The 48,379-nt window shown below is 46.1% G+C and carries 32 protein-coding genes and 3 tRNA genes; 20 read left to right on the top strand and 15 right to left on the bottom strand.

What is annotated here, in order from left to right:
* From J7K63_05110 to J7K63_05095, 4 genes are all read left to right on the top strand, one after another.
* A partial coding sequence (locus tag J7K63_05110; GenBank protein MCD6234396.1) for a T9SS type A sorting domain-containing protein occupies positions 1-205 on the top strand: 205 nt, incomplete at its 5' end.
* 558 nt (positions 206-763) lie between these two features.
* Entirely contained in the window at positions 764-2,755 is a 1,992-nt protein-coding gene (locus J7K63_05105) for a DUF4954 family protein (GenBank protein ID MCD6234395.1), read from the top strand.
* Between the two features lie 146 nt (positions 2,756-2,901).
* Positions 2,902-3,264, top strand: coding sequence for a hypothetical protein (locus J7K63_05100; GenBank protein MCD6234394.1), 363 nt, complete (start codon positions 2,902-2,904; stop codon positions 3,262-3,264).
* 137 nt (positions 3,265-3,401) lie between these two features.
* Positions 3,402-4,022: a hypothetical protein gene (locus J7K63_05095; protein ID MCD6234393.1), complete on the top strand. Its 621-nt coding sequence runs from the start codon at positions 3,402-3,404 to the stop codon at positions 4,020-4,022.
* A gap of 654 nt (positions 4,023-4,676) precedes the next feature.
* On the opposite strand, the gene J7K63_05090 is transcribed toward J7K63_05095, so the two are convergent.
* The 7 genes from J7K63_05090 to J7K63_05060 all read right to left on the bottom strand — a co-directional run bounded on the left by J7K63_05090 (position 4,677) and on the right by J7K63_05060 (position 15,478).
* Positions 4,677-6,059 (bottom strand): sodium:solute symporter family protein, encoded by a 1,383-nt coding sequence (locus tag J7K63_05090; protein ID MCD6234392.1) that lies wholly within the window; start codon positions 6,057-6,059, stop codon positions 4,677-4,679.
* Positions 6,060-6,170: 111 nt separating this feature from the next.
* Positions 6,171-8,891 carry a T9SS type A sorting domain-containing protein gene (locus J7K63_05085; GenBank protein ID MCD6234391.1) on the bottom strand — a complete coding sequence of 907 codons (2,721 nt, stop codon included), beginning with the start codon at positions 8,889-8,891 and terminating at the stop codon, positions 6,171-6,173.
* Between the two features lie 161 nt (positions 8,892-9,052).
* A complete protein-coding gene (locus J7K63_05080) occupies positions 9,053-10,417 on the bottom strand; it encodes an MATE family efflux transporter (protein MCD6234390.1) in 1,365 nt (454 codons plus the stop codon).
* A 192-nt stretch (positions 10,418-10,609) separates the two neighbouring features.
* Positions 10,610-11,467, bottom strand: coding sequence for a DUF89 family protein (locus tag J7K63_05075; protein MCD6234389.1), 858 nt, complete (start codon positions 11,465-11,467; stop codon positions 10,610-10,612).
* Positions 11,464-12,135: an MBL fold metallo-hydrolase gene (locus J7K63_05070; GenBank protein MCD6234388.1), complete on the bottom strand. Its 672-nt coding sequence runs from the start codon at positions 12,133-12,135 to the stop codon at positions 11,464-11,466. The genes J7K63_05075 and J7K63_05070 overlap by 4 nt, the downstream gene beginning before the upstream one ends.
* 89 nt (positions 12,136-12,224) lie before the next feature.
* Positions 12,225-13,175 (bottom strand): DUF4249 family protein, encoded by a 951-nt coding sequence (locus J7K63_05065; GenBank protein MCD6234387.1) that lies wholly within the window; start codon positions 13,173-13,175, stop codon positions 12,225-12,227.
* Positions 13,172-15,478 (bottom strand): TonB-dependent receptor, encoded by a 2,307-nt coding sequence (locus tag J7K63_05060; GenBank protein MCD6234386.1) that lies wholly within the window; start codon positions 15,476-15,478, stop codon positions 13,172-13,174. Before J7K63_05060 ends, J7K63_05065 begins: the two co-directional genes overlap by 4 nt.
* A 636-nt stretch (positions 15,479-16,114) precedes the next feature.
* On the opposite strand from J7K63_05060, the gene J7K63_05055 reads away from it, so the two are divergent.
* The 7 genes from J7K63_05055 (at position 16,115) to J7K63_05025 (ending at position 22,930) form a co-directional block, all read left to right on the top strand.
* Positions 16,115-16,357: a hypothetical protein gene (locus tag J7K63_05055; GenBank protein MCD6234385.1), complete on the top strand. Its 243-nt coding sequence runs from the start codon at positions 16,115-16,117 to the stop codon at positions 16,355-16,357.
* A gap of 144 nt (positions 16,358-16,501) precedes the next feature.
* A complete protein-coding gene (locus J7K63_05050) occupies positions 16,502-17,518 on the top strand; it encodes a T9SS type A sorting domain-containing protein (protein ID MCD6234384.1) in 1,017 nt (338 codons plus the stop codon).
* Between the two features lie 74 nt (positions 17,519-17,592).
* Positions 17,593-18,075 carry a hypothetical protein gene (locus J7K63_05045; GenBank protein MCD6234383.1) on the top strand — a complete coding sequence of 161 codons (483 nt, stop codon included), beginning with the start codon at positions 17,593-17,595 and terminating at the stop codon, positions 18,073-18,075.
* 165 nt (positions 18,076-18,240) lie between these two features.
* Positions 18,241-21,267, top strand: a complete 3,027-nt coding sequence (locus J7K63_05040) for a T9SS type A sorting domain-containing protein (protein ID MCD6234382.1) — start codon at positions 18,241-18,243, stop codon at positions 21,265-21,267.
* 237 nt (positions 21,268-21,504) lie between these two features.
* Entirely contained in the window at positions 21,505-21,795 is a 291-nt protein-coding gene (locus tag J7K63_05035) for a hypothetical protein (GenBank protein MCD6234381.1), read from the top strand.
* Positions 21,796-21,858: 63 nt separating this feature from the next.
* Positions 21,859-22,137 (top strand): hypothetical protein, encoded by a 279-nt coding sequence (locus J7K63_05030; GenBank protein ID MCD6234380.1) that lies wholly within the window; start codon positions 21,859-21,861, stop codon positions 22,135-22,137.
* A gap of 22 nt (positions 22,138-22,159) precedes the next feature.
* Positions 22,160-22,930: a patatin-like phospholipase family protein gene (locus tag J7K63_05025; GenBank protein MCD6234379.1), complete on the top strand. Its 771-nt coding sequence runs from the start codon at positions 22,160-22,162 to the stop codon at positions 22,928-22,930.
* Positions 22,931-23,115: 185 nt separating this feature from the next.
* Here the strand turns inward: J7K63_05025 and J7K63_05020 are convergent, their stop codons facing one another.
* The 3 genes from J7K63_05020 to der are packed head-to-tail and all read right to left on the bottom strand — an operon-like array spanning position 23,116 to position 26,545.
* A complete protein-coding gene (locus J7K63_05020) occupies positions 23,116-23,721 on the bottom strand; it encodes a YigZ family protein (protein ID MCD6234378.1) in 606 nt (201 codons plus the stop codon).
* The gene (locus J7K63_05015; protein ID MCD6234377.1) at positions 23,718-25,238 is read right to left on the bottom strand and encodes a T9SS type A sorting domain-containing protein; all 1,521 of its coding nucleotides are present in this window, start codon (positions 25,236-25,238) and stop codon (positions 23,718-23,720) included. Before J7K63_05015 ends, J7K63_05020 begins: the two co-directional genes overlap by 4 nt.
* A complete protein-coding gene (gene der, locus J7K63_05010) occupies positions 25,238-26,545 on the bottom strand; it encodes a ribosome biogenesis GTPase Der (protein MCD6234376.1) in 1,308 nt (435 codons plus the stop codon). Before der ends, J7K63_05015 begins: the two co-directional genes overlap by 1 nt.
* Before the next feature lie 156 nt (positions 26,546-26,701).
* On the opposite strand from der, the gene J7K63_05005 reads away from it, so the two are divergent.
* The 7 genes from J7K63_05005 (at position 26,702) to J7K63_04975 (ending at position 39,691) form a co-directional block, all read left to right on the top strand.
* Complete coding sequence (locus J7K63_05005) at positions 26,702-29,644, top strand: T9SS type A sorting domain-containing protein (GenBank protein MCD6234375.1); 2,943 nt, start codon at positions 26,702-26,704, stop codon at positions 29,642-29,644.
* 11 nt (positions 29,645-29,655) lie between these two features.
* Positions 29,656-30,225 (top strand): biotin transporter BioY, encoded by a 570-nt coding sequence (locus tag J7K63_05000; GenBank protein ID MCD6234374.1) that lies wholly within the window; start codon positions 29,656-29,658, stop codon positions 30,223-30,225.
* A 118-nt stretch (positions 30,226-30,343) separates the two neighbouring features.
* On the top strand, positions 30,344-31,309 hold the full coding sequence (locus tag J7K63_04995; GenBank protein MCD6234373.1) for a response regulator: 966 nt from the start codon (positions 30,344-30,346) through the stop codon (positions 31,307-31,309).
* 15 nt (positions 31,310-31,324) lie between these two features.
* Positions 31,325-37,507, top strand: a complete 6,183-nt coding sequence (locus J7K63_04990; GenBank protein MCD6234372.1) for a UvrD-helicase domain-containing protein — start codon at positions 31,325-31,327, stop codon at positions 37,505-37,507.
* A gap of 165 nt (positions 37,508-37,672) precedes the next feature.
* Entirely contained in the window at positions 37,673-37,927 is a 255-nt protein-coding gene (locus J7K63_04985; GenBank protein MCD6234371.1) for an iron-only hydrogenase system regulator, read from the top strand.
* Between the two features lie 8 nt (positions 37,928-37,935).
* On the top strand, positions 37,936-39,456 hold the full coding sequence (gene hydG / locus J7K63_04980) for a [FeFe] hydrogenase H-cluster radical SAM maturase HydG (protein MCD6234370.1): 1,521 nt from the start codon (positions 37,936-37,938) through the stop codon (positions 39,454-39,456).
* Positions 39,443-39,691 (top strand): hypothetical protein, encoded by a 249-nt coding sequence (locus J7K63_04975; protein MCD6234369.1) that lies wholly within the window; start codon positions 39,443-39,445, stop codon positions 39,689-39,691. The genes hydG and J7K63_04975 overlap by 14 nt, the downstream gene beginning before the upstream one ends.
* 165 nt (positions 39,692-39,856) lie before the next feature.
* Here the strand turns inward: J7K63_04975 and J7K63_04970 are convergent, their stop codons facing one another.
* From J7K63_04970 to J7K63_04955, 4 genes are all read right to left on the bottom strand, one after another.
* Complete coding sequence (locus tag J7K63_04970) at positions 39,857-41,740, bottom strand: metallophosphoesterase (GenBank protein MCD6234368.1); 1,884 nt, start codon at positions 41,738-41,740, stop codon at positions 39,857-39,859.
* A gap of 99 nt (positions 41,741-41,839) precedes the next feature.
* Positions 41,840-41,913, bottom strand: a tRNA-Arg gene (locus J7K63_04965).
* Between the two features lie 11 nt (positions 41,914-41,924).
* Positions 41,925-41,996, bottom strand: a tRNA-Glu gene (locus J7K63_04960).
* A gap of 9 nt (positions 41,997-42,005) precedes the next feature.
* Positions 42,006-42,076: transfer RNA gene (locus tag J7K63_04955), tRNA-Gln, on the bottom strand.
* 215 nt (positions 42,077-42,291) lie between these two features.
* Between J7K63_04955 and J7K63_04950 the strand changes: the two genes are divergently transcribed.
* Positions 42,292-42,753, top strand: coding sequence for an Lrp/AsnC family transcriptional regulator (locus J7K63_04950; GenBank protein ID MCD6234367.1), 462 nt, complete (start codon positions 42,292-42,294; stop codon positions 42,751-42,753).
* 156 nt (positions 42,754-42,909) lie between these two features.
* The gene (locus tag J7K63_04945) at positions 42,910-45,015 is read left to right on the top strand and encodes a glutamine synthetase III (GenBank protein MCD6234366.1); all 2,106 of its coding nucleotides are present in this window, start codon (positions 42,910-42,912) and stop codon (positions 45,013-45,015) included.
* 113 nt (positions 45,016-45,128) lie between these two features.
* Here the strand turns inward: J7K63_04945 and J7K63_04940 are convergent, their stop codons facing one another.
* Entirely contained in the window at positions 45,129-48,056 is a 2,928-nt protein-coding gene (locus J7K63_04940) for an insulinase family protein (protein ID MCD6234365.1), read from the bottom strand.
* Positions 48,057-48,379 lie beyond the last annotated feature (323 nt).

The following is a 48,379-nucleotide window of genomic DNA, read 5'->3' as shown; positions in this document are numbered from 1 at the left end:
ATTTTCCCTGCCGGAACCTGCACAGATCACCCTGAATATTTACGACATCACCGGCCGTTTGGTGGAACAACTCATAAATCAAAACACAGCCGCCGGATATCATACTGTCTCCTGGAATGCGTCGCGATACAGTTCGGGAATTTATTTTGCCCGGATGCAGGCGGGGGATTTTATGCAGACAAAGAAGATGGTGTTGATGAAATAGGCGGCAGTCAACAGTCAACAGTCATCAGTCAACAGTCAACAGTCGGCAGTTGTCAGTCGACAGTTCCCAAGCCCCAACGCCCGCTAATCCACGAAAACACACCAGCCGCACAGCGGCACTAACTTCCGGTCACCGAGTAGGCCGCCAACAGGCGGACGTATCGAGATGCCAGCTTCCAACTTCCAAAAAGGCACAAAGTGCCACTAACTTTCAGCTTCTGTATTCACATTAATCAGACAATATTTCCTTAAAGACAGGGACTTTGCAAGCATCATATCCCGGGAAATTATCTCAGCTATGAAAAATACTGAATAACAGATTCCGAAAATGTCTTGGATTTAAAACGCCAATCGAAGTATTTTTCAGAGAAAATCATGTTGCACTTAATACTTAAAGCCAAAGTAACAGAAAATCTTCAATTCTAAACATATCTATTACCTGGACAGTGTCTGTCTTAATACTATAAAAAAAGAAAAAAAAAGTATGCTGCATAAAGCTTATCCGGATGTCTTTTTGGGGCAGAAACTCCAAATACTGAAAGCACAGGAGGATTGAGTCATGGAAACACCATTTCGCGCAATGACTGATGCGGAAATTAAGCATCTTAAATCTAATGGATGCACGTGTGAAGAATGGGGGCAGATTCAAGTGAAAGACGGCTTCGATCCGAGTCGCGTTCGCGCGGTCAATTTTTCAGGAACCATCCGACTTGGCCGATACGATGGGGAGCGCACGTTGTTCGGCGGATTAAAGCGTCCCACCGGGATTTACTCGGCGACTCTGCACAATTGTCATGTGGGTGACAACGTGTTGATTCATCGGGTTGAAAATTATATCGCCAATTATATCATCGAAGAAAATGTCATCATCGATACCGTCGATCTGATGGCCGTGGATGGCGAGAGTACCTTCGGAAACGGCACCGAGGTAGCTGTACTGAATGAGTCCGGCGGCCGGAAAATTCCGATTTACGACCATCTGAATGCCCAAATTGCCTATTTTCTGGCGTTGTATCGTCACCGCAAGGCGGCAATCGAGCAGTTGGAGGCGATGATCGAAAAGTATGTAGCTTCAGTGCAAGCACGTTATGGCAGGGTGGGGGCCGGTGCGCGCATTTGCCATGCACATCTCATCAAGAATGTGAAAATTGGCCCCGCAGCGGTCATCGAAGGCGCAACCCGTTTGGAAAGCGGCAGTATTAACAGTTGCGTCGATGATCCGGTGTACATCGGGCCGGGGGTGATTGCCGAGAATTTCATCGTTTGCTCGGGATCGAAAATCAGCGACAACACTCTCATTGCCGAATGTTTTGTAGGCCAGGGATGTGAATTGAACAAGCACTATTCGGCCGAAAATTCGGTTTTCTTCGCTAATTGTGCCGGGGTTCATGGCGAGGCATGCTCCATTTTTGCCGGACCTTTCACCGTGACACATCATAAATCCACATTGCTCATCGCCGGACTCTTTTCTTTTCTGAATGCCGGGAGCGGATCGAATCAGAGCAACCATATGTACAAATTGGGACCATTGCACCAGGGGATCGTGGAACGGGGTTCCAAGACGACCAGCGATTCGTACATGTTATGGCCGGCGCATGTCGGGCCTTTTACCTTGGTCATGGGCCGGCACTACCGCAATTCCGATACCTCGGATTTGCCCTTTTCCTACCTGATTGAATCCAACGACGAAAGTGTACTCATCCCGGGCGTTAATTTGCGCAGCGTAGGTACCGTACGTGATGCCCGCAAATGGCCTAAACGCGATAAACGCAAGGATCCTGACCAACTCGATTTTATCAATTACTACCTGCTGAGCCCGTTCACCATTCAGAAAATGATCACTGGTCGGCGGATTCTTCAGGAATTGACACACACATCCGGAGAAACATCCGATTTTTACAGCTACAACAACGTAAAAATCAAGAATTCTTCGTTGATCAATGGAATTACATTTTATGAAATCGGGATTATCAAATTCCTGGGGAATACACTGATCAGACGATTGAAGGATCGGGAGTTCGCTTCCGTGGCGGAACTGCGACGGGTTTTAAAGGCCGAATCCGACATCGGAAAAGGCAAATGGTTGGATTTGGTGGGCTTGATCGCGCCGAATAAGGTTATCCATGCCTTATTAACCGACATCGAATCGGGGCGTATCGACAGTCTTGACGGCGTTATGAAAGCTCTGCGACACATTCATGAAAATTACCCGATCTATGAATGGAATTGGACCATCCAGCATCTGGAAAATCATCTCGGCAAAAGTGTCAACGCTTTCACGCCGGAAGATATCATCGGATTTACGGAACAATGGATCTCGGCCGTCATCAAGTTAGACCACATGCTGCGTGAGGATGCCCGTAAGGAATTCAGTCTGCGTTCACAGACAGGTTTCGGTATCGATGGGGATCGAACAACCCGGGAAGAGGATTTTCTGGCCGTACGCGGTGTCTTCGATGAGAACAGCTTTGTGAAGGATATTGATGAGCACATCCGCACCAAGAGCCAACTGGCCGATGATCTGATTGCACGCATGAAAAAATTACAATGAGCACGATGCGATCATATTCTCAATGAGTTGATCCACATCTTTGGGAAGAGTGAAAGCAGGGTTTTATAGATATTATCTTTGTTAAAAAGAGATAAATTTATTAATTATTTTGTGTGTAGAGATAATAAATACAGAGATGTCATAATATGAGAAATTCTGTATTGCTATTAATTCTTTTGTTTATCACGGAATCCTTGTCTGCCCAAAACCTTGAGAGAATTCCGACTGCAGTTTTCTGTTTAAACATACCCCAGGGCTTTGTCCTGGAATCGATCAGCAGCAAGGGCTTTCAGAGTTCAGGAATCAATCATCCGGCAAATATGAATAGTGTGAATCCGGCAGCATTATATGCGTTCGAATCATTATCCGCAGGATTATCATACCAGTGGGACGCGTACAAAACGCCAAACTGGTTTGCCGATATTGAACATGGAAGAATTCACAATGCATTAGCAATAGCAATTATGCGAATCTTAGTGCTGGAATATATAAAATCAGTTGTTCATTAGATAATCAAAATTATCCATATATAGATAGTATTTATATCTGTCTTGATTTAAGAGAATCCCGGTATCCATGGACAGGTGAATTTTATGAATATAATGATTTCTATTAGTATTATGATAATGGAATATATTATTATAAATTGCTAGGAGTGAATAATTCTTGTATTCAGATACCAAATCAAAGTACAATTACTCTTAGCGAAATCTTCAATATAACAAATGGAATTAATGATTATTCTAAATTTCAGCCAACCACACCCACTAATCTTAGTATTTATTATTATCAGGGCAATCCCAAATTAGTCTGGGACTTGTCTGAGCCGTCTGAAGCAGCAATATATGATGTTTATCGAAGAAAAGGAATCAACGGTACTTTTTCGTGTATAGCTTCAGGACTGTCAACAAATGAATATATAGATTATAATATTTCTTATCCAAGTTATTTAAATCCTTCCAGTTATTATTATTACAAGATTAGAGCACGGTCTGGGGATGGACTGTTATCTTCACCTGATTATTCAAACACAGCAAGTATAAAAGAATCCGAATCAATCATTATAGAAAAAGGTAATAATGAAATATCTGAAGATTGTATGTCAAATGCTCCGGAATCATTTGATATAAAATCAATTTATCCAAACCCCTTTAATCCCGTGACGCATATAACCTTCGGTCTCCCGGCAGAATCCGGCGTGATTCTCACCATTTACACAGTGACCGGAAATTTTGTGAAGACGCAAAAGATGGTGTTGATGAAATAGGCATCAGTCGTCAGTCGTCAGTTGTCAGTCGGCAGTTGTCAGTTGTCAATCGACAGTTCCCAAGCCCCAACGCCCGTTAATCCACGAAAACACACCAGCCGTACAGCGGCACTAACTTCCGGTCACCGAGTAGGCCCCGCCTATGGCGGGGACGTATCGAGGTGCCAGCTTCCAACTTCCAAAAAAGGCACAAAGTGCCACTAACTTTCAGCTTCTGTATTCACATTAATCAGACAATATTTCCCTAAAGACAGGGACTTTGCAAGCATCATACCCCGGGAAATTATCTCAGCTATGAAAAATACTGAATAACAGATTCCGAAAATGTCTTGGATTTAAAACGCCTGCCGAAGTATTTTTTGGAGAGAGTCATGTTGCACTTAATACTTGAAGCCAAGCTGATAAATAAAATTTCCATCTCACTATATAGAAAGATGCTTATGTTTATAAACCCCCGCGGATAAAATAATCCCACACGCGATCAAATGCAAGATTATATTATTTTTAATATATAGTGTCCTTCAAAACTGAAATTCCGGAATGGCACAGTCATACAGTGTCGCCAACTTCGGATCACCGGGTAGTACACAAAGCAGACATATCTAAGTGCTGATTTCCAACTTCAATAGAAACAAATGTCTTTAGGTGCCGGACTCAATTTTCAATTCTTAATTTTATTCGATTTAACCGGTTCGAAACCGCATATCCCAATGCGCTGCTGAACACACCCACTACAAGTCCGTCAAAGCCCCAAGGTTGATTCAGGATGTAGTTCCACAGGATCATGCCACTGATTCCGCAGGCGGCGGATACGGAGAAATCCCTTGGTATGGCCTTTTTCCCCAGAATGGCAGCGATAAGAGGAATAAGAATCACCGGAGCCCAGAAATTGTAGGTAAAGAGGAGTATATCCAGGACGCTTTCAATTTTCACGGCAAAGATCACACTGGCAATGCCCAGGAAGACGGTGAAACAGCGGGCGACTCTCAGTTCCTGGTCTTGATGCAGGTTGATGAATTTTATGGGTTTGATGATATCATTGACAAAGGAGACCGTGGCGGCATTGAGGAATGAATCGGCCGAGGACATGATGATGGCAATCACGGCGGAGATCATGACCGCCCGGATACCCACCGGCAGAACGGTCCGAACGACAAAAGGCATGGCCAGATTGGCATCCAGTCCCGGATTCAATACCAGGGCCGTAAGACCAATAAGTCCGCTTGTTATAAAGAAAGGAATGGAAATAATCCCGCTCCAGAGAGTCCCTTTGGATACGGTTTTCACATCTCTGGCCAGGAGAAGGCGTTGCACATAAGGCGGGACCAGGGTTTCACCAACGACAAAGACCATGAAGAGGGATATGAAAGTCGTCCAGGTAAAACCGGCAGCGGGAATGGAAAAGTGTTGAGCCGGGACAGATTGGATGATGCCCGGGATACCGCCTGCATGGCGGACAGCCAAAATCAATGTCAGGGGAATGCCGATGATAAGGAAAACGAACTGCACGATGTCCGTCCCCACTACGCTTTTCATTCCGCCGGCTGTCACGTAAATCAGCACGATACCGATACCGATCAGGATCCCGTGAAATTTGGGGATTCCAAGAAAAACATTGAAAATATGTCCCATGGCACCGATTTGGGCCCCCAGGATCCCGGCACAGGCAATAAGGGCAAAAAAGCCCGTAAAGACCTTTGCCTTTGTCCCGTAACTTTTCTCCATGATATCACCTACGGAGATAGCCTCTTCATATCGTCCCATCCGGGGAGCAATAAAAAGGGCGATGAGAATCTGGCTCAGACTGAATCCAAAAAGAGCTACAATGTTCATGATACCGAACCGGAAGACCTTTTCTGCATTCCCCATGGAAAATCCGCCGCCGATAAAGGAAGCACTCAGGGTGGCAAAAATAATCGGTGCCGAATAGGCTTTCCCGGCAACAGCATAATCACCCAAATCTTTAATACCCCGCCCGTACCAGAGTCCGAAAAGTAAAATTCCGACGAGATAGAGAGTAATAATAACGAGATCCATGATATCCTTTCGTTTGATTTTGCTACAGGGAAGTTCAAAGTTGACAGTCACCAGTTCCCGGTCACCGAGTAGGTCGCAAAGCGGACGTATCGGGATGCCAGCATCCAGCTTCTATTTCATGTAAATCATCTTCCGGGTATCCGTAAACCCATCCGTTTTCATCCGGAGAATGTAAACGCCCGTGGAAATGGATTGCCCCAACTGGTTTGTTCCATTCCAGAGGATTTCATGACGACCTGCTTCATGATCGATGAAATGCCATTCCTTCACAATCCGGCCGGTAATGTCGTAAACCGTCAGACGAAGCGGTGAACGGACCGGCAGATCAAAGGTAATGTGGGTTGAAGGGTTGAAGGGATTGGGATAATTCTGATACAGACTGAATTCACGGGGAATTTCAGGATCCTCCGTTCCTGAAACATATTTTTCTTCCACAAGAAGAAATTTGACAGCATCAGCCCGGAGAACACTGTTCGGGTTTGTGTTTCCTCCGTTATCCTGAATACGAAGGGTGATGGAAAGGTCTTTGGGCAGATCATATTCACCAATGGATACAAAGGATCCACTGCCCTGATTCTGATCCACGACAAAGGTATCCCGGGGAGCACCGTCAACCATGATGATATAATCCGCCCGGTTGTGGGCATTGACGGTTCGGGGAACAATATACTGGATATCATAGGTTCCACTGAAGGAAAGGGTTTTGGTGAAATCGGCATGTTTATAGCTGGCATTCCCATTGGATGAAATATAAACACATCGACTGGTGGGGCCGTAAGCTGTGGCAACACTCGTAAACCAGCCGTTTCCGTATTCAGCATATCCGTCGGGATCTTCATTATCCACCAGTTTGAAAAAAGACATGGCATTGGCACTGACGGGAATTTTCACCATCGGATGCAGTGGATCATCGGTTTTAATTGTAATGGTATCAGAGTAGCTGCAAAATTCGTCCGTATAGAAAATCACCGGGACTTCACGGCTTTCCATGGGTCCCAGTGTGAGGGGGAAGCTAAGCGGAAGGGAAATTTTATCTCCATCCCATGAAGCCGATAAAACAGTCATGACATCTTTGCCTGCATTGATTAACGTAATCACCTTTTCAACCGAGTCCTGTGCGCTGATTTCTCCAAATGTGAGTACTTCGTGGTCTGTTTTGAAAAATTTATCCGCGACCAAAGGAGTAATTCTTACAACGTCCAGTCCCAGTGTCTTGTTTGTTGACAAATTTTCGAAGGTAATGGTATTACCTGTCCCTTCATTCAGTTCAAAAAAACCTGCATGTTGCCAGGCATCCGTACCTTTCAGCGGGGTTGTAAAAAGAATCGTGTCTGCAACGGTGCCGGTTTGTACAATACACCGTGCCGAATCCGTATCACTGCCGGGGCCATGGAAAAAGATGCTGTACATACGGGATTCTTTAATATCCGGTATAATTTGCACCGAACCGGGACCCTGGACTTTCCGGGCGGAGAGGTCCCACAATTCGCCGCTGACGTGGTTTGTCCAGGTACCGGATATTTCCTGGAAGACCGGATCTTCGTTATCGATGAAAAGATCATCGGGGACATAATTCAGATGGACCTTGGACTGATTTCCCACACTATCACAGACGGCAACAGAGACTTTGGCAAGATGATGGGCTGGGATGGGGTCAATGGTTTCCCACTGGTTTTCACCCGTAATTGTACAGGACAGGCGTTTATAGGTTTCGTAAATCGTCTTTATAGCGATATAGGGTTCCTCAACCTGAAAGACGGGACCGTCAGTTTCAATGGCGAACCTGATTCCGTCCGGTTCAACAATTTCATCAACAGTCAAAACAGGCGGGACGGTGTCGTCGGGATTGATCCACAGGCGCATGGCCTCGGTATCTTTACAGTATTTGAATTCCACACCGTACTGATCGGCAAATTCATGGGCAAATTCATTCAGTTTTTCCAACCCGTACAGGAAATCGGTTTGAGGCAGGTGGGACCAGAGGCAGACCATCTGATCATTCCCGTTGGCCGCTTCCTGAAACATGGTTTCCATCTCCTGCCGTGTTCTGTCTATACTGGTGAAACATACAGACCGGAGACGCCACTGATTCAGGTCTCCCTCGATCTGATAATTGTCTGCGTTGGGGTGATAGGGCACAAATGCGGAAGGGGATTCGGACCAGTCGATAATGTTGTTGGTTGGCTCGTTGTAGTCCCCGCCTTTGGCGGGATAAGCGTTGGACATGTCGAAGGGAATGAACCGTTCCTGATAGGCCTGCCAGGCATTGTCCATATAGTGCCAGCCACTTCGGAAAGAGATTGGGAAAACGTCATCCTCAATAAGAAATGTATTCAGAGTGTGTTCATAATCATCCAGATTCAGGTTAAAATCCAGCCCCTGATTGTAGTAGTAAATGCCATCGCCGTCCACATCGGACCAATGATAATTGTGATAGTGAAGAGTTAGTTGGTCATCATAGTGATCAATAGCCTCCTGATGGTACTTTTTCATCAGGTAGAGCGTGATATTGTTCCGGATGGGGATATTACAGTTTCTGGAGAGGTGAAAGACATTGCCGGCCATCATCCACCATGTCATTTTCATGGGGGTTCCATACGAATCCCGCAATTGATACCGGAAGGATGTATCCATCACCGCATATCCGTTTCTCGCAGGATCGGCATATAGAGCGCCCCGGAAATAACGATTGTCATATACCGAAATACTGAGACCTTCCCAGATGGATGTGTCCGATCCGATCACCAAATAAACCTTTCCCTTTTCCGACGCGGACCCAGGATACAGAATTCCAAAGAATAAAAGAAGCAGAATAAGATATTTTTTTATCATGAGGCTTTCCCTTTCCCTGATTATTTAATTAAAAAATTTAAGGAAATTTCTCAGGAAACAAAATAAATGAAAAAAAATGGCGGAATCGGGTAACATAAAGTCGGTACAATAAAGATTGTTTGATCTGTTATAGATGGAATTCTTTTCACTTTATAATGTTTTTAAAAGCATGATCCGTCAATCTGTCTTTCAATTCTTTTTACGCAGTGATACAGGAAGGCATAGGATAAGGTGCCGGCAATGATATTTGCTGTAAATCCTGCCCAGAAAACCCCTTTCAATGCATAGAAAGTTGCCCCGATCCAGGCGAGGGGGACATAGAGAAAGAGCATCCGCAGCATAGAAAAGAAAACTGCGGGATAGGGACGGTTCAATCCGTTGTAACTGGAAGTACTCAGCATAACCAGTCCTTGAAAGCCGTAGCTGGAACCCACGATGAAAAAAAAGCTGGCGGCAATGGCAATAACCCGGGGGTCGTCTGTAAAGATACCGGCTATATTCCGGCCGAAAAGAAGCAGAATCAGGAAAATCAGGATTCCCCAGATCATAGAGAATCCCAAGGCATAGCGAAGGGCTGAAAAGATTCTGTTGAATTTATGTTTACTGTAATTTTGTCCGATAAATATAATCAACACCGATCCCAGGGCGGCAATGACCGTCAGGGCAAACATTTCAACCCGGGATGCAACACCGAAAGCCGCTACGGCTTCCTTGCCGAATCCGGACAGGATACGGGTGATCAAACCGATGGAAAGGGGTGTGATTAACATGCCCAAAGATGCGGGTCCGGCTACATACAAGACTTTTTTCCAGGTCGCCAGAATTTCTCTTAATCGTCCCAATCGAACAGTTAAAAGTTTTTCTCGTCTGATCAAAATAATCAGGATGAATACAAAGCTCACACTCCGGGCAATGACCGTGGCCAGGGCGGCTCCACGGATGCCCATCCGGGGGAAAAAGCCGTATCCAAAGATCAAAAGTGGATCCAGAATTACATTGATAATGGCAGAATTCAACATCAACATACCCGGCATAAAGGTGTCGCCGGTGGCACGGACAATATTGTTTCCGATCATCGGGAAAACCACGAAAGGCACGCCCAGATACCAGATTTTCATATAATCACCTACATAGCCAAGAATGATGTTTTTTGCTCCCAGAACCGTGAAAAGGGGACGGATAGTAAAGAGTCCTGGGATGACAAAAAGCAGCACAATCAGAAAACCAAGCAACAATGCCCGACTGGCCATCATTTTTACAGCATGACGCTCTGCGACAATGATATGTCTGGATATAAGTGAACTGGTCCCGATGCCAATGCCCTGAGACAGACTGTTAATAAACATAACGACAGGGAAAGTAAAGCTGATGGCAGCCAGTTCCTGTACCCCCAGCCTGCCGATAAAATAAGTATCTGCAAGATTGAAAATGACCATGCCCGCCATCCCGAAAAGCATGGGCCATACCAGATTGAAAAGCTGTTTTTTGATATTGCCTTCGCTGAGATCTTTATTCCGCCGTTTCATGCTGCCTCAGTATTTCTGTCTCTGTTTAAACATGATGCTGAATTCTGTCCAGTATATAAGTAAAAATTTTTAAATTCAAACTAAAAATTCCGGGAATTTTATGCAATTTTCTTTGCTTTTAATAAAGAAAATATTGAATTGGACGAATCAGCAATTCGGTTATTTATGATTGGTCCTGGTTTCACTGGAATTTTACATGTAGGACTCTTTTAGCGCATATTTCAACACAATATCATCTTCCCGGACGCCTATATCGCGGGCAATGACTGGACATTTGGCTTTCAGAAGAAAAAAGACGGGACGGTCTGTTTCGGAAAGGCCTTCATAATTTCCCTGTCCTTTGCTGATGATCATATCTGCTTCATTGAATCGCCGGATAAAATCAGGAGTACACAATGGCAATATTGTGGATGGAGCAGGCGATCCGGATGACATGATTTCCGCCACTTTGTGTAATCCGGAGGCAATAGCATCTTCCTCGGTCACATCGTTGATTATGGGGCGCCCCCGGACTACATAGATGACTGGTTTCTGCAACGTTTCAATTAAAAGTCTGTCAAAAACCGATTCACCGGCATTATCTCCCAGATACAAAATATGCTTTGCCTTCTCCAGAACATTTCTGAAAGCATCCATGTCACAGATGGCAAAATCCTGTTCCAGGATGATATTCAAATCCCTTTCAATATGAAAATCTTTGTCCATACCCAGATCAATCACATTGCCGGCAATGGCGATTCGTACAGCCGTCAGTAACGGATCCTCAGAATTTTCCAGTAGATCCTTTAACTCAGGATAAAGGCGCTTTGCCTCGGCGATATGCGTTTTTTTTTGCTCTTTATAGGGATCATCAATTCCTGTGATTTTGCTGATTTCATCATAAATGATTAAACCCATTTCCGGCGGGGTGTGATCCATGGGGATATCTTTAATCCGGCACCCGATACGGTCCAGAAGTGCCTTGAGTTTTGTTTCATCGTCCGTGATCATCTGCCCGGCCCGCAGAGCCTGGTTGACAAAACACGGGATGCAGTTTAAAAAAGTCTTCATGTTTGCAATCCTGTTTTCATGGGAAATATTAACCGGGTGCCGGCTCCGCCTTCAATATATTTCTTCGGATACCGGCCGGCTATTTCTGCGATATGTTGTGTACAATGTGTAGGACATAAGAAGTCGATGTTTTTCAGTACCTCATACTGTTTAAAACCGTGAAATCCCCCAACTAAGGCATGGATGTGGCCATATTTTTCCGCAACCGGTATAATATGTTCAAGTCCGGGATGGGAACAGCCTGCAATCAGTAGTAAACCGGCGTCCGTTTCAATAATCAGGGATTGTTCGATGCCCATTAACTCGCCGGTGGAATGGAGCCCGTCATCAATGGTACAGGCTTCATCGATATGGATAACTTCCTTTGCACGCTTTACACCGCGGAGGGATTTAGGGACAAACACCCGGACATCGGGGTTTTCATGTAAAAAGGTTGCCAGTCCGCCGGTATGGTCGAAATGGTGGTGGGAGATAAATACGGTGTCAATTTGTTTCGGATCTATCCCCATCCGTTCCATGTTTTGCAGCAGGATCTGTCCGTCCGATCCCGTATCAAACAAAATATGTTTTTTCCCTGCTTCGATGATTGCAGAAAATCCCCAATCGGCTGTCAAATCTTTTTGCCGGCTGGTATTGTCGTATACAATGTATAATGAAACGTGTTTCATGAGATTATGTGTCCTGTATTTTTAAATGCCTTTAAATCTAGGCAATATAACTTGTAATCCAAATTACAATTCATATCCTGAGAGGCGATTCAGCGGATAATCAGGACCTTCTCAACCGAGCTGTAACTTCCGAATATTCCCATGACCGGGTTGCCGTTCTGGTCCCGAAGATTGCTGACTTTTGAGTTGTTTACAGGCAGGGAAGAAACATAATATCGGGACAGATCAGCATTCAGGGCACGGATGGTGAATTCATACCGGCCTTCCGTTAAAAAGGGCGGGAAAAAGGTAAATCCAAGAGTATAACCGGGATAGTTAATGTCGTCTGTTTCCAGTGAAAATCCCGAATTGGAATTGATAAGAACCCGCCCGTCGGGGATATATCCGTACAGAGTGATATAATAAGATGTAGCGCTGGTGTCCGAAAGCCAGTACAAAGTATTTTCCTCTCCAAAGGTATAATACAGGGTATCCCCCGTATGTTGTGTGAAATCCAGGTTTAATAGTTGAACCGGCGGGACAGGACGGGTCCGGGCTGTGATTGTTTTTCCATAAGCAGTACTGATCACTGATAATTCATACTCGCTGTTCAAATCCACCTGAAAAGGAACAGCCGGTTTAAATCCGCCATAATGGTGCGTCACAAAGCTGTCCGGAAGAATTGATGTTTCATCTTTCCAGAAACTATATTGAAAAGAATCGGCACTGCATACCCATAAAAAAGGAATGATATCTCCGGTTTTAAGATTTTTTATGGACACCAATGCCGTGCTGTCTGCCAGTTGCCTGCTGATCCGTTCAATCGAATCCTGCCAGGTGGCTTCTTCGTCAATATCGCTGAAGATTTCCGTGTCGTCTATGCGAATGCTCCGATCCACCATGACGAGACTGCTCATGGGAGTACTTGCATCCAGAAAGGCTTCAACCCGGAGTTCGGGTTCATAATTTTCGTAAAATTCGGAAAACTCCGTGATGCTGATTTGTTTTTCACAGGCGGTGAACAGAGTCAGCATAGTGATCAGCAGAATGAGCTTCTTCATAATTCAAACTCCAGCCCCATGGAAGGGATTAACGGGAACATTCCCAAAGCTGTTACCCGGCTGGGACTCTCACCGTGATCCCAGTTGTACATGAGGATATTGAAATGATTACTGACATTGATAATCTGGATTTTGAATGTGCCGGATATTCCACAAAAATTTATATCCCGCGCATAGCCCAGGTCTGCCCGGATGTAGTTGGGAAATGTGGCAGTATTGGTTTTTCCGTTGAGTGTACTCAGATTTCCATAGGGATTCAGGAGATCTGTAAATCCGCTTCGGTGAAAGACTTTTGCCACAACCGGTGTATATCGCTGGCCGTTCTGGAATACATAATTGAAGGAAAGATTGCTTTTGTCGCTCAGACGGTAATTCAGGAGGATATTTACACGGTGAGGTGTATCGTACTTCAGGGGGAATTTTTCGCCGTCCTGCCGGGAGATGATGCCGTCCTGGTTCAGATCGATGTGCTTATAGACCCGTGAATAGGCATATCCGATCCAGCCTGTGAGTCTGCCCCGTTCCCGTTTCAGGAGGATTTCACCGCCGTAGGCATATCCTGATCCGGCAATGAAATCATCGGTATCATCGGACGGATCGTTGTTGGGATTCCCGTCCAAAACGGATGGATAGGCTTTGTAGTATCCCTCCAATGAAAAGGTAAAACCTTCACCCAGCCACTGCTCAAGTCCCGCAATAGTGTGCAGACTCTCCTGGACAGGAAGATTCGCCGGGACCGGTTCCCAAAAATCCACGACCCGAAGAATTTCATTGTCATCATTGGTTGTAAAAATAAACTGATGATACCGCCCGGTACTGAATTTGAATTTGCAGTTTTCCGTCAGATTATATTTAAAACCGAACCGGGGTTGAAAATATAGACGGTCATGGGGTTCATATTTACTCAGACGGATTCCTCCTTGAAATGTCAGGCGTACGTTGATTTTCCACTGATCCTGAAGGTAGGCTTCTATAATATAAGGTTTGTTCCCCACCTGCAGCAGGGATGTTCCATCCAGGTTGAAATCCAGGCCCATTTCCAGAAATTTCAGACTGATCCCGGTTTTTACCTGGTGTGCCGGTCCTGCAAAAAGAGTCAGATTATTGTGAAGTGTAAAATCATAGACGGAGTTGTCCACCAAAATCCGGGTTTCAGCCTTCCGTCCGGCACTGTCTATTTGGGTAAATGACAGGTCCACATCAAAAAGATAATCGGTACGACTGAGAATGAGCTCGTTATAGATCAAGGCATTAGGTACCCATCGCCAGTTCAGACTGTTTGTCCGATTTCCCCAGTCCCAGTCAAAATTGATCTCGTTGTCGGAACCGGGTTCCAGTGTGAATGCCAGTACGTCATGTCCGCCGAAACTGTTGAAGGTCAAATGGTTTGTGTCATTGAGTTTCCGGGTGATTTTGAGTTGCAGATCTCCGAAGTAATACTGCCAGTTCTGAGGATCGTTTTTTATCCGGTTATAGAGTCCGGCAAGTACGTCAAAATAGGTACGTCGTCCGCTGAGAAGCCAGCTCCCCTTGTAAAGAGGACCTTCCAGAAGGATTTTAGAACTGAGAATGTTCACTTCACCCCTGATATGACTGATATCGAAATAGGGTCCCAGGATGGTGTTTTTGAAAAAACGGCCGTTCTTTGAATCACCTTCCCGGGTGTTGATTTCCAGGACCGAGCTCAGTCTTCCACCGAATTCCGGTGTGAAACCTCCTGCCGTGAATTCGGCACCGGCGATGGCATCGGCATTGAAGGTGCTGAAAATTCCTCCAATATGATAAGGGTTATACACTTCGCTGCCGTCCAGGAGAATGAGATTTTCATCGGGACTCCCCCCGCGGACAATCAGGGCGGCGCTGAAATCGTTCCGGGAAGTAATTCCCGGCAGAAGCTGAAGACTGCGAAAGACATCACTTTCAATAAAAGCCGGTGCGGATTTTATCTCCCGGAGATTCAGGTTCAGCCGGCTCACATCCACCTTGTTTTCAAAACGGGTCCGTTCTGCCGTGACCGTTACCGTTTCACCCTGAATCACCGACACATCCAGACTTAAATCAATACGGAGATTCTCATCCGGAGTCAGGCGAACAGGTATCTCCCGTGTGGCATATCCCATCATCATTGCCCGAAGGGTGTATTCTCCAGGGGGGATCCCCGTTATTACGTAATATCCGTGGACTGATGTGGCCGCACCGTAATCCGTTCTCACAAGAATAATATTCGCATAGCTCAGCGGCTCACCTGTTTTAACTGCCGTGATATACCCGCTGATATTGGCCGCCTGAAGGGATCCCACCATGAATAGAAAAAGACTCCGGATAAGTAAAATTCTTCTCATATCAGAATTTATGGCTTTTGGGATTGAATATTATCATTACATAAAATTTAACATAATTATTCATATCTAAAAGGTTGAAATATGGACTTGCGAAATGTTTGCCAGATTTTTATACCATACATTGTATCAAAAATATATTTTATGAAAGTTTACCCCCACATCGTGTTATTCAATGGTTTAAAACGATGTCAATCAATGATTATATTAAAAATGTAAAAATTAATAATTGGCCGCCGTTTGATAAAAAATTATGGCAACGCAATTATTATGAATGCATTATCCGTAATAAACATGGTTTGGAATATGCCCGCAAATACATTTTAAACAACCCGTTAAAAGAAACCTCTCGGTATCAAAAATAATTACCCTGTATATTTTTCTGATGGGGATAATTCAATGACTCATATCAGAAAATTGAAAAATGAATTTTTGGATGTTTTTCAATGGGGTATACCTGAAGGGTGATTCATACAAGTGAGAATTTTTCACGATTATGGCGGATCTGAGATTTATAAAAGGATCCAATGATGAAAAGAATTGAATAACACCCTGCAGGTCCGTATTATAAAACAGAATCATTAAAAAAGGGGGACAGCCATGGATCTGTTGATGCTCAGGGATTTTTTTATGTGGTGTACGATCCTTAACGCGGGGGGACTGATTTTTGCAGCGTTGATTTTCAGGTTTCTGGGGGATTGGGTCTATCAATTGCACAACTGCTGGTATTCGTTGTCCCGGGAATCTTTTAACAGTATCATCTATGCCGTTATGGTCTTTTACAAAACACTCTTTATCGTTTTTTGCCTGTTTCCCTATATCGCCCTATTAATCCTCGTATAAGTCTTATTATTGAAATCATAGTCGGAACAGGCAAATTTTTTGCTTCATCCGGCCGGTAGGAAAGAAAATAAAAACCCCCTTGAATTAAGATTGTTTTCCATGTACTTTGATTATACAGGGTATGAGATTATGAGGGTTGATACCATGAAACGAACGTTTTTTATTATATGGTTGTTGGCTGCCGTGTTCCTTTCCGCGAATCCCATCTGGGTAGGTGCCATACCTTCAGAACTTTATTTTGATGAATCGGGGGACTGGGTTCTGGAGATTTATCAGGAAATCCATGGCATGCCGCCGGACAGCATTTTCCTTCATTCCTCAGATGGTATGGCAAAAATTACACAGTATGATACGACACGTTATTTTATAGTAACAAAGGATAGTCTGGACAGACCCCTTGACATTAACAGATCAGGAGATTATCTCAGCATTTACTACTACGTATCTGGTTATTCCATGACAGATAGCATTGTCTTTGGTGATTACCCCGGTTCAACAGTCTACAATCTTCGTCAGGGACAGTCAATCAACAGTTGGATTGGTACGTCCATCTGTTATAAGGACAATTCACCGACATTGGGTTACGAGAATGATTATGCCGGTGCCCTGGGTAAAATTTACGGTTACATGTATAATAAAGATCAGGAACCGATAGCAAAACGGAATTTCAGGATTTATTACGGAAGTCAGGGTTTTATTGAGACTGACGAGTTGGGATTTTTTGAAGGGAATCTTCTGGCCAGAACTTATGTGATCAATGAATTATTTCTTTTTGATTCAACCAGCCATGTTGAAAAAGTGACTTTCCAGGAGCGGGTTTTTGATATTGAGGAAGGTGACAGTCTTCGGGTGGATTTCATTCAGGCCCCGGCATCAACAGAAGGCCGCCCGCAGTTCGCCATGCCCTTTGCCATAACCCTGAAATCCTATCCCAATCCCGCCCGGAACACGACCACCTTATCCATTGATCCCTGTGAAGATAATCTTTCCGGTTTATCCCTCTTCGTCTATAACATCCGTGGCCAACGAGTGGATGTCCTTACACCCCGCTCAGGGATTTTTCCCTATGATTGTGCCCATTTGTCTCAGGGTGTGTATTTGCTGGTTTTGAACCGGGCTTCCCGCATTGTGTCTACACATAAACTGCAGATCATTAAATGACCGTTTTTTGTCGTACTGTCTTTCTTTTATGTTGGATATATGCGCTATGTTCAGGGCAGGGGGGACTTTCGTTTGTGGAAGAAGATCTGACTTTCGAACTTCGGGAGGGAAAATTCTCCGTACAGGGGATTTATTATTTCAGTGCAGACAAAGCCGGAACCTATTTAATCCGGTACCCCTTTCCCGATCCTGTGATTTACGGAAAGGTAACGGATGTCCATGTTTCAGAACTCCGTAATCACACATCTTTGGAATATCGCTGGGTTAAAGATTCTGCTTCGGTTCTCATTCCAGTGTATATCAGCGATAAAACCCCCGTCCTTATTGCCTATTCCCAGGAACTTCAGTCCAATCAGGCACGATACATCCTTACAAGCACACAATCCTGGCATAAGCCCCTGAAAAAAGCGTCATTTACCCTGATCACAGATACCGAGTTCTCCATCCGGGAATTTTCCATTTCGCCGGATACATTATACATTCGTGGAAATAAAAAAATATACCACTGGCTTTGGGAAAATTTTATGCCGGAACGGGACTTTGATATCGCATTTTAAATTATAAATGTACATGAACCTGTAATCCCATGAATCACTTAGCAAAGGTGCTAATAAGTCTATAAATTAATAGTATACCTTTTGAAATAGTCAGAATGGAGTAAAACAATGAGAATGAATCGGCGGGTCTTTTTTATTTTTTGTTTGATGTTCGTGGGAGGACCTTTGGTCGGACAGTCGGTCAATGGACTTCTCCCGGGCTTTTTCCCCAGTCCTGCTTTTAACGAACAGGTGATCACTTTTTCCTATGCCCCCGATATCCGCGTCCACATCAATGCTGCCTGTCCGGACAGTTTTGATACGAATAAACCGGTGGGACTGGTACTCTATGCTTTGCCCAACGGAAATACGATTGAACAAACGGTGGGAAAACAGATGGAGGCCGGGGACGACTGGCATTATGATATTCAGCACATCGGCGCCCAGACCCGTTTTCTCCGCCGGAAAATCTCCGGCTACAATCTTGTGGTGGTCTATCTGGAAACATCCCAAAAAAGCTGGCCTGCCTGGAAAAGTCTGCACCCCAACCATGCGGACATCATAATGAATCTGACAGATTATCTGAAAACCTGTTTTAAATCCATGGATCCATTTATTATCCTGACGGGACACAGCGGCGGCGGACGCTTTACGTTCTCATTTATGGATGGTGTATCAGCAATCCCCGGTGATGTAAAACGGATTCTCTTTCTGGACAGCAATTATGGCTATGAACACAGTTACGGTGATAAAATGATTGAATGGCTGAATTCGGCACCGGACCGTTATTTAACCGTAATCGCTTATAACGACAGCGTGGCCCTGTACAACGGTGAACCCATTGTTTCGCCCACAGGCGGCACCTGGTACCGGAGCCGCATCATGCAGCGGTATATGGCGGATTCCTTTTCTTTTACGACTTCCGAAGATGAGGATTTTATCCGTCATTCGGCATTGGACGGCCGCCTTCGCTTTATTCTCAAAAAGAATCCCGCACAGGCCATACTCCATACGGTCCAGGTGGAAAAAAACGGATTTATCCACGGGATGCTGACGGGGACGGCGGAGGAAAATCAGGATTATATCTACTATGGGGACAGGGCCTATACGGATTGGATTCAGACTGAGGAATACCAATTCACCGGACTCCAAATTCCCCTCCGGTCCGAGGATGCCAAAACCGGTTCGGAATTTATGCAATCAATCCTGAATATGTCTTTTGAAGATCGGGAACAAGCTATCCGGGATGAAATATTCACGGGAAATATCCCCCACTTCCTCCGGGGTTTGAAAACCGTGGAAACAATATTTACCGATGCCAATGGCGTCAGTCACGATGTTTCTTATCAGGTGATGCCCGATTACCTGGCTATCGGGTCGGATGAGGATTTTTGCCGGATTCCCATGGGACCCATAACCGCCCAGAGGATTGCTGACCATTTTGGCGGTTCCATGCCCACACGGAAGCTTGTGGATCATATTTATGTCAATGCGGACGTCAAATTGGAACCGGTGACCTATCCATGGTCCGAAGAGAGTGTGAAAGTCTCACGCTTTATTGAACATAACGAAGATATTGAAGCGTTGCGCCTGGCTGCCGGTGGGGAATTGGGACAGCTTATGGGCGGTTTGAAGAAGGATGTGGTGATCAGCAATCTGATTACCGATCCATCCCGTCCCAATCATGTAGTTATTTACGGCTGGCACAAACCGGACGGCACGCCCTGGCAACCCCTCTATAACGGACATATTGCCTCCTATGTGGATTACAGTCACGGTATCCGGCTGCTTCATGGGAATGTCCTCATTGATGGAGAAGCAACGGAGATAAAAACCGTGCTTCGGGATCCGGTTCTCTATAAAATTCTCAGCGATGAAACGGGTCCCATGTTTCAGCCCACCTATATCGCCGATGCATTCCTGCCGGCTAAACCCAAATCCTGGGGAGTCACAACAGATTCCGATGGTATGGTGAAAATTCGGGTAAAACCCGATCCGGCCGTGGATTCCTACCGCCTGTATAGCAGTCCGGACGGACTCTCCTTTCAGTCCGCAGCATCATTTGGTTCATCGGAGTATCTTCTGAATACGGGAAATCAGGACACCCTGCTTTTTTTTAAACTTCAGGCTGAAAACAGTGCCGGTCTCTCAGGTGAAACGGAGGTCCTGGCCGTGTACACGGTGCCCGGTTTGGAACCGGATATTTTCCTGATCGATGGGTTTGACCGGGCATCCACAGGCAATACCTGCGATTTTATCCGTTATCATGCCCATGCCGTCAAAGAACTGGGATTGCCGTTTGTATCCGCCACGAATGAGGCTGTCACGGGAGATCTTATCCACCTGGGGGAATATACGGTGGTGGATTATATTCTGGGGGATGAATCCACGGTGGATGAAACCTTTTCAACGGGTGAACAGGCAAAAGTGAAGACTTTCTTACAGGCGGGGGGCAGGCTCTTTGTTTCCGGTGCGGAAATTGCCTGGGACCTGGATTACAAAGGTTCTTCCACCGATAAAGATTTTTTCCGGAATTTTTTGAAAGCCCAATATACCGCTGATGCACCGGGGAATGTGTCCGGGACATACTACAGTGCCGAAGGGATTGAGGGAGGATTATTTGATGGGATCCATAATATCACTTTTGATAACGGAACCCATGGAACGCTGAATGTGAAATGGGCGGATGCAGTGACGGGTGTGAATGGGGGAGAAAACGTAATCCGGTATAAAAACGTCAGTACACATACCATCGGCGGGGTCAGTTTTGAAGGACTCTTTCCGGGAGGATCGGTACCTGGTAAGCTTGTATATATGGGATTTCCTTTCGAAACGGTGTATCCTGCAAACATGCGGAACATCCTCATGGAAAAGATTCTTTCATTTCTTCAGGCTGAACCGTCGGCCGTCGATGATACGGAGGCAGGGCTTCCCTCGAATTATTTTCTTGCACAAAATTATCCAAACCCCTTCAATCCCAGTACATCTATCCGCTATGGGATTCCCCGTGGCAATCATGTGAAGCTGGAAATTTTCGATCTTCGGGGGAACAGGATTGCCGTCCTGATTAATGAATTTCAATCCGAAGGGACTTATACGGTCCAATGGGACGGCCGGTCCCAGTCCGGAACTCCGGTGAGTTCCGGATTCTATGTTTGTCATTTAAAGTCCGGAGCATTTTCTTCCGGGATAAAGATGATGGTTGTTAAATAATGAATCTTATGGGGAACTCATTTTTTCAGGGAGGTTTGCATCTGTCATTGCTAAATAGCCTGGCATGTTTTGAAAAAGGGAGCATCTACCATTCATGATCATATTTTCCTGAATTTGAAAAACTTTGAGCCTTTTTACAGAAAGAAAATTACACTACCCAACTCTTAAACTTTATATTGCAACCAATCCCCTTTAAAAAGCACAAACTTTATAAAGGTATAAACAGAGGGGAATGCCATGAGTGATCGGGAAGTTTACATCGAAAAAATGGCAGCCAAATTGAAAGAGTGGGATGCCAAAATTGAAAAGCTGGAGGCAAAAGCTCGCAATGTCAAAGCAGATGCCGGGAAGGAGTACGATAAACAAATCCGGGAAATGAAAAACCAGCGGGATAAGGTCCAGGGTAAAATTCGTAAGCTCCGCGAATCCGGCGATAACGCCTGGGATGATTTGAAAGACGGACTGGAAAAGAGCTGGAAAACGTTGGGCAATACATTTGACGGGATTTTTAAGAGTTTAAAAGGTTAACTTATCAAAGAATGATAAGTGTGTATCTAAATCATTTAAGTTTACCCCAAGAGAGGAGTAATTATGAGCAATTACCATGAACCGGAAGGCAAACTGAGTGAAAAAGCAAAATCCATTACCCGGGCTTTGAACAGTCTGAAAGAAGAAATTGAGGCGGTGGACTGGTACAACCAGCGGGTGGATGTGGAAAAGGATGAAAGTCTGAAAAACATCTTGGTACATAACCGGGATGAAGAAATTGAACATGCATGTATGACGCTGGAATGGCTCCGGCGAAATATGGATGCCTGGGATGAAGAACTGAAAAATTACCTGTTTACTGATGGAGAAATCTCTCATTAGTTAAACACAGGGGAGATGCACCATGAGGATTTTTAAGAAACGCAAAAAGCGTATCGGTCTTGCTCTGAGTGGCGGGGCGGTTCTGGGTGCTGCACATGTCGGTGTTTTAAGGGCTTTGCAAGAACATGATATTTCCGTGGATTTTGTATCCGGCACCAGTATCGGTGCTTTTATTGCTGCATTTGTCGCTGCCGGAAAAACCTGGGAAGAAATTGAAGAGATTGCCAAAAGATTAAAATGGCTGGATGTCTCCGGCATCTCCCTGCCCCAGATGGGACTCCTGTCCAATAAGAAGATGGGCAAACTTTTAAAAGAAACATTGGGGGATATCACGTTTGAAAAGGCTCAAATTCCGGCCGCTATGATCGCTACCGATATTGTCAATGGAGAAAAGGTGATTTTGAAAGAGGGAGATATTGCCTCCGCCGTGATGGCCAGCACCTGCATTCCGGGAATTTTTGCTCCGGTGAAACGGGAAGGACACCTTCTTGTGGATGGTGGCGTTCTGGAAAATGTCCCCATTACCCCCCTTCAGGATTTCGGAGCCGATATGATTATCGCCGTGGACCTGATTGCCCATCATTATATCCAGGAACCGGACAATATTGTGGAAGTCCTCTTGAATACCTTTGATTTTATGATTACCAATGCCTCCAGAATGTACACGAATCAAGCTGATATTCTTATCACTCCCAACCTCTCCGGTGCCAGCCGGGTGAACATGAACCAAATACCGGAATTGATTGAAATTGGATATGAAACGGCAAAGGAAATTTTGAATGCTGAATTCTGAATGAGAAATTGGATTAAAGCAGACAATTACAGTACAATCTCACATTTTTAAGCAGTTGGAAGCTGGAAGTTAAAAATTGGCGCCGCTTCGAGGCTGGGGTGTTTGCGTTGATTAACGGGCGTTGGAACTTGGGAACTGGTGACTGACAACTGAGAACTGACAACTGACAACTGACAACACCCCAATCATCCAATTTCCAACAAATCTCTTTTACCCGCTGTTGCATTTATAATATCCTGCTGAAGATTTGGCAGGTGAGTTTTGTCAATTTCCACCGTTATCAGGACCGTTTCTGTAAATTCCTGATTCAGGCGGATTACAGGATATGTGCTCAGTATCCGCATGATGTGGGGATGTTCCTCGTATGTGCAGGTAATTTGAGCTTTTATTCCAATTTCCCGGGTGATGATCCGGGCTTCAGATAAGGTGAGATCCGCCGACTGTGAATAGGCTTTCACCAATCCGCCAGTCCCTAATTTAGTCCCGCCGAAATACCGGGTTACCACCACAAGAAGGTTGGTGACTCCGTGTTTATCCAGCATATCAAAAATAGGTTTTCCCGCCGTACCCGACGGCTCTCCGTCATCACTGTACCGAAAAAGCTCATCTTTGCCCGTCCCCACACGCCAGGCATAACAGTTATGGGTTGCATCGTAATACGTTTTCCGGACTTCTTTTAAAACCCTTTCTGCCTCGTCCTCCGATGAAACGGGGAAAGCGTGTCCTATAAATTTGCTGCCCTTTTCCGTGAATTTTGTGTGGACTTTTTTTTTAATGGTTTTGAATTTCATTTCAGCAGCGTGACTTTTGCCGGGAAAGTATGATTGTCAAAGCGTAATACCATGATATATACACCGGATGCAAGAGTCTCCGGAATGTTTCTTGTCACAGTGTGAAGTCCGGCACGGGTTTCCTCCGGATAAAGCTTCAGACTGTTTATTTCCCGTCCCAGAATATCATACATATCCAGGATACCTTTTTCAGAATCGTCTTTGAGATGATAGCGGATTGTCACAAACCGGGAATCTGTGACAGGATTGGGGTAAAGGGATAACAGGGAGGATTCTCCTTCCCGGATATCAAGGGTAATTCGCAGAGGTTCACCGATCGTGTAAGCCTCATCCGTTCCCAGGGCAATCAGCAGATCCCATGGTTCACCGGCACCGCTGATAGTTGTAAACTCCCGGGAAAGATCCACCGACCGGGTGTGTGATCCGGAGCTCCAGGCTTTTCCCGAGACGTTTCCCGGACTCAGTATTCTCAGTTGAATGCTGGGTGTTGTAATATGCTGGATTTTGTAGAAACTAGAACTGAAGGGCTCCCCATAGGTCACTATTGTAAACGAATCAATCACGGAATAAGCTCTGAAACTGCCTGCAGGGAAAAGGAGCGGGGAATAAGCTTCGCCATCCTCAAAGTGAGATAACTCGGGAAGATAATCGGCATACAGATGTTCCATGCCCCATGCAGCCAAATGACCGGCCCAGCCCTGCGAACTGTTTTTTTCCATCAGAAAATCGGTGATGGAAGGCCATACAGATTGTTCCGCAATGGCGTTCCAGATGGCAGATGAAGCCTCTCCTTTGTAAATGTTATTTAAAAAGATGAGCCAGGTGACATTATCGTATATGTAATCATGGATAGATTTTCCCCAATTATTCACATACCGGTCAACATATTGGAAATAGTCATTGACATCCGGATAGGCAAGCTCTTCAATCCAAGTGGCCGAGGTTTCATAAAACCACATGTCCTCGTTTAAATTCCAGATGCCGATTCCCACCTGAAATACATGAAAAAGCTCGTGTACGCAGGTCACTTTCAGAGCATCAAGTCCCTCGGTAAAAAATCCGGGACCTGTGAGTGTGTGGTGAATTTCTGAGAAAGCGGTATAAGCTTTGGGGCGTCCCGGCAATGCTTTAGACAGTTCTGCTGTTGTCTGCCCATATACCCCATACCCCAGGTGGCGAAAGTAGATATCAATTTCCGGATTCCGGATATCATCCACCGGAGGCAAGGGCAAATTAAGAGTATCTTTGAGCAAACGGTAACCTCTTTCCAGGTAAGTGGCAGCGTAGAGTATATAATCCGGCACACCCGTATCTGTAGAGTAAACCTGGGGTACTGAGTCGTTTCCGGTGTTTGTGTAATGAAGGACAAAAAGTCCTGCCGGTGAATTGTATGTCTGATTCAGTCCGTCCGGCCGCAGATTCACACCGCTTTTTGCAGGAGGAATCAATCGTCCCGGACCGCCGTAGAGGGCCGCTGCCAGAAGAAAAATCAAGATAAGTTTACTGATGTACCGCATTACTTCTTTTTAAAGGATACCTTCAGGGGGACGCCGGAGAGATCATACAGCTCCCGGAGTTTGGATTCCAGAAAGCGTTTGTAATGATCCTGTATCCAGGAAGGCTCATTGCAAAAGAAAACGATGTGGGGAGGACGGGTACGGACCTGGGCGATATATTTGATTTTTCCGTATTTACTCCGGACGGACGGCGGCGGATTGCCGGCAATGATGCGGCCAAAGACATCATTCAGATTCGATGTGGGAATTCGGATATTTAACCGTTCCCTGACGGCCAGGGCTTCATCCAGAACCTTCAGCAGGCGCTTCCGTTCCAGGGCAGAGATAAAAAAGATCGGGTAATGTTTTAAGACGGGATATTCAAAATGGAGAGATTTTATATACATCGCTGCCGTGTTGGTCTCTTTTTCAATCAAATCCCACTTGTTCAGGGCAATAACCAGTCCCTTTCCCCGTTCCTGAATTTCCCGGATAATCTGCACATCCTGCCGGGAAAATCCTTTGGAAATATCCACAATCAGTATACAGACATCACTGTGCTCAATGGTTTTTTTGGAGCGGACCAGACTGTAATATTCAATGGAATCACTGATGCGGGTCCGTTTCCGGAGTCCTGCCGTATCCACAATCTGTATCAATTTCCCGTGATATTTGAACGTGCTGTCAACACTGTCACGCGTGGTACCGGGGATGTCGGTGACAATGTGTCGTTCCATGCCCAAAAAAGCGTTGGCCATGGTGGATTTTCCCGCATTAGGCATTCCCAGAAGGGCTAATTTGATATCCGGTTCATGATCCTGTCTGGGCAGTTCATCAGGAAGATGTTTGATCACTTCATCCAGTACATCACCGGTTGCCCGACCCAGAAGGGCACTGACCATGAGCGGTTCACCCAGTCCGAGATTGTGAAATTCCCAAATCATGGATTCATGTTTTGCATCGTCAATTTTATTTACGACCGGTAGGATTTTTTTGTCGGAACGTTTTAAAATCTGTGCGATTTCATGGTCTATATGAGTAATTCCTGTGGGGCCGTCCAGCAAAAAGAGGATAAGATCCGCTTCTTCAATGGCGATGAGGGCCTGTTTGCGGATGTTGTTTTCAATCTGATCTTTGGGATGAATCATAATCCCCCCCGTATCGATCAGAGTGAAATGTTTTCCGCTCCACTCCACATTTGCGTAGACCCTGTCCCGGGTTACCCCGTCTGTTTTATCCACAATCGCCTTCCGTTCCTGAAGAATCCGGTTGAAAAGCGTTGATTTTCCCACATTCGGCCGTCCCACAATTGCAACGGTTGCTGCCATAGATTTCTCCTGTCAATTTGCCGGAAATTATCATTTTTTCAGGGTTTATCCCACTAAAAGCATGAATTGAAACAGTTGAACGCTTTTTAAGATGACAAACACGGTATAAAATTTTTACATTCTCAAAGTATCCAAGATAATACACGAGGTGAAACGATGAAGCACTCCACAAGTTTCCGGCATTTTGTACCCTTCATGCTTCTTGTGGTCCTTACGTCCCTGGCTTTTGGACAGGGAATGTCTGTGGAAGCAATTCAGAAAGCGATTGATGAAGCAGGTTACAACTGGAAAGCCGGCGAAACGGAAATCTCGAAAATGAGTCCTGAAGCCCGACGGCAACTCCTGGGAGAAACAGGTCCGCGGGAAAAAAATATCGATGATCAAATAATAGATCTGCCTGAGGTGGAAAATCTCCCGTCTCATTTTGACTGGCGGGATAACAACGGGAACTGGGTAACACCCGTTAAGAACCAGAATCCTGCAGGTAGCTGCTGGGCCTTTTCGGCGGCAGGTCAGTTGGAATCCTGGTATCGGATTACAACCAACGATCCCGACACCATGATCGACCTTTCAGAACAGTTTCTTATATCCTGCAACGATGAAGCAACGGCTAACGAGGGGTACTTTACGGGATATACTCTTGATTTTATTCTGGATGTGGGAGGAGTTCCCTCTGAAAGCTGTTTCCCCTATAAAGCCGATGATTCACCCTGCAGCAATGCCTGTGAGGATTGGCAAAGTGAAGCTCTCACCTTTCCGGGATGGGGCTATGTGACCGGTTCAAAACCCTTGATCGACAACATCAAACAGGCGGTTTATCAGCATCCCCTCAGTGTATCTATGCAGGTCTATTCGGATTTTTATAATTACACGAGCGGTGTGTACAAACGGGTCTCCGAAACCAATGAAGGAGGCCATGCCGTGGTGATTGTCGGCTGGGATGATGCCGAACAGTACTGGATTGTGAAAAACAGTTGGGGCCCCAACTGGGGGGAAGACGGTTATTTCCGCATCACCTGGGATGATATGGAATTTGGATATAATGGCGTGTATGTATACAACGGTATGACGGAAGACGCTCTGGCAATTTCGGAAAACGAAATTGAACTCGATATGACGGTGGGGGATGTGTTGAGTGATACCATTACATTCACCAATATCAGCAGTGACGTAGCAGAATTTTATTCACTCATCTACGGTGGTAAAAACGCAGATCCCTATTTTCATGTGAGCTCTTTTAACGCCTATGAAGGCACATCCTGGTGGTGTGGTGACGAAACCGTTGGAGGGTATACAGATGGTGTTCTCCAGTACCTGTATGTTCCTTCCGTGGATTTAAGCGCAACCACAACCCCAAAACTCACGTTTATGGGGAAATGGGATGTGGAAGCACCCGGTAACGATGATCCGGATTATGACGGCTGGGATGGACTCAATGTATGGATATCGATTGATAGCGGTGCCACCTGGCAGGTTCTGGAGCCTGTAACACCAGCCTACACCTGTGAAAGCCTGTGGAGTTTCGGTCATCCCGATCAGGGCTGGAAGATGGGTCCCGGTATCGCCGGTTGGGCCGGTTCCAGCAACGGATGGGTCCCCGTGGAATTTGACCTCTCCGCCTATAAATCATCCAATGTGATGATCCGTTTTGCTTTTGCCTCTGATAAGGCTTATTCCACACCGGATGATCCGTCTTTGACGGGATTTCTGGTTGATAATATCGAAATCAGCGACGGCAGGAACACCCTCCTGATTAATACAGGCGAAGAAGCGGAAGGATTTGTTCCTAAAGGCTTTGCCGGTACGATGATAGAAGTGAACTGGATCACCGCTCAGGGAGCGAATGGTGTGCTATACCCCGGGGAATCACGGGATGTGATTCTGACGGTTGATTCGAGAGGACTCAAGGCAGGGGTTTATAACGGACAGATTGAGGTACTTTTAAATGATTCCCTCAATTTTTACAGGGCTGTCAACCTCAATATCAATATGATTGAACCGCCTCATGATATTTTTGTGGAAGACCTGTCCCTTCCCGGGGAAGAATTATCCATCCTTTTTCCCATTACAATCGGAACAGTGGTGAGCAATATAGGCCTTAACACGGAAACGGATATGAGTATGGTTTGTTATGCCACCAAGGCAGGGGAACCCTTTTATGCCGATACATCCACACTGGCATCCATAGCTCCCGGCGAGTCTCAGGTTGTGACCTTTAAACCCATTACACCCATGGAAACAGGCGTTCTTGATTTTATCGTCTATCCCCTGGATCTGACTGAAGATTACAATGATTACAATGATACTTTGAAAACTACGGTGCGTGTGGGAAATCTGGTGGATGATTTTGAAACCGTCAAAACCTTCTGGGATACCGTCGGCGGTTGGGGAACGACACGTACATTTCCTGCCCATGAAGGATACTGGACAGCTCATGTGAACGGTGGAACCTCTCCGTACTTTCCGAATATGGATGCAACACTGACATTCAAGCCGGGGTTTGATTTGAGTATGACCGATGTGGTCGCTCTGAAATACTGGGCCTGGTATGTGACGGAGGCCGGTCAGGATATTCTGTATGTGGAAGCCAGTACGGATTCCGTTAACTGGATAGTGGAAGATTCCCTCTCCGGTATTGACAATAACTGGAAAGAACGGGCCGTTAATCTGGATGATTATGCAGGTGAGAAGAAAGTCTGGATTCGTTTCCGTTTTGTTTCCAACGACAGCAACCAGTTAATTGGTGTACTTCTGGATAATGTGGGCATCTATCTGGAACATGTTTCCTCTGTTGATAAATCCCTTGCGTCCATACCGGAAACCTGGGAACTGGACCAGAATTACCCCAATCCCTTCAATCCGGAAACAAGCATTCGATATGGCGTACCCGAAGCCGGTCCCGTTCAATTGAATATCTATAACATCCGGGGAGAATTTGTAACCTCCCTGGTCAACCGTAATCACCGGGCCGGTTGGTATCAGGCCGTCTGGAACGGACAGAATCAATGGGGTGTCCCGGTAAGTTCCGGTGTGTATATTTATACTCTTTCAACTCCTTCGGGTATGTTGAAAAGTCATAAAATGATCTATATGAAATAGAGGAGGTAACAGTGCATATTAAAGCAAATCAGTTACGAACCGTTCAGCAGGGATTTAAAACCTACACCATGAATCTTGCTCTGGTTGCCGTCGGATCGCTTTTTATTGCTCTGAGCGCCCGGGTAGCTGTTCCCGTACCCTTTTCCATGGTTCCCGTGACCCTTCAGACTCTGGCTGTCCTCATTGTGATGGCACTATTAGGTTCAAAAAGAGGAACCCTGAGCGTTCTCTTGTATCTGTCCGAAGGACTGGCAGGTCTGCCTGTCTTTGCTATGGGAGCCGGGGGTTTTTACCATCTGACGGGACCTACAGGAGGATACTTGCTGGCTTTTCTCCCTGTTGGCTTTCTCTTCGGACGCTGGCTTGAATGGTCTCTGGAACGCCGCTTCCTGAATGTGTGTGTCGCCGGTTTTATAACCCATGCGGCGATTCTGTTCTTAGGCGCCCTGTGGCTCAGCCGCTTTGTTACCTGGGAACCGGCTATTATGCAGGGTATCGTTCCCTTCGTTCCCGGTGCCGTGTTCAAATCGGTCATTCTGGCCGGAATCATCAGCCGGGTATCCCATACCAGGGATATCTGAAGGGATTTCTTAAGTAATCTGAAAGCCCGTGTAATCGCGGGCTTTTTTTTATACAATTTTCTTCCCTTTAGTTTTATAAATGTTTAGGTTTTCATCGAAACGTAAACACAGGTTAATCATGATTTCCACAACTGTTGAACCTTTTAAAATCGGTATTGTTGAAGATTCGGCAATAATCAGCATGACACTGAAAAAACTGGTCGAACAATATGGTTACCAGGTTGTGGGTCCCTTTGGAAATGCCGATGAGGCTCTGACATGTTTCTCCTCCGGGCCACCCGATCTTATCCTCATGGATATCGTTCTCAACGGTTCTATGGATGGTATCGGACTGGCCCGGGAAATCAACCGGCGGATACATATTCCTATTATCTATATTACCGGACATTCCGACGAAACAAAGCTGAAACGGGCCAAAAGTACGGCTCCACTGGGGTATATCATCAAACCCTTTGATCCGAAACAACTCCAGATTACCCTGAATATGGCTTTTCGTAAAATCGAGACAGATAAGCAATTGCTCCGGTATCAAAAACGCCTGGAAGAAATGGTAAATGAAAAAACCTATGACCTGCAGCGTGAAATTGAACGGCGGAAAACAGTGGAATCCTCTCTGGTCAGGCAAAATGAAGAATTGGTCGCACTGAATAAAGAACTAAAGCTGAAAAATCAGCAAATCATGACTAAAACCCTGAAACTGTATCAAAAAGACCAGTTATTGAAAAAGCTTACCAAATCTCTCCTGGAAAAGAGAGATAAGGAAAAAAAGGTGATAAATCCGGAAATTGTAAAGATAATCCGGGATCTGCAAAACCATTTTGAAGAACATACCCTCGATGAGTTCGAAATCCGCTTCAGTGATATTTACCACGGTTTCAATGAGCGCCTGTTAAAAAATTTTCCCAATCTGACCCCCAATGAAATCCGCCTGTGTGAACTGATTAAGCTTAATTTCACAACAAAGGATATTTCCAATCTCACTCTCCGTTCTGTAAAAAGTGTTGAAATTGCCCGGTACCGTCTCCGGAAAAAACTGGGCATTGGAAAATATGTGAATCTGGCCACGTTTCTTGCCAATTTCTAAACTTCAGGATGATATATGATTCAAAGTGAATTGCAAAAAGCAATGTTTATGGACAGGAATTTATTCATTGAGGCCAGTGCAGGGACAGGTAAAACTTATACCCTCACAAAGCGCTATTGTGCCATTTTGGATGATTTTGCACGCCAGGTCCTCGAAAATCCCGGGGCGCCCCGTTACGATCCGTCCAATATCCTGGTCATCACCTTTACCCGGAAAGCAGCCAATGAAATGACGGTGAAAATCTTCAGGGACCTGAAGATGCTCCTGGCAGGCAGGTCCATAGATGCTAACCTTCCCGAACTGGGTCAATACTTGCGCCGGACTACCCCGGAGTATAGACTTTGGCTGGAAGGCGCCTTCTCCCGGCACGCAATTTCCACCATTGACAGCTTTTGTATGCAGGTCCTGAAAGATTACGCATTCACCGCCGGTCTGGATCCTGATTTTAAGGTGGAAGAGGAGGTTCTGAGTACTCTTTTCTTTGAAAAGGAACTGGACCGTTTCCTGCGAAAAAAAGCCTCCCAATCCGATTCCGATCTCTCGATTGTCTTCGATGTGATAACAGTGGATCAGGTGAAACAGGTTATGGAGTATCTTTATAACCACCGCCTTTTCCTTCAGGATTGGCTGCAAAAGATGGGCAGCAAACCGACAGAACAGCTGAAAGAAGAGATGTGGCATGACTGGGTTCAGGCCTATACTCCCGATTTTGACGAAGAATATATCCTCCGTGAACTCCATCAGGTGATTAAAGCATTGGATAGTCCTGTCTATGATGAATCGGATGCGGCTCGCCGGTTGCTACGTAATCTTCAAAGTGCTCTCGATGCCATTCCATCCGGTATATCCGACACCGAACTCCGGAGAATACTGTGTGTATCTGTGTTGCCTCTGCTTATGACGAAGAAAAAGGACAAATTCTTGTCCCGGTATCACGGCAACAAAGTGAACTGGAAATGCCCGAAGGTTCTCGATGATGTTAAAAACAGCCTGAAAGAAATAACGGTCTCCCTGAGGTTGGAAGCGGCGCAGGTGTGTGAAGCACCGAACAATCTGGACCGGATGGGTCTTCAGGTTCTCATTGCCATGTACAAGCTCTTTGTTGACTTTCAGAAACACATGGATGGATTTCAGGCCCGCATGGGTTATCTGACCTTTGATGATGTAATTCTCAAAACACAAGCCCTCCTTAAAAAACACGAAAGCATCCGGAAAAGTCTGTCCGGCCGGTATGTTCATATTATGGTGGATGAGTTCCAGGATACCAACGATCCCCGCTGGGATATTATCCGGATGATTGCCTCCGATGAAGAGGGAACCCTGCGTCCTTCCGGACTCTTTATTGTGGGGGATAAAAAACAGTCCATTTATGGTTTCCAGCAGGCCGATGTTACCGTGATGAAACAAGCGAAGGATGACCTGGCAAAAGCCTCTGTAGAACCGGCCGAAATTATACTCAGTAACAATTACCGGTCCACAGGGCGTTTTATTGATAAAGTGGTGAATACTCTTTTCCCAAAGCTTTTTCCTGATGAAGAATCCCCATGGCAGGCGGTGTTTACACCTACCCGGCCTGCCGGTATCTTTCCTCCTGAAGTGGATCAGGTCCCCAAATTTCCCGTATTGGTCCGCACGATTACACAGGTTCCGTCAAATGATATGGAAAGGGCCTGTGCCGTTAATGCAGCCCTCACAGCCCGGGAGATGCTGACATGGTGGGATGATGAAAAAATGGAAGAGAAGCTTAAGGAGACAAATATCCACACGAAGGGTCCGGTGCTTGGTATCCTTCTCCGCTCCTTTACCCGCGTTGGAGCTTTTGCGGCCATTTTTAAACGTTTCAATATCCCCCTGGAAATTGTGGCCGGAAACGGTTTTTTTCAACGTCAGGAAATCTTTGATTTTTGCTATCTTCTGGCTTTTTTCGCCAATCCCCATGATGATTTGGCTTTAACAGCCCTCGGACGGAGTCCCTGGCTTATGCTCACCGATGAACAGGTGGATGCTTTCCGGGACAGGAATGAGCACGAATCAATCTGGTCTTTTATTCAGCGAAATGCATCTCTTCAAACTATAAAAGATGTTTTGCAGGACTGGCTGAATCGCAGCAGAACCCTTTTTCTGCCGGATTTGATGGAGGATATCCTGGCGGAACAGGAACGGGAACTGGCCTGTCTTAGCGATGAGGAAGGAGAACGTTACCTGGCCAATCTGGATTTGACCATCCATCTTTTGCGGGGCATGATGCTCAACGGGATGTCTCTGCGGGAATCCCTGGCCTGGTTTATATCCCAGAGAGACCGTAAAAGCAGTCGGGAGGAGGCAGGTCCTGAAGGAGAAGCCCGTGTTTGCCTTATGACCATTCACAAGGCAAAGGGACTGGAATTCCCCATGGTTATTCTTGGGGATATGAATCGGAAAGAGAAAAGCGATAAAATTCATGTTACACATGCTGCCAGGCAAGATGATACGGATGTTGCCATTAATATTTTAGACGAGGGTGATGAAAATCTCCGTTCCGGGGTTTTTCGTTCTATCCACAACGGACAAAAAGCCCGGGAAGAAGCAGAAGAACTCCGTGTTTTTTATGTGGCGGTCACCCGGGCTATGTTCCATGTGGCCTTTCTGGCCGAATTTACCGACTCAAACCGTAAACCGTCTCAAAATACACCCTGGCAACGCTATATCGCCCGGGGTTTGCTGGTGGATAATCCCTCAAATCCTGCCGGTCCGGACTGGAGAAATACGGATGATCCTATAAGTGGCATGAGTCTCTTGAATCGCACCTGGGATGATGCCCTGACATGTCTTCCTGCTGCAAAAACCGTCGAAAAAGCCTGGGTTTTACCTCCGGCTGTCAAAAGGCGCTGGAAACCCCTCTGCATAGTAACTCCTCATGATATCATGGAACAGATGACTGTTGGCGATAACAGGAGGGAAGGACAAAGGGGAGATTCGGAGATGAATCGTCAGTACGGAGTATTTTTCCACAAAGTCATGGAAGAACAGTGGTGGAATGCTCCCGATTCGGCTGAAAAATGGCTGAAAGACAATATTACCGATTTTTCTTCACTCTCCTCCCCGGAGGCTTTACAGCGGCTGAATAAAGATTTGTCCAGGCTGATATCCAATCCCCTCTTTCAGGAAATCAACCGGCTTCAGCCAGGAGATGCTTTTTTTGAATTGCCCGTTTCTGCTGTTTATGAAACGGAAAAAGAACGGTTTCTCCTCCGGGGTGTGGTGGATCTGCTCTACCGGACCGGAGAGTCCTGGACAATTTTGGATTACAAAACAGACCGTGATCTGAATGGACTTTCACAATACAGAGTACAAATGAATCTTTATCAGGAGATGCTGTTTCAGGCATTTGGCATCACCCCAAAAGGCTTGATATGGTTTGTGTCACAAAACCATGTGGAAACTGTCAGGCGGGATCCCGGTGTATTAAATCGTCTCTCACCTGATGGAAGTCCCGTCGTTCCGGCACCCGAAAAGGGGAAAGCCGATGCAGCCATCATGGATGATTTGGTGGAATTCCTGGATGGACACCCCACGCTGGTCCTGTGTTCAACTAAGACAGAGGCGGAAGAAATCCGGAAAAATCTTGTCTGGCGGAAAAAGGCTTCACCTGAAATCCGTATTCTTTCCTGGCAGGATCTACAGCGCGTTCGGAATGTCCCCGGTAAAGGACTTGATCCGGGTGTGAGGATGCTTCTATGCCGTCATATCCTGAAAGAACAGCAGGAAATATCCCCAATGCCCGGTACTGCCCGGAAACTGTCAGAAGCCCTGAGTCAGGCGGAACTTTACGGACTGACAGGGGATGCGGTAAGCGAATCCCTGATTCAATCGGCTTTTCAGGCAATCCGTGAACGAGATTTGACAACGGACGGAGATATTCTGAATTATTTAAAAGAGAAGCATCCTTTCAAAGGAATGGATGTTTACCTTACAGGATGGTATCAGCCATCCCCTTTACGTCATAGTCTGATGGAAACGATTGCCCGGGATGCCCGCCGGTTCAGAATGCCCGGTTCCCGGGATATCCCCGATATCCATGCATGGAAAAAGCTGGGTGAACTCGATGGCAGGGGTCATAAAGTTGTGGTGTGTAACCGGTCAGAAGATGAAGTCCGGTTGGTTTTCCGGGAAATCGTCGCCCGTGAACCTGTCAATCTTCAATCCTGCCACATTGCTGTTTCCAATCCGTCCGAATATGAACCCCTGATTCGGCGGATTGCCGGTGAATATGGCATTCCCGTCTCCTTTTCCACACGGATACCCCTGAAACAAACACCTTTGGGGAACTTCTTCCTGAATCTGATGACACTGATGGAGAATATCCACCAGGCAGAGTGGATTATAATCGCCGGTGTCCTTCTGGATCCGATAGTCCAGGCTCCCCCATACCTCTACGATCTGGATGTGTATCTCCGGCAGAATGCCCTGGAATCACCGGATGCCATCAAACTGTTTCTGGAGAGAAAGGGGAATCAAAGGCATGAGTTTTTCCGTGGAATCTATGACCGGTATGTGAATCGCCTCCTGGAGGATATGGCATCTTTGAAGAGTATCTCCCGCTGTCTCGATTACCTGAAACATACGTTGGATGAGATACCGGGCAATGCATCTTCCGGCCGGGAAGGGGTTTTTAATCAAAAGGTCAGGGATACATTGGCCCGCCTGATCCGAAAAACCATTCCATCGCTGCAGTTGGTGGGTGTGGATGATAGGGAGATGAAACAGGAGGGACTGATACTCCTCAGGGAATGGATCAACCGTGAGGAAATCCCCCGAAGGGATTGGACACAGGGTATTCCCGTCACCGGTTTTTTGGATACCATGAATCTGGAACCTGATTGTCTGTGGTTGTTGGGATTGAATCAGACCGATTTTCCGGTTCGGATGCTTCGCAATCCCTTTTTCAGTGAAGCACCTTACAATCCCTGGTATCTGAACAGGCGCATGCTCAGTCATTGGTGTCGACTGAAACAGGTCCGCTTTCTGGCTTCGAAAACACTATCCAACAGTGCGACAACGGAACCTTCCGCACTGCTGGAAGCCTTTGAACAGGTTCCGCCTCCGGCAGATATCAGTGTGTATCCCGGCCGGCGCTCATTTTACCGCAATTTTTTCTCAGCCGTGATTCACCCCTCTCCGGAACTGCCTGCCATCCGTCGACATAATGAATGGATGAAAAGGCAAACTTCCCCGGATAAGGCTTCGAACGCATTGCCGGGACCCTATCACGGATTGGCAAGGCCGGTTGATTTACCCTACAGGACATCGGCCACTCAGGTGGAACATTTAATTGTGTGTCCCATGCGGTACTGGTTCAGTGCAATCCTCAAACTCCGGCAAACCGATGCCGATAAACAGGGGAAGGAAAATATGGAAGTGGGCGGATTTGTTCACGCTATCCTCCATCGTTTCGGTGAGGAAGGGGGATTTACACTCCCGGAACCAAAAGCCCTCTCTCTCATGAAACAGGTGGTGAATGAGGAACTGAAAAAGCGGGATCATAACACGGAAACGGATATCTGGGCCAAACAACGCTTTCGCTTTCTGATTCGGGGTCTTGATGAAAATCCCCCGAAAGGAAAAATGGCCGATCTTGTCCGGAAGAATCTGGAAATTCTCCGTGCTTTTGATGATCTTGACAGCTTTTTTGAACAAAAATTTGATGATGAAAAATCCAAATCTGATGGTATGTGCTGGCCTCTTTTGAAACATAAGGAATTTGCAGAATTGGAACTCAAAGGGAAGATTGATAAAGTCTTTGTGGATCATAAAAAAAAGCAAATCCTGATCTCAGATTATAAAACCGGTTCATCCTATTCGGTAAATAATGTTACCGCCGGTTTCAATATTCAACCGCTGGTCTATTATCTGAAAGTGAAAGAAGCATTTCCCGGATACCGGACTGTTTTTGTCTACGAGAGTATCCCCAAAAACCATCAGGCATACAACATGTCCAAAGAAATCGGGGATACGGGAAAAAAGGGATTATTCGTTCCGGCTTCAAATCCCCTCAATATCGAAACCGACGAATGGACTGAAAAAATCACCGGCTGGTTTAAAGAGGCTGTTGAACATTTAAAAAGCGGGACATTTCCACACACAACCCGGGACCGTTTTTCCAAAGCATGTACCCATTGTGAATTTGCCTATCTGTGCAGGAAAGAGGACACAGATTAAATAAAGAAAAATTTCACGATATTCTGTTGACTTTTATCTGAGTCTTTATTTATATTGAACCGCCATCCTGAGATGGGGGAGTTCATCTGCCGTCAGGGGATCGGGACTGTCGTGCTGCAGGGTGCGGTATCTCGTCTTCTGATGGACAAACGACGGGAGCCGCAAATGGATACACAACAGCGATACCACACATTAAGTATCACGGTTTATGACAGGGACAGGGTATACCGGAAGGTTGGTGAATTATTGCATGATTTTGCCGATGCCATCCTTCTCCGGGTAGGATATCCTATTGAAAACGAAAACGCCGCCATTATTTTTCTGATTTTAAAGATGACAGGCGATGAGGTTGGTGCCTTGTCCGGGCGTTTGGGACAGTTGGAATCCATCAATGTTAAAGTATCCACTTTAAAATTATAGGAGTTGATATGGCCGTACAATCTACTGCTGCCTGGATGGATCAGGTTATCAGACAGGAAGAAATTGACAAATACCTGATCAATGGGAAAGATTTCATTGACGAAGGGAAAATTCTGAAAAAGCTGGAAGAGGGTAGTAATCCTGATCCGGCAAAAATCCGGGAAATCCTGCAGAAATCACTGGCTGTTGAACGTCTGGAGCCCGAAGAAACGGCAGCGCTCATTCATGTAAAAGATCCCGGTTTGTTGGAAGAGATGTATGCCACCGGACTGGAAGTTAAGCGGAAGGTTTATGATAACCGGATTGTCTTTTTTGCCCCTCTTTACTGCAGCAATTTGTGTGTGAACAGTTGTGTGTATTGCGGTTTCAGGACGGATAATACCCGGGAAAAGCGCCGTATTCTGAACATGGATGAGGTCCGGGATGAAACACGGGCTGTGGTTTCTGAGGGACACAAACGGATGATTGTTGTGTTTGGCGAACATCCCCTGTCTGACGCAGATTATATGGCCGATGCCATTAAAAATATCTATAAAGTGAAAGTCCCGGCCCGGAGCGGTTACGGTGAAATCCGCCGTGTGAATGTCAATGCCGCCCCCATGAGCATCGGGAATTTGAAAAAACTATGGGAAGCGGGGATTGGCACATATCAGGTATTTCAGGAGACATATCATAAAAAAACCTATGCACAGGTTCATCCGAAAGGTTTAAAGGCAAATTACCGCTGGCGTTTGTATGCCCTGCACAGGGCCATGGATTCCGGAATTGACGATGTGGCCGCCGGGGCGCTGTTTGGACTGTACGACTGGCGTTTTGAAGTCATGGGACTCCTTTATCATACCATGGATCTGGAACAACAGTTCGGTATCGGTCCCCACACCATCAGTTTCCCCCGTATGACCCCGGCCAGCGGATCATGGCTGACCACCCATTCCCCCTGGAAGGTGGATGATGACACCTTCAAAAAACTGGTCACGATTTTACGGCTTTCCGTCCCCTATACAGGACTTATCATCACGGCCCGTGAACGGGCGGAACTCCGCCGGGAGGTGATTAAAGTAGGTTGCACCCAAACCGATGCCTCTACAAAAATCGGGATCGGCGGCTATACGGAAGCCCTGAAAATTCTGAAAAATGTGCAGAAGGGAGATCAGGACAAAAACGCTCAGCAGTTTATGCTTGGTGATACCCGGCGCCTGGATGATGTGGTCCGTGAATTGGCGGAAATGGGTATGATAACCAGTTTCTGTACGGCAGGGTACCGCTGCGGACGGACCGGCGACAAAATTATGGGCCTGTTGAAAAGCTGTACCGAAGGGAAATTTTGTAAGTTGAATGCCGTTCTCACATTTAAAGAATATCTTGAAGATTACGCATCACCGGAAACAAAAGCCGTCGGTGAAAAACTCCTGGAAAAAGAGATGACGGAAATCCGGACAATTCCTTTTTTCAAACAGGGAAAACTCCTGGAGAATTTTGAAAACTATTACAAGCGTATCTCGGCCGGAGAACGGGATGTCTATATCTGAAAAAAAACTGAATGAAATATGCCGGGAGATACATGAAACCTATGGCATCTCCCTCGCGGTTTGTGAGATTTTCGGCAGGCGCTGGTCCTATATCGCCGGGACAGGAAATAATCTCTATGCCGGAGTCCGTTTTCAAATCAATGAACATTACGGATTGATTGCTGATGAACTCCCTGAAACGGTGAAAGATGAAGTCCTGGCTCGATTGAAAATCCTGATGGGGGATGATTTTTAATAAGAAGGGATTTGGAAGGGTGTATTATGCCCTGGCCCTGAGGAATGCGCGGTGGAAATATATTCCACAATGCGTTAAATACCCAATAACACTCTTTACCTGATGAAAAAACATCACGGAGAAGCCATCAAACGGTACGGTGATGAATTGACCTTTGATATAGTTTCAGAAATGACCAATCCGGGTCGGGGCGGGTCGCATCGTTTCCCGGCAAATGGTATTCCCGTTTTGTGCAATCTGAAGTTTTTCAATCAGCTGTCCTGATTTGGCGTACACGTAAATCCAGGCACTCTTTTTATGTGTTTCAACCAGGATATAATGTTTGAGTCCACTGAAAGCACCTACCTGATCATGCCAGGGAGTTCCAGGATCTTTTGCATAAAAGGGTGCACCGGCCCCGCCCGTAATTATTTGATATACAGGATGTTTGAAATCAGCAGGAGAACCGTCGGGATTTGCGGGGAAATCCTTGTCCACCAAAAGGCGCGAATAATTGTGTTCGTCACCAAAAAACACGGCCCGGGTTTTGGATGATGAAGCGATGGTTTTCCAGAATTCATTCCGGCGTTTTACAACATAGGAGCGGTCAAGGGGTGTGCCGTCGGAATACCGGTTTTTCAGGGAATCACCGCCGGACCACCACATACCTGAACTCACATGGCCGCCGGTTGGGAAGGCCGGACTGTGAGCAAATAAAAAGATGTGATCTATTTCAGGATTTTTATCTGCGTCCGCCACAATACTATCTACCCAGGCCAGTTGCTTATCCATGATGTAACCGATGAGATTACCACCAATTTCTTCCGGCCGCGAACTGTACCAGTAATTGGTATTCACGGAGATAATCCGGATATTCTCCCGGTCAAAAAAGTAGACATTTTCACGGTACGACGGCGCTTCCGGATGTTCCGGGGCCGGATACGCATCCTCAGGATTGACAAAGGCTTCAGCAAAAAGAGCCTCAGAATTTTCGTTTCCTTTTTTGTCCAGATAATACCGGTATCCCTTTTCATTTCGGTAAATATCAATGGAAACATCGTGATTTCCCATTCCTTCGTAAACAGGAATCATGGATCCGGTTTGTGCTGTGATTGTTTTCCAGGACTTCATCTGGCTTCGGTAATCATCCGGATCACTACAGAACCCTCCAATAAGATCCCCGCTGAAAAGCACAAACTCGCTTCCTCTGAAATAGGCGTGATTCAATAAGGCGGATAAAGCATCAATGTTGACGGCATTGTAATCACTGGCTCCACCGCCGGCTGCCGCCCGGGAATCACTCATCACGGCAAAAAGAACATGATTGTTGTTATCCGGTGTGCTGAAAGGTCTTGTGGGTGTCCTGTATGAAATATTGTGGTACGTGATTTCTATATCATAACGATGCTCTGTTCCTTTTAAACCGGTAACCCGGACCTGATGTTCCGTATTTGGTGTGCTTTTGGCCACATATCGTTTTCCGTCAACATAAAGGGCGCTAACTGCCGGATAGTCTGTTTTCCAGCTGAAAACAGCACTGTTCGTTTTCACCAGATCAATAAAGGGGCCTTCTGAAATGCATGCAATGCGCTCGTTTCCCTTAAAACGGAACCGGTTGTCATAATAATGTGCACTGGCAGTCCCGGGATTGCGGATTTCCAGACGGTAGACAACAACACCGCCATCGTGTTTTCTGAAGATACTGTCAATATCCGCATATTTTGAAAAGAGATTCTCAAGGTTCAGATATACGGTATGCTGTGTGGATATTGTATCGCTTTTTTCTGTTGCCGACCACCGGTAACGGGGAGCCTGGAGCAGATCATCCGGGATGATAATGCCGTAATACACCCGGACAGCCGGGGACGGGATGAGGGTTGTAAAGCGTATGCGGGCCAAACGGCCGTCTTCGTCATTCCGGACGATATCAATCTCCGGGCCATCAGTCACAATCCGATGAGTTCTTCCAGATACAGGAGTACCGGGTAACTTCGGCAAATGTCCATGAAGATTTTCTCCCATCAGAAACAGGGGTATGAAGAGGAATACGAATACGGCTTTTCGGATCATTGTTTTCTCCTTGTTTTCTCCTTTAGCTTGAAAGTTCAAGAAAGGTACAAAAAAAAAGACAGGAAACAAAAAAGACCGGAGCTTCGCCGGTCTTCTATGTACGCCCTGGAGGAGTCGAACCCCCAACCTTCTGGTCCGTAGCCAGACGCTCTATCCAATTGAGCTAAGGGCGCATGTGAACGCGTAGCGCGTACGGGACTCGAACCCGTGTTACCGACGTGAGAGGCCAGCGTCCTAACCGCTAGACGAACGCGCCATATCCGTGCTGGGTTGCAGGGATTCGAACCCCGATTCTACGGTCCAGAGCCGCATGTCCTGCCATTGGACGACAACCCACTATCTCAACAAAGCTTGCAAATATACATAAGTTCCTGAAAAAACTGCAATGGATAATTTCAGTCTGTCCGCCTGTTATTTCTATCTTTTCGGAACTCCATTATTTGATGAGGCACTTTAATAAATAAAATAAATGAGAAGAATATCTGAAAAATTTAAAATAAATTTGCATTTTGCCTGATATATTATAATTTTTGATAAAATCTGGAGGGAATATGGATCAGACAGATAAGATACTCTTGCGGGCTCTTCAGGAAAACGGCAGGATTACGTATCACGAACTGGCGGAAAAGACCGGATTGACTGTTCCCGCGGTTCGGGACAGGATTATTAAGCTTAAAGAACGGGGAATCATCCGGGGCTTCCATGCCGTTGTGGATGCAAAACTATTGAACAAAGATATCACAGCATTCATCATGATAGAAAGTGTTGCGATTCACTACCGGGATCTCATTGATTATGCGCGCCAGGAACCGGCCATTCAGGAATGTCACTCCATCACCGGCGGAGGTTCCCATCTCATTAAAGTTCGCACCAAAAATACCAACTCCCTCGAAAAACTCTTAAGCAAAATCCAATGTTGGCCGGGTGTCAAAGGGACCGAGACCCATGTGGTGCTCAGTACCTTCAAGGAAAACACCTTTACTGAGCCTGATGAGACGGAATTGGAGAAATAAGGGAGAGAGGGACGATAAGTTGATTGGACGATGGATAGTCCCGGACTTCAATCCAGAGGATACGAGGCACGAGGTTCGGGTAGCGAGATAGCATTGGAGCACAGCGATGCTAACTTCCAATTTTTAAAATAAAGGACTCAAATGAACACCAAACCCATATCATCCCAACCGGTTACGGAGATTTTTGCATCCAATGTCTTCAGTGACGAGGTGATGCAACAGCGCCTGCCGGAGCATATCTACCTGAAGTTAAAGGATACCATCGAAAAAGGACGTCCTTTGGACCGTGATATTGCGGACCATGTGGCAAATGCCATGAAGGAGTGGGCATTGGAAAAAGGCGCAACCCACTATACACACTGGTTTCAACCGATGAACGGAATCACGGCCGAAAAGCATGAGTCGTTTATAGAAAATGCAGGGCCGGGACGGATTGTCATGGAATTCTCCGGAAAGGAACTCGTTCAGGGTGAACCGGATGCCTCTTCCTTTCCGTCAGGCGGAATCCGGTCTACCTTTGAAGCCCGGGGCTATTCCGTGTGGGATGCCACATCACCGGCGTTTCTCCGGGAGGATCTGACCGGTGTGACACTCTATATTCCCACGGCATTTTACTCATACCACGGAGAAGCACTGGATAAAAAAACACCCCTGCTCAGGTCCATGCAGGCTTTGTCGGAACAATCACTCAGGATTCTCAGGATTTTCGGTGACACCCATACAGAACGGGTTCATGCATCTGTCGGTGCCGAACAGGAGTATTTTCTTATTGATAAAACATTATATAACCAGCGGGCCGACTTGCAGTTTACAGGACGCACCCTTTTCGGTGCGCCGCCGCCCAAGGGACAGGAGATGGAGGATCACTATTTTGGCAGTATGAAGGAACGGATTACCGATTTCATGCGGCAGGTGGACGTGGAACTCTGGAAACTGGGCATCAGTGCCAAGACCAAACACCATGAAGTGGCACCGGGACAATATGAACTGGCGCTCATTCACAATAACTGCAATGTTGCAACGGACCATAATCAGCTTGTCATGGATACTATCAGTAAAATTGCCGAGCGGAATGACCTGGTCTGTCTGCTCCACGCGAAACCTTTTAAAGGCATCAACGGATCGGGAAAACACAATAACTGGTCCATAGTGACCGATCAGGGTGTCAACTTGCTGGAACCGGGTTTTACACCGGAAGAAAAACTCCGTTTTCTCGTCTTTCTTACGGCTATCCTGAAGGCTGTGGATAGTCATGCCGATGTACTTCGCCTGGGTGCTTCCACACCGGATAATGATGAAAGACTGGGACAACATGAGGCTCCTCCGGCAATTATTTCCGTCTTCCTGGGGGATTTTCTGACCCATCTCCTGGAAAATCTGGAAAAAGGTGCGGACAGTACGAAAAAATTTACAAAAACCCTCAGCGGAGGTGTAAATACCCTCCCACCTGTCCTGAGGGATAATACGGACCGGAACCGGACATCCCCCTTTGCCTTTACGGGGAATAAATTTGAATTCCGGATGGTCTCATCCCTGGCTTCCGTGGCCCGCCCCAATATAATGCTGAATACGATAGTGGCTGATGTGCTGGATGAATTCGCAACACGTCTTGAATCCTCAAAAAATCCTCTGAAAGAAGCTCAGGACATGGTCAGGGAAACGTATTCCAGGCATAAAAGGGTTGTTTTTAACGGAAATGGATATGCTGATGAATGGCGACATGAGGCGAAAAAACGGGGACTCCCTGAATATCCTTCTTCTCTGGATGTCTACCCGGAACTTCTGTCGGAAAAAAATGTTGCGCTGTTTCAACGGCAGAAGGTTTTTAACCTGTCAGAACTCAAAGCGCGGACTGAAATTTATATTGATACCTATATGAAACAACTGCGGATCGAAGTTAATACCATGATCCGTATGGCTCAGACCGGGATTCTGCCGGCTGTTCTTCTCTATCAAAAAGAGCTTCTGGAACTTGTTAAAATTCAAAGTGATACAGGCATTCCACACAGCAGTGAAAAAGACTACTTGGAAAACTACCGCCGGCACGTCCTCGCCTTTATGAAAAATCTTAAATCCCTTGAATCGGCAGCATCCCAATATCAAGTCTGCAACCCGGAAAATTTTAAAGAATGCCTGACCATGCGGGATTCTTTACGAGCCATGATGAATGCACTCCGGGATGAAGGAGACTGGTTGGAATGCCATACACCGAAAGAGAAATGGCCGTTTCCGGTCTATGGAGAAATCCTTTATAGAGTGTAGAGTGGTGAGTGGTGAGTGCTGAGTTGGAGTTTTGAGTTATTCGTTCCGCAGAGACCCCCGACCCCGGATTTCAGTCCGGAGAGAGAAGAGAAGGGCAAAGATCGCGTCACTTGTCACTTCAAAGCATATCTTATCTCAGAAAATAATTCTTCCTCTTCCTTCACTGCTTTTTCATTGCCGAATGTGCAATGTATGCCCTGTGTAACGGCAATTTTGAGGATATCGGCAAATTTCCGGATATCTTCGGCGGTGCAGGAGAGGATTTCTTCCCGTTCAGACTGAATCATGTCATCTTTTAGTCCGGTCAGATACCGTGAAAAGGCCGTAGCCCCTTCCTGGGAGATACTCATGGGTGTGTCCTGACGAGCGATTGTTCCGATGATAATGTTTGTCATAAACTGATCATCTGCATCAAAACGGGAAAGGTAATCGGGAATCATCCGGTATGTTTCCAGAGTTTTCCGGAGTTTGGGATCCCGGTAGGAACTGAACAGGACCCGTCCGTTCCGTGAAAAGGCGCAAAACGCTCCGTATGCCCCGCCCTGAACCCGGACACGGTTCCACAGGTAATCCAGGGAAAGGATATGTTTCAACACATAATATTTTCCATTGAACTGCAGGATATTCTCCGGTAAATAGGTCCCGAAAACCACATAATTCACATCGCCCGGCGTGTAAAAACCCCGGTTCGGCGGATTAAGGGGCAGCTCCCATGTCTGAGTCGGCAGAAATCCTGAATACAACCGGGATTCAAAGGATTTTAAGTGCTTTGTAAAGATTTTTATATCCTCTTTTTCGCTTGTAAGGGCCGGAATCATTGTCTCTTTCCGGAAAATGTTTTTCATCAACTCTTCAAGGTTCTGTTTCAGGGCATCGTACCGTTCCTCAAAATGCGTATCCAGATCGGCTATCCAGGTATAGAAATCATATCCGTTGGTGATTTCTTCAAATTTTCCGAAATGCTTTAGTACGGAGTTCACCTGCCCCGCCGCAAAACTGTGACCGTTGTTTACCAGGTTGATTTCGGTTTCGGAGCGTATTTCCCGGATCAGGTCGTGTATCCGTTTCTTTTCATCAAAACGGGTTTGTGTGAGAATTTCCCCGGCAAGATCCAGGGCTTTATCTGTAAAGGTGGACAGGTATCGCAGACTCACCGTGAGCTTCGGCAGGAAGGCATCAGGTTTATTAACCGGCAGAAAAGCATTTGTCTGAACCGAAAATCCGCCGGTATAAAAAAGCAGGTCGTTAGACAGGTCTGTGTAATTCCGTTTTTCCGTGGAGAGTTGTCCCAGCAAATCAGGAAGAAGTCCTGCTACAGGAAGCAGGTCCTCCGGTACGGCAGAGAGATCAAAATAAAAGTGTGCATACTGAATTCCCTTGGATTCTGCCGGATGGGTGAGGATTTTTCCCCCGTCCCAGGAGATTTCCTCCACCGGAAAGGTCCTCGCTTTTTTCTGGATATCTTTCCGGCTAAGGTTTGGAATAGTGGCCAAAGCTTCCGGTGAATCAGGCGTGTTTTGTCTTCGTATCAGATTTTGGGTGTTTTCCACAACGGATTTCAGTTCATCCGGATCCATGGACTCTTTCGTTTTCTGCAGAGATTCAGACAAGGCCCGAATCTTCCGTTCCGAGAGCCCCGGCTCCGGATCCAGGCGCAGTTTCAACGTATGGGGGTTGTTCAGGAAAATCTCATCGATCAGTTGATGGAAGCGATTCGTTTTTAAACTTTCACGGATTTCCTTAAACGCGGCATCAAATTTCAGATATTCAAAAGGATTTCCGCCGTATAACCAACTGTTCATCATCACCTGGTTATAAATGAGTCCCGTGGGCATGGACCCGAAATCCCCTTCCCGGGTTTTGAATTCGGTAATATTCAGGGATGCTTCCAACTGCCTGCGGTCCAATCCGCCATCCCGGAGTTCTTCCAGCGTTTCCCGTACGATCTTTTCAAATTCCTCTTCTTTGTCCGGAGAACTGTTTTTAACAATCAGGGACATGTAGGGAGACAGCATATCCGATTCGTAAGAGCCGAAGACATCCTGTCCCAGGGAAGCGTCCCGGAGCCTGTTTTTCAGGGGAGAACCGGGCGTATTCATCAGATAGTGCATGAGAATGCTGCGCTCCATGGATTCTTTTGGACTCAGATTTTGTCCGCATCCGTAGTGGAGGCTCAGATAGGATTTCCCTTCGGGATTTTCGCCGGCAGGGAGGGAGTAGGTTTCCACGATTGCCTTCATCCGTGTGAAAGTCATGGGAACCCGGATCTCCGAATCGGGATCGATGGCGGTAAAATGATCCAGGTATTCATGATTTAAAAAGGCGAGATGGGCATCCATATCCCCGTCCCCATAGATAAAAATCCGGCTGTTGGAGGGATGGTAGTAGGTTTTATGAAATTGGATAAATTTTTCATAGGTCAGCAACGGAATTTCATCGGGAGCCCCGCCGGATTCCCAGGCATAGGGGGAATCGGGAAAGAGGAGTTGTTTGGACCGGCGGTAGAGGACAGACTCCGCCGTGGAGAACGCTCCCAGCATTTCGTTGTAGACGACACCGTTAATCGTGAGGGGATCCTCCGGCTTTTCCAGGTGATAGTGCCAGCCTTCCTGGTAAAAAATTTCCGGGACATTGTCTATTTGAGGATACAGGACGGCATCCATATACACATCCATCAGATTCATGAAATCTTTGGGATTCATACTGGCCACGGGATAGAGGGTCTTGTCCGGATAGGTCATGGCATTGAGAAATGTATTCAGAGAACCTTTGATCAGTTCCACAAAGGGTTCTTTTACCGGAAATTTCCGGGAGCCGCATAACACCGAATGTTCCAAAATGTGGGGAAGTCCCGTATTATCCCAGGGTGGCGTGCGAAAGGTGATACTGAACACCTTGTTGGGATCGGAATTCACCAGGTACACCAGCTCCGCGCCGCTTTTATCGTGACGGAAATGATATCCCGTACTGTTAATATCCTGCAGTTTTTCTATTGTGTGAAGGGTAAATCCGTGATACGTCCGGCCGATTTTATACATCATGCTTTTCTCCTCTGTTTTCAATTCAATAAAGGGAAAGATACGAAATGAATGGATAATTAAGAATGGATAATTGAGAATTAAGGTTGAGGTTTAAGTTGCATTTCGATACAGCTGCATATTGATATTCTCCTCAGTGGCAGAAGTCGAATAATGCAGCAATTCAGGGTTTTTAGGTCCTGTAATAGATTAATTATCATGAGGATCGTTCAATATTACCTGTTCAAAGAAGAATCCCCGCCGAAGCGGGGAAACAGATCGTAAGATCTACGGCATATAGCCTTATTGTGATAAGATGCCGTAAAAAAGTACACTTTTTTCTTTCT

Source organism: Candidatus Neomarinimicrobiota bacterium, from assembly GCA_021157965.1.
Taxonomy (GTDB): domain Bacteria; phylum Fidelibacterota; class Fidelibacteria; order Fidelibacterales; family Fidelibacteraceae; genus Fidelibacter.
Note: the sequence above shows the minus strand (reverse complement) of the source record. Positions and strands in the feature narration are given on the sequence as shown.

What these genes read in the sequence shown, in the direction of transcription:
- J7K63_05030 (MCD6234380.1), top strand. Translation starts at nt 21,859, where the DNA reads ATGAGCAATTACCATGAACCGGAAGGCAAACTGAGTGAAAAAGCAAAA.
- hydG (MCD6234370.1), top strand. Translation starts at nt 37,936, where the DNA reads ATGGCCGTACAATCTACTGCTGCCTGGATGGATCAGGTTATCAGACAG.
- J7K63_04990 (MCD6234372.1), top strand. Translation starts at nt 31,325, where the DNA reads ATGATTCAAAGTGAATTGCAAAAAGCAATGTTTATGGACAGGAATTTA.
- J7K63_04950 (MCD6234367.1), top strand. Translation starts at nt 42,292, where the DNA reads ATGGATCAGACAGATAAGATACTCTTGCGGGCTCTTCAGGAAAACGGC.
- J7K63_05055 (MCD6234385.1), top strand. Translation starts at nt 16,115, where the DNA reads ATGGATCTGTTGATGCTCAGGGATTTTTTTATGTGGTGTACGATCCTT.
- J7K63_05100 (MCD6234394.1), top strand. Translation starts at nt 2,902, where the DNA reads ATGAGAAATTCTGTATTGCTATTAATTCTTTTGTTTATCACGGAATCC.
- J7K63_05090 (MCD6234392.1), bottom strand. Translation starts at nt 6,059, where the DNA reads ATGGATCTCGTTATTATTACTCTCTATCTCGTCGGAATTTTACTTTTC.
- J7K63_05060 (MCD6234386.1), bottom strand. Translation starts at nt 15,478, where the DNA reads ATGGTGGGATCCCTTCAGGCGGCCAATATCAGCGGGTATATCACGGCA.
- der (MCD6234376.1), bottom strand. Translation starts at nt 26,545, where the DNA reads ATGGCAGCAACCGTTGCAATTGTGGGACGGCCGAATGTGGGAAAATCA.
- J7K63_04970 (MCD6234368.1), bottom strand. Translation starts at nt 41,740, where the DNA reads ATGATCCGAAAAGCCGTATTCGTATTCCTCTTCATACCCCTGTTTCTG.
- J7K63_05050 (MCD6234384.1), top strand. Translation starts at nt 16,502, where the DNA reads ATGAAACGAACGTTTTTTATTATATGGTTGTTGGCTGCCGTGTTCCTT.
- J7K63_05025 (MCD6234379.1), top strand. Translation starts at nt 22,160, where the DNA reads ATGAGGATTTTTAAGAAACGCAAAAAGCGTATCGGTCTTGCTCTGAGT.
- J7K63_05020 (MCD6234378.1), bottom strand. Translation starts at nt 23,721, where the DNA reads ATGAAATTCAAAACCATTAAAAAAAAAGTCCACACAAAATTCACGGAA.
- J7K63_05080 (MCD6234390.1), bottom strand. Translation starts at nt 10,417, where the DNA reads ATGAAACGGCGGAATAAAGATCTCAGCGAAGGCAATATCAAAAAACAG.
- J7K63_05065 (MCD6234387.1), bottom strand. Translation starts at nt 13,175, where the DNA reads ATGAAGAAGCTCATTCTGCTGATCACTATGCTGACTCTGTTCACCGCC.
- J7K63_04995 (MCD6234373.1), top strand. Translation starts at nt 30,344, where the DNA reads ATGATTTCCACAACTGTTGAACCTTTTAAAATCGGTATTGTTGAAGAT.
- J7K63_04940 (MCD6234365.1), bottom strand. Translation starts at nt 48,056, where the DNA reads ATGATGTATAAAATCGGCCGGACGTATCACGGATTTACCCTTCACACA.
- J7K63_05075 (MCD6234389.1), bottom strand. Translation starts at nt 11,467, where the DNA reads ATGAAGACTTTTTTAAACTGCATCCCGTGTTTTGTCAACCAGGCTCTG.
- J7K63_05005 (MCD6234375.1), top strand. Translation starts at nt 26,702, where the DNA reads ATGAAGCACTCCACAAGTTTCCGGCATTTTGTACCCTTCATGCTTCTT.
- J7K63_05070 (MCD6234388.1), bottom strand. Translation starts at nt 12,135, where the DNA reads ATGAAACACGTTTCATTATACATTGTATACGACAATACCAGCCGGCAA.
- J7K63_05085 (MCD6234391.1), bottom strand. Translation starts at nt 8,891, where the DNA reads ATGATAAAAAAATATCTTATTCTGCTTCTTTTATTCTTTGGAATTCTG.
- J7K63_05035 (MCD6234381.1), top strand. Translation starts at nt 21,505, where the DNA reads ATGAGTGATCGGGAAGTTTACATCGAAAAAATGGCAGCCAAATTGAAA.
- J7K63_05105 (MCD6234395.1), top strand. Translation starts at nt 764, where the DNA reads ATGGAAACACCATTTCGCGCAATGACTGATGCGGAAATTAAGCATCTT.
- J7K63_04985 (MCD6234371.1), top strand. Translation starts at nt 37,673, where the DNA reads ATGGATACACAACAGCGATACCACACATTAAGTATCACGGTTTATGAC.
- J7K63_04975 (MCD6234369.1), top strand. Translation starts at nt 39,443, where the DNA reads ATGTCTATATCTGAAAAAAAACTGAATGAAATATGCCGGGAGATACAT.
- J7K63_05015 (MCD6234377.1), bottom strand. Translation starts at nt 25,238, where the DNA reads ATGCGGTACATCAGTAAACTTATCTTGATTTTTCTTCTGGCAGCGGCC.